Origin of the sequence: Microbacterium sp. NPDC077391, assembly GCF_040686955.1 — a bacterium.
Lineage (GTDB): Bacteria > Actinomycetota > Actinomycetes > Actinomycetales > Microbacteriaceae > Microbacterium > Microbacterium commune.
The window spans coordinates 115,344-170,416 of record NZ_JBFBMI010000001.1; the positions used below are offsets into that span (position 1 = coordinate 115,344).

55 protein-coding genes (2 of these 55 cut by a window edge) are annotated in these 55,073 nt (G+C 70.4%); 24 read left to right on the forward strand and 31 right to left on the reverse strand.

Annotation, left to right across the window (positions count from 1 at the left end; all coding sequences use genetic code 11):
* Window positions 1–592: the 3' portion of a Fic family protein gene (locus tag AB0O65_RS00525; RefSeq protein ID WP_191712302.1), read on the forward strand. 527 nt of this gene lie to the left of the window's left edge; 592 of the gene's 1,119 nt are visible here — the last part of the coding sequence; the start codon falls outside the window, past its left edge; the stop codon is at window positions 590–592.
* A 109-nt stretch (window positions 593–701) separates the two neighbouring features.
* Here the strand turns inward: AB0O65_RS00525 and AB0O65_RS00530 are convergent, their stop codons facing one another.
* Window positions 702–2,879, reverse strand: a complete 2,178-nt coding sequence (locus AB0O65_RS00530; protein WP_363382134.1) for a malate synthase G — start codon at window positions 2,877–2,879, stop codon at window positions 702–704.
* Window positions 2,876–3,100 carry a heme-binding protein gene (locus AB0O65_RS00535; RefSeq protein ID WP_363382137.1) on the reverse strand — a complete coding sequence of 75 codons (225 nt, stop codon included), beginning with the start codon at window positions 3,098–3,100 and terminating at the stop codon, window positions 2,876–2,878. The genes AB0O65_RS00530 and AB0O65_RS00535 overlap by 4 nt, the downstream gene beginning before the upstream one ends.
* Window positions 3,101–3,179: 79 nt before the next feature.
* On the opposite strand from AB0O65_RS00535, the gene AB0O65_RS00540 reads away from it, so the two are divergent.
* From AB0O65_RS00540 to AB0O65_RS00550, 3 genes are all read left to right on the forward strand, one after another.
* Window positions 3,180–3,995 (forward strand): IclR family transcriptional regulator, encoded by an 816-nt coding sequence (locus AB0O65_RS00540; protein WP_363382140.1) that lies wholly within the window; start codon window positions 3,180–3,182, stop codon window positions 3,993–3,995.
* A gap of 74 nt (window positions 3,996–4,069) precedes the next feature.
* Window positions 4,070–4,648, forward strand: coding sequence for a PadR family transcriptional regulator (locus tag AB0O65_RS00545; RefSeq protein ID WP_191712298.1), 579 nt, complete (start codon window positions 4,070–4,072; stop codon window positions 4,646–4,648).
* A 23-nt stretch (window positions 4,649–4,671) separates the two neighbouring features.
* Window positions 4,672–6,330, forward strand: coding sequence for an AarF/UbiB family protein (locus tag AB0O65_RS00550; protein ID WP_363382143.1), 1,659 nt, complete (start codon window positions 4,672–4,674; stop codon window positions 6,328–6,330).
* Between the two features lie 37 nt (window positions 6,331–6,367).
* Here AB0O65_RS00550 and AB0O65_RS00555 read toward each other — a convergent pair whose 3' ends face one another.
* Window positions 6,368–7,363, reverse strand: coding sequence for a CNNM domain-containing protein (locus tag AB0O65_RS00555; protein ID WP_313480282.1), 996 nt, complete (start codon window positions 7,361–7,363; stop codon window positions 6,368–6,370).
* On the reverse strand, window positions 7,360–8,700 hold the full coding sequence (locus tag AB0O65_RS00560; protein ID WP_313480283.1) for a hemolysin family protein: 1,341 nt from the start codon (window positions 8,698–8,700) through the stop codon (window positions 7,360–7,362). The genes AB0O65_RS00555 and AB0O65_RS00560 overlap by 4 nt, the downstream gene beginning before the upstream one ends.
* Before the next feature lie 251 nt (window positions 8,701–8,951).
* On the opposite strand from AB0O65_RS00560, the gene AB0O65_RS00565 reads away from it, so the two are divergent.
* Together AB0O65_RS00565 and AB0O65_RS00570 are read left to right on the forward strand one after the other, a co-directional pair.
* On the forward strand, window positions 8,952–9,329 hold the full coding sequence (locus AB0O65_RS00565) for a metalloregulator ArsR/SmtB family transcription factor (RefSeq protein ID WP_313480284.1): 378 nt from the start codon (window positions 8,952–8,954) through the stop codon (window positions 9,327–9,329).
* A gap of 1 nt (window position 9,330) precedes the next feature.
* Window positions 9,331–10,311: an SRPBCC family protein gene (locus AB0O65_RS00570; RefSeq protein ID WP_363382148.1), complete on the forward strand. Its 981-nt coding sequence runs from the start codon at window positions 9,331–9,333 to the stop codon at window positions 10,309–10,311.
* Window positions 10,312–10,332: 21 nt separating this feature from the next.
* Here AB0O65_RS00570 and AB0O65_RS00575 read toward each other — a convergent pair whose 3' ends face one another.
* From AB0O65_RS00575 to alr, 3 genes are read right to left on the reverse strand one after another with little or no spacing between them, the layout of a single operon-like run.
* Window positions 10,333–10,716, reverse strand: a complete 384-nt coding sequence (locus AB0O65_RS00575; protein ID WP_363382151.1) for a DoxX family membrane protein — start codon at window positions 10,714–10,716, stop codon at window positions 10,333–10,335.
* Window positions 10,713–11,759 carry a D-alanine--D-alanine ligase gene (locus AB0O65_RS00580; RefSeq protein ID WP_363382154.1) on the reverse strand — a complete coding sequence of 349 codons (1,047 nt, stop codon included), beginning with the start codon at window positions 11,757–11,759 and terminating at the stop codon, window positions 10,713–10,715. The genes AB0O65_RS00575 and AB0O65_RS00580 overlap by 4 nt, the downstream gene beginning before the upstream one ends.
* The gene (alr, locus tag AB0O65_RS00585) at window positions 11,756–12,919 is read right to left on the reverse strand and encodes an alanine racemase (protein ID WP_313480288.1); all 1,164 of its coding nucleotides are present in this window, start codon (window positions 12,917–12,919) and stop codon (window positions 11,756–11,758) included. The genes AB0O65_RS00580 and alr overlap by 4 nt, the downstream gene beginning before the upstream one ends.
* A 155-nt stretch (window positions 12,920–13,074) precedes the next feature.
* Here alr and AB0O65_RS00590 point away from each other — a divergent pair, with 155 nt between their 5' ends.
* Complete coding sequence (locus AB0O65_RS00590) at window positions 13,075–14,106, forward strand: mechanosensitive ion channel domain-containing protein (protein WP_313480289.1); 1,032 nt, start codon at window positions 13,075–13,077, stop codon at window positions 14,104–14,106.
* A gap of 3 nt (window positions 14,107–14,109) precedes the next feature.
* Here the strand turns inward: AB0O65_RS00590 and AB0O65_RS00595 are convergent, their stop codons facing one another.
* The gene (locus AB0O65_RS00595) at window positions 14,110–14,490 is read right to left on the reverse strand and encodes a hypothetical protein (RefSeq protein ID WP_363382159.1); all 381 of its coding nucleotides are present in this window, start codon (window positions 14,488–14,490) and stop codon (window positions 14,110–14,112) included.
* Between the two features lie 45 nt (window positions 14,491–14,535).
* The gene (locus tag AB0O65_RS00600) at window positions 14,536–15,246 is read right to left on the reverse strand and encodes a ribonuclease H (RefSeq protein ID WP_363382161.1); all 711 of its coding nucleotides are present in this window, start codon (window positions 15,244–15,246) and stop codon (window positions 14,536–14,538) included.
* A gap of 54 nt (window positions 15,247–15,300) precedes the next feature.
* On the opposite strand from AB0O65_RS00600, the gene AB0O65_RS00605 reads away from it, so the two are divergent.
* Window positions 15,301–15,609, forward strand: coding sequence for a hypothetical protein (locus AB0O65_RS00605; RefSeq protein WP_071643240.1), 309 nt, complete (start codon window positions 15,301–15,303; stop codon window positions 15,607–15,609).
* A gap of 22 nt (window positions 15,610–15,631) precedes the next feature.
* On the opposite strand, the gene AB0O65_RS00610 is transcribed toward AB0O65_RS00605, so the two are convergent.
* The 4 genes from AB0O65_RS00610 to AB0O65_RS00625 are packed head-to-tail and all read right to left on the reverse strand — an operon-like array spanning window position 15,632 to window position 18,230.
* Window positions 15,632–15,862 (reverse strand): hypothetical protein, encoded by a 231-nt coding sequence (locus tag AB0O65_RS00610; RefSeq protein WP_363382164.1) that lies wholly within the window; start codon window positions 15,860–15,862, stop codon window positions 15,632–15,634.
* A gap of 39 nt (window positions 15,863–15,901) precedes the next feature.
* Window positions 15,902–16,804 (reverse strand): VOC family protein, encoded by a 903-nt coding sequence (locus AB0O65_RS00615; protein WP_363382167.1) that lies wholly within the window; start codon window positions 16,802–16,804, stop codon window positions 15,902–15,904.
* 18 nt (window positions 16,805–16,822) lie between these two features.
* Window positions 16,823–17,176, reverse strand: a complete 354-nt coding sequence (locus AB0O65_RS00620; protein ID WP_363382169.1) for a protealysin inhibitor emfourin — start codon at window positions 17,174–17,176, stop codon at window positions 16,823–16,825.
* A complete protein-coding gene (locus tag AB0O65_RS00625; RefSeq protein WP_363382172.1) occupies window positions 17,151–18,230 on the reverse strand; it encodes a M4 family metallopeptidase in 1,080 nt (359 codons plus the stop codon). The genes AB0O65_RS00620 and AB0O65_RS00625 overlap by 26 nt, the downstream gene beginning before the upstream one ends.
* Window positions 18,231–18,299: 69 nt before the next feature.
* On the opposite strand from AB0O65_RS00625, the gene AB0O65_RS00630 reads away from it, so the two are divergent.
* On the forward strand, window positions 18,300–19,808 hold the full coding sequence (locus tag AB0O65_RS00630; RefSeq protein ID WP_071643248.1) for an SDR family NAD(P)-dependent oxidoreductase: 1,509 nt from the start codon (window positions 18,300–18,302) through the stop codon (window positions 19,806–19,808).
* A gap of 49 nt (window positions 19,809–19,857) precedes the next feature.
* On the opposite strand, the gene AB0O65_RS00635 is transcribed toward AB0O65_RS00630, so the two are convergent.
* From AB0O65_RS00635 to AB0O65_RS00650, 4 genes are read right to left on the reverse strand one after another with little or no spacing between them, the layout of a single operon-like run.
* Complete coding sequence (locus AB0O65_RS00635; protein ID WP_313480294.1) at window positions 19,858–20,703, reverse strand: galactosyltransferase-related protein; 846 nt, start codon at window positions 20,701–20,703, stop codon at window positions 19,858–19,860.
* Window positions 20,700–21,713 carry a glycosyltransferase gene (locus AB0O65_RS00640; RefSeq protein ID WP_313480295.1) on the reverse strand — a complete coding sequence of 338 codons (1,014 nt, stop codon included), beginning with the start codon at window positions 21,711–21,713 and terminating at the stop codon, window positions 20,700–20,702. The genes AB0O65_RS00635 and AB0O65_RS00640 overlap by 4 nt, the downstream gene beginning before the upstream one ends.
* On the reverse strand, window positions 21,710–22,858 hold the full coding sequence (locus AB0O65_RS00645) for a glycosyltransferase (RefSeq protein WP_071643254.1): 1,149 nt from the start codon (window positions 22,856–22,858) through the stop codon (window positions 21,710–21,712). The genes AB0O65_RS00640 and AB0O65_RS00645 overlap by 4 nt, the downstream gene beginning before the upstream one ends.
* Window positions 22,855–23,970 carry a glycosyltransferase gene (locus AB0O65_RS00650; protein ID WP_363383493.1) on the reverse strand — a complete coding sequence of 372 codons (1,116 nt, stop codon included), beginning with the start codon at window positions 23,968–23,970 and terminating at the stop codon, window positions 22,855–22,857. Before AB0O65_RS00650 ends, AB0O65_RS00645 begins: the two co-directional genes overlap by 4 nt.
* Before the next feature lie 62 nt (window positions 23,971–24,032).
* On the opposite strand from AB0O65_RS00650, the gene AB0O65_RS00655 reads away from it, so the two are divergent.
* From AB0O65_RS00655 to AB0O65_RS00665, 3 genes are read left to right on the forward strand one after another with little or no spacing between them, the layout of a single operon-like run.
* Window positions 24,033–24,962, forward strand: a complete 930-nt coding sequence (locus AB0O65_RS00655) for a WcbI family polysaccharide biosynthesis putative acetyltransferase (RefSeq protein WP_363382177.1) — start codon at window positions 24,033–24,035, stop codon at window positions 24,960–24,962.
* Window positions 24,959–25,930, forward strand: a complete 972-nt coding sequence (locus tag AB0O65_RS00660; protein ID WP_363382180.1) for a hypothetical protein — start codon at window positions 24,959–24,961, stop codon at window positions 25,928–25,930. Before AB0O65_RS00655 ends, AB0O65_RS00660 begins: the two co-directional genes overlap by 4 nt.
* Entirely contained in the window at window positions 25,927–27,279 is a 1,353-nt protein-coding gene (locus tag AB0O65_RS00665; protein ID WP_363382183.1) for a glycosyltransferase, read from the forward strand. The genes AB0O65_RS00660 and AB0O65_RS00665 overlap by 4 nt, the downstream gene beginning before the upstream one ends.
* A gap of 19 nt (window positions 27,280–27,298) precedes the next feature.
* Here AB0O65_RS00665 and AB0O65_RS00670 read toward each other — a convergent pair whose 3' ends face one another.
* Together AB0O65_RS00670 and AB0O65_RS00675 are read right to left on the reverse strand one after the other, a co-directional pair.
* Window positions 27,299–29,791, reverse strand: coding sequence for a DUF3516 domain-containing protein (locus AB0O65_RS00670; RefSeq protein WP_363382185.1), 2,493 nt, complete (start codon window positions 29,789–29,791; stop codon window positions 27,299–27,301).
* Between the two features lie 29 nt (window positions 29,792–29,820).
* Window positions 29,821–30,852 carry an FUSC family protein gene (locus AB0O65_RS00675; RefSeq protein ID WP_363382187.1) on the reverse strand — a complete coding sequence of 344 codons (1,032 nt, stop codon included), beginning with the start codon at window positions 30,850–30,852 and terminating at the stop codon, window positions 29,821–29,823.
* A gap of 75 nt (window positions 30,853–30,927) precedes the next feature.
* Here AB0O65_RS00675 and AB0O65_RS00680 point away from each other — a divergent pair, with 75 nt between their 5' ends.
* Window positions 30,928–31,974, forward strand: a complete 1,047-nt coding sequence (locus tag AB0O65_RS00680) for a DUF998 domain-containing protein (RefSeq protein WP_363382189.1) — start codon at window positions 30,928–30,930, stop codon at window positions 31,972–31,974.
* 120 nt (window positions 31,975–32,094) lie between these two features.
* Here the strand turns inward: AB0O65_RS00680 and AB0O65_RS00685 are convergent, their stop codons facing one another.
* The 3 genes from AB0O65_RS00685 to AB0O65_RS00695 form a co-directional block, all read right to left on the reverse strand.
* The gene (locus AB0O65_RS00685) at window positions 32,095–32,340 is read right to left on the reverse strand and encodes a substrate-binding domain-containing protein (protein WP_363382192.1); all 246 of its coding nucleotides are present in this window, start codon (window positions 32,338–32,340) and stop codon (window positions 32,095–32,097) included.
* Entirely contained in the window at window positions 32,337–32,480 is a 144-nt protein-coding gene (locus AB0O65_RS00690; protein ID WP_363382195.1) for a hypothetical protein, read from the reverse strand. The genes AB0O65_RS00685 and AB0O65_RS00690 overlap by 4 nt, the downstream gene beginning before the upstream one ends.
* Window positions 32,481–32,615: 135 nt before the next feature.
* Entirely contained in the window at window positions 32,616–33,329 is a 714-nt protein-coding gene (locus AB0O65_RS00695; RefSeq protein ID WP_071643270.1) for an EAL domain-containing protein, read from the reverse strand.
* A gap of 116 nt (window positions 33,330–33,445) precedes the next feature.
* Between AB0O65_RS00695 and AB0O65_RS00700 the strand changes: the two genes are divergently transcribed.
* The 4 genes from AB0O65_RS00700 (at window position 33,446) to AB0O65_RS00715 (ending at window position 39,240) form a co-directional block, all read left to right on the forward strand.
* Entirely contained in the window at window positions 33,446–34,474 is a 1,029-nt protein-coding gene (locus tag AB0O65_RS00700; RefSeq protein WP_363382198.1) for a GGDEF domain-containing protein, read from the forward strand.
* 104 nt (window positions 34,475–34,578) lie between these two features.
* Window positions 34,579–34,788, forward strand: coding sequence for a heavy-metal-associated domain-containing protein (locus AB0O65_RS00705; protein WP_071643274.1), 210 nt, complete (start codon window positions 34,579–34,581; stop codon window positions 34,786–34,788).
* Window positions 34,789–34,878: 90 nt separating this feature from the next.
* The gene (locus AB0O65_RS00710) at window positions 34,879–37,152 is read left to right on the forward strand and encodes a heavy metal translocating P-type ATPase (protein ID WP_363383495.1); all 2,274 of its coding nucleotides are present in this window, start codon (window positions 34,879–34,881) and stop codon (window positions 37,150–37,152) included.
* 15 nt (window positions 37,153–37,167) lie between these two features.
* Window positions 37,168–39,240 carry a copper-translocating P-type ATPase gene (locus AB0O65_RS00715; protein WP_363382202.1) on the forward strand — a complete coding sequence of 691 codons (2,073 nt, stop codon included), beginning with the start codon at window positions 37,168–37,170 and terminating at the stop codon, window positions 39,238–39,240.
* Window positions 39,241–39,280: 40 nt separating this feature from the next.
* On the opposite strand, the gene AB0O65_RS00720 is transcribed toward AB0O65_RS00715, so the two are convergent.
* Entirely contained in the window at window positions 39,281–39,880 is a 600-nt protein-coding gene (locus AB0O65_RS00720) for an NADPH-dependent FMN reductase (RefSeq protein ID WP_363382205.1), read from the reverse strand.
* A gap of 77 nt (window positions 39,881–39,957) precedes the next feature.
* Entirely contained in the window at window positions 39,958–42,024 is a 2,067-nt protein-coding gene (locus tag AB0O65_RS00725; RefSeq protein ID WP_363383497.1) for an APC family permease, read from the reverse strand.
* A gap of 110 nt (window positions 42,025–42,134) precedes the next feature.
* Here AB0O65_RS00725 and AB0O65_RS00730 point away from each other — a divergent pair, with 110 nt between their 5' ends.
* Window positions 42,135–42,803 carry a GTP pyrophosphokinase family protein gene (locus tag AB0O65_RS00730; RefSeq protein WP_071643278.1) on the forward strand — a complete coding sequence of 223 codons (669 nt, stop codon included), beginning with the start codon at window positions 42,135–42,137 and terminating at the stop codon, window positions 42,801–42,803.
* Window positions 42,804–42,815: 12 nt separating this feature from the next.
* On the opposite strand, the gene AB0O65_RS00735 is transcribed toward AB0O65_RS00730, so the two are convergent.
* Window positions 42,816–44,048: an amidohydrolase gene (locus AB0O65_RS00735; RefSeq protein WP_363382208.1), complete on the reverse strand. Its 1,233-nt coding sequence runs from the start codon at window positions 44,046–44,048 to the stop codon at window positions 42,816–42,818.
* A gap of 292 nt (window positions 44,049–44,340) precedes the next feature.
* On the opposite strand from AB0O65_RS00735, the gene AB0O65_RS00740 reads away from it, so the two are divergent.
* Window positions 44,341–44,544, forward strand: a complete 204-nt coding sequence (locus AB0O65_RS00740) for a cold-shock protein (protein ID WP_071643350.1) — start codon at window positions 44,341–44,343, stop codon at window positions 44,542–44,544.
* A gap of 62 nt (window positions 44,545–44,606) precedes the next feature.
* On the opposite strand, the gene nhaA is transcribed toward AB0O65_RS00740, so the two are convergent.
* From nhaA to AB0O65_RS00770, 6 genes are all read right to left on the reverse strand, one after another.
* A complete protein-coding gene (nhaA, locus tag AB0O65_RS00745; RefSeq protein ID WP_071643282.1) occupies window positions 44,607–45,884 on the reverse strand; it encodes a Na+/H+ antiporter NhaA in 1,278 nt (425 codons plus the stop codon).
* 123 nt (window positions 45,885–46,007) lie between these two features.
* On the reverse strand, window positions 46,008–46,310 hold the full coding sequence (locus AB0O65_RS00750) for an alanine:cation symporter family protein (protein WP_256221076.1): 303 nt from the start codon (window positions 46,308–46,310) through the stop codon (window positions 46,008–46,010).
* Window positions 46,241–46,522: a hypothetical protein gene (locus AB0O65_RS00755; protein WP_256221077.1), complete on the reverse strand. Its 282-nt coding sequence runs from the start codon at window positions 46,520–46,522 to the stop codon at window positions 46,241–46,243. Before AB0O65_RS00755 ends, AB0O65_RS00750 begins: the two co-directional genes overlap by 70 nt.
* Before the next feature lie 100 nt (window positions 46,523–46,622).
* Window positions 46,623–47,627 carry a LacI family DNA-binding transcriptional regulator gene (locus AB0O65_RS00760; RefSeq protein ID WP_071643286.1) on the reverse strand — a complete coding sequence of 335 codons (1,005 nt, stop codon included), beginning with the start codon at window positions 47,625–47,627 and terminating at the stop codon, window positions 46,623–46,625.
* Between the two features lie 30 nt (window positions 47,628–47,657).
* Entirely contained in the window at window positions 47,658–49,331 is a 1,674-nt protein-coding gene (locus AB0O65_RS00765; RefSeq protein WP_363382213.1) for a glycoside hydrolase family 13 protein, read from the reverse strand.
* 22 nt (window positions 49,332–49,353) lie between these two features.
* Complete coding sequence (locus AB0O65_RS00770; RefSeq protein ID WP_313480317.1) at window positions 49,354–50,280, reverse strand: 2-hydroxyacid dehydrogenase; 927 nt, start codon at window positions 50,278–50,280, stop codon at window positions 49,354–49,356.
* A gap of 112 nt (window positions 50,281–50,392) precedes the next feature.
* On the opposite strand from AB0O65_RS00770, the gene AB0O65_RS00775 reads away from it, so the two are divergent.
* The 5 genes in view from AB0O65_RS00775 to AB0O65_RS00795 are tightly spaced (at most 47 nt apart) and all read left to right on the forward strand, a layout consistent with a single transcriptional unit that may run on beyond the window.
* A complete protein-coding gene (locus AB0O65_RS00775; RefSeq protein WP_363382216.1) occupies window positions 50,393–51,421 on the forward strand; it encodes an iron-siderophore ABC transporter substrate-binding protein in 1,029 nt (342 codons plus the stop codon).
* Between the two features lie 28 nt (window positions 51,422–51,449).
* Window positions 51,450–52,496, forward strand: a complete 1,047-nt coding sequence (locus AB0O65_RS00780) for an iron ABC transporter permease (protein ID WP_363382218.1) — start codon at window positions 51,450–51,452, stop codon at window positions 52,494–52,496.
* Window positions 52,497–52,543: 47 nt separating this feature from the next.
* Complete coding sequence (locus tag AB0O65_RS00785; protein ID WP_363383499.1) at window positions 52,544–53,614, forward strand: iron chelate uptake ABC transporter family permease subunit; 1,071 nt, start codon at window positions 52,544–52,546, stop codon at window positions 53,612–53,614.
* Entirely contained in the window at window positions 53,611–54,411 is an 801-nt protein-coding gene (locus AB0O65_RS00790; RefSeq protein ID WP_071643320.1) for an ABC transporter ATP-binding protein, read from the forward strand. Before AB0O65_RS00785 ends, AB0O65_RS00790 begins: the two co-directional genes overlap by 4 nt.
* On the forward strand, window positions 54,401–55,073 hold the 5' portion of the coding sequence (locus AB0O65_RS00795; protein WP_363382221.1) for a siderophore-interacting protein. It continues 281 nt past the right edge of the window; only the first 673 of its 954 coding nucleotides appear in the window; the start codon lies at window positions 54,401–54,403; the stop codon falls past the right edge of the window. Before AB0O65_RS00790 ends, AB0O65_RS00795 begins: the two co-directional genes overlap by 11 nt.

Below are 55,073 nucleotides of genomic sequence, written 5' to 3' on the forward strand. Positions count from 1 at the left end.
AGACATCGACCCGCTCGTGGTTATGGCGATCACCCATTACCAGTTCGAGGCGATCCACCCTTTCGCGGACGGCAATGGGCGCACAGGGCGCATTCTCAATGTGCTGCAACTCGTCGAGGCTGATCTTCTACGCGAGCCGATCCTCTATCTCTCGCGGTTCATCATCCGGAACAAGAGTGCTTACTACCGCCTCCTGCTGGGGGTGACGGCAGACGCCGCATGGGAAGAGTGGATTCTCTTCGTACTGCGGGGCATCGAAGAGACGGCGTTGCAGACGTTGTCGAAGATCGACCGAATCCAGGCGCTGCAGAACGTCATGCGAACGGAGATTCGTGAGCAAACCACGGCCGGGAGCAATGCAGATCTACTGGATGTGTTGTTCGAGAACCCGTACGCCCGTATCAACGACATCGTCCGACGGTGCGGCGTCTCGCGTCCCACCGCGACGAACTGGCTGAACGCGCTGGAGGCGATTGGCGCTCTGGTCGACCTACGCGTCGGGCGCGAACGGCTGTTCATCAATCAGCGCTTCATGCAGATCCTGTCAACTGATGAGACGCTACCGAGCGCAAGCGCAGATCGCTTGTTCTAAGCAGGGAGCGACGGTTGTGTTCATCCGCTCGCGTCTGAAGCTCTTCGCCTACTCAATCGACACAAAGGGGGCGGATGCCGCAGCATCCACACCCCAGAGCCAACCGGCCTCAGGCCGGCGCCTGCTCGGCCTTCTTCTCGCGACGCAGACCGTGCAGCAGCGGCTCGGTGTATCCGCTGGGCTGCGCGGCGCCCTCGACGATCAGGCGACGGGCCGCGGTGTACGCGATGCCCGGCTGCTCGCCCTCGGCGAAGGCGAGCTTCTCGTAGTTCGGGTCGCCGGCGTTCTGCTCGTCGACGACGACGGCCAGGCGGCGCAGGCTGTCGTCGATCTGCGCTTCGGTGATCACACCGTGGGTGAGCCAGTTGGCGAGCAGCTGGCTCGAGATGCGCAGCGTGGCGCGGTCTTCCATCAGCCCCACGTCGTGGATGTCGGGCACCTTCGAGACGCCGATGCCCTGATCGATCCAGCGCACGACGTAGCCGAGGATCGACTGCACGTTGTTGTCGATCTCCTGCGCGACGACCTCGGGCGTGAGGTCGCCCTCACCCGCCAGCGGCGGCACCAGCAGCGCGTCGAGCGCGTCCTCACCGGTGGGGGTGAGCGTCGCCCGCACGGCGATCGGGTCGACCTGGTGGTAGTGCAGCGCGTGCAGGGTTCCGGCGGTGGGCGACGGCACCCAGGCGGTGGATGCCCCCGACTGCGGGTGCGCGATCTTCTTCTCGAGCATGTCGTGCATGAGGTCGGGCTCTGCCCACATCCCCTTGCCGATCTGCGCGTGCCCGTCGAGACCGCACTCCAGGCCGATCGAGACGTTGCGGTCTTCGTACGCCTTCATGAACGGCTGCTGCTTGATGAGCGCCTTCGGCAGGAAGGGGCCGGCGTGCAGCGAGGTGTGGATCTCGTCGCCGGTGCGGTCGAGGAATCCGGTGTTGATGAAGGCGACGCGGTCGGATGCGGCAGCGATGGCCGCCTTCAGGTTCGCCGACGTACGGCGCTCCTCGTCCATGATGCCGATCTTCATGGTGCGCGCAGGCAGACCCAGCAGCTGCTCGGCGCGACCGAACAGCTCGGCGGCGAACGCGACCTCTTCGGGGCCGTGCATCTTCGGCTTCACGACGTACATCGACCCGGTGCGCGAGTTGGTGCCCTTGTTCGGGCCATCGAGCTCGGGCAGCGATCCGAGCGACGTCATGATGGCGTCGAGGATGCCCTCGAACACCTCCTCGCCGTTGCGATCGAGCACGGCGGGGGTGCGCATCAGGTGCCCCACGTTGCGGATGAACAGCACCGCGCGACCGGGCAGGGTGATCTCGCCGCCGTCAGCGGTCGTGTAGACCCGGTCGGCGTTGGGCACGCGGGTGAAGGTGCGGCCGTTCTTGGTCACCGCCTCGCTGATCGAGCCGTCCATGAACGCCCGCCAGTTGCGGTAGCCGAGCGCCTTGTCCTCGCCGTCGACGGCGGCGACCGAGTCCTCCAGGTCGAGAATCGTCGTGATCGCCGATTCCAGGATGATGTCCTGCACGCCGGCGGCATCCGTCGCGCCGATGCGGCCCGAGCGGTCGATGACGATCTCGGCGTGCAGGCCGTGGTGCACGAGCAGCACGGTGGTGGGGGCATCCGCCTCGCCGGTGTAGCCGACGAATCCCGACGAGTCGGCCAGTCGGCGGTCGCCACCCTCGGTGCGCACGATCAGGCCGTCGGCGTCGACGGCGTACCCGGTGGCGTCGCGGTGCGAGCCCTCGGTGAGCGGGGCGATCTGGTCGAGCAGCTCGCGGCCGCGCTCGACGACGGCGGCGGCGCGGGTGAAGTTGAACTCGGTGCCGGGCGCGAGGTCGCCGGACTGGTCGATGGCGTCGGTGCCGTACAGCGCGTCGTAGAGCGAGCCCCAGCGGGCGTTGGCGGCGTTGATCGCGAACCGGGCGTTCAGCAGCGGCACGACCAGCTGGGGGCCGGCCATCGTCGCGATCTCGGGGTCGACGTTCTCGGTGGTGACGGTGACTTCGGCGGGCTCAGGAACCAGGTACCCGATGTCGGTGAGCAGCGCGCGGTACGCGTCCTTCTCGGGCATGCCGGGGTTGGCGCGGTGGAACTCGTCGATCTTCTGCTGCAGCTCGTCGCGCTTCGCCAGCAGCTCTGCATTGCGGGGGCCGAGTTCGTGGATGATCGCACTGGCGCCGGCCCAGAACTCGTCGATGTCGCGCCCGCTCTCGGCGAGCGCCGCCTCGGCGAACTCGACGATGGGAGCAGCGACCGAGAGATCGGCGCGACTGAGGTGCGAGGTCATAGTTCCATTCCTTCTGTTCGAGCGCCGATGCGGCGCAGGGTCTCCAGGGCGATCTCCGCGTCCTGCGCGGGAGTGCCGCCGGCGACCCCAAGGCCACCGGCGTGCTCATCGCCGAAGTAGATGGGCAGGCCGCCGTCGATCGTCGTCAGCAGGCCGCCCGTGCCGAGCGGCAGCGCGACGGCGAATGCGTCGGGGATGAGGGCGCGGCGCGTGGTCGTCATGTCATTCCCCTCGAAAAGTGCAGTTCCAGATTAGGCACCCGTGCATCTTTCGGAGCGGCGATTTCATATGATGGAACTCATGGAGGGAACAGCTGCAACCCCAGGACCCCGCACCCCGTCGAGCGGCACCGCCCCGGCCGGAACGGTGCAGTCCGTGGCGCGTGCGTTCTCGCTGCTGGAGGCGCTGTCGGCATCCGGAGGGGAGGCGTCGCTGGCATCCATCGCCGGCCGGACCGGACTCGCGGTGCCGACGGCGCACCGGCTGCTCGGCACGCTGCACCACCTCGGCTATGTGCGTCAGCTCGAAGACCGCCGCTATGCGCTCGGTGCGAGCCTGATCTCGCTCGGCAGGCACGCCGTGCCACCGCTTGCCGATGCCGCCCAGCCGCTGCTGCGCCGGCTCGAGGACCGGTTCCACGAGACGGCGAACTTCGCCGTGCTCGACGGTGACCTCGTGCTGTACGCCGGGCAGGTCGCGTCGCGCCAGCGCATGCGCATGTTCACCGAGATCGGTCGCCGCGTGCTGCCGCACTCGACCGGCGTCGGCAAGGCGATGCTGTCGACCATGCCCGAGCGGCAGGTGCGCGCACTGATCACCCGCACCGGTCTGCCGCGCTTCACGCCGCAGACGATCACCGACGAAGAGGCGTTCATCACCGACCTGCGCCGCGCGCGCGGGCGAGGGTTCGCCGCCGACGACAGCGAGCAGGAGGTCGGCGTGCGCTGCATCGCCGTCTCGGTGCAGGGGCTCGGGCAGCCTGCCGCGGTGTCCGTCTCGGGTCCTGCCGCGCGGATCACCGATGCGACGGTCGTCGAGGTCGTGCGGGCGCTGCACGAGGCCGCGGCGGAGCTCACCGAGCTCGCGGCCGAGCGGGTCGGAGCCGACAAGGTCTGATCGGGTGAACAACCTCTTGCCGAACGACACTCAACGACATATCGTTAAGCATCGTTCAGCAACAGGAGGTCATCATGAACGGATCGTTCCCCTCCAGTGGGTTCAACTTCGGCTCGAGCAACGGTGCGGGCAATCCGCTCGCCGGCGTGTGGGAGGCCGTCGAGCAGCTGCGCAGCGGCTTCGAGCAGCGCACCGGCGGCTCGCGCATGGCGCGCGGTGACGTGCGCGCGGCGGTCATCTCGCTGCTCGCCGAGCGGCCGATGCACGGCTACCAGATCATCAGCGAGATCAGCGAGCGCTCGGGCGGGGCGTGGAAGCCCAGCGCGGGCTCGGTCTACCCGACCCTGCAGCTGCTCGCCGACGAGGGTCTCATCAGCGCCGACGAGCAGGGCGGTCGCAAGACCTACTCGCTCACCGACGCCGGGATCGCCGAATCCGAGGCGCTGGCCGCGAAGCCGGCCCCCTGGGAGGGTGCGGGTCAGCGTGGTGGCAGCGGGTCGAGCCACCTCGGCGGCCTGCCGAAGGCGGGGATGGAGCTCGCCAGCGCGGCCGCGCAGCTGGGTCGCACCGGCACACCCGAGCAGGTGAAGGAGGGCGTCGAGATCCTCGAAGACGCCCGGCGTAGGCTGTACGCGATCCTCGCCGAGGGGTGATCTCGCGGGAAGGAGTCTCGGCAGTGCACGAGACCCGCTACCACCGCGCTCGCTATCGCCGGATCCTGCGCTTCGCGGCACGCGCGTTCGCGCAGATCTGGTGGTTCGAGCTCGTGCTGCCGCGCTTCGGGCTGGGGAGCGTCGCCGATCGCACGCGGGATGCCCGGATGCTGCGTCTCGCCCGGCGCTTCCGCGCGCTCGCCGTCGAGCTCGGCGGGCTCATGATCAAGGTCGGCCAGTTCATGTCGTCGCGCCTCGACGTGCTGCCGCCCGAGATCACCGCCGAGCTCGCCGACCTGCAGGACGAGGTTCCCCCCGAGCGGTTCGACGACATCCGTGCAGCTGCCGAAGCGGAACTCGGGATGCCCCTGGCTCAGGCGTTCGCGTCCTTCGACCCGGTGCCTGTCGCGGCGGCATCCCTCGGCCAGGCGCATCGCGCCACCCTCGCGGCCGCGGACGCGGCCGACACCGGACTCTACCGGGTGATCGTGAAGGTGCAGCGTCCCGGCATCGACGGGATCGTCGCGGTCGATCTCGCGGCCCTGCGCCGGGTGTCGCGCTGGGCATCGCGCGTGCGCGCCGTCTCATCGCGCGTCGATGCGCCTGCGCTCGTCGAGGAGTTCGCCGCGACCTGCAACGAGGAGATCGATTACCTGCACGAGGCGGCCAGCGCCGAACGTTTCGCCGAGAACTTCGCAGCGGATGCCAGGGCCGCGGCGCCCGCGATCGTCTGGGAGCGCTCCACGCGACGGGTGCTCACACTCGAAGACGTCACCGCGATCAAGATCAGCGACACGGCGGCGCTGCGCGAGGCCGGCATCGATCCCGCTGACGTCGCGCACGTGTTCGCCCAGGTGATGCTCGACCAGGTCTTCACCCACTCCTTCGTGCACGCCGACCCGCATCCGGGCAACGTCTTCGTGACACCCCTCGACGACGGCGACTGGCGCTTGACCTTCATCGACTTCGGGATGATGGCTGAGGTGCCCGACGGCATCCGCGCGGGCCTGCGCACCCTGGTGATCGCCGTCGCCTCCCGCGACAGCCACGGCATGATCGTCGCCGCGCAGCAGATCGGCGTGCTGCTGCCCTCGACGAACACCGTCGAGCTCGAGCGCGCCCTCTCGGTGCTCTTCGCACGCTTCGGCGGCATGGGCTTCAACGAGCTGCGCGATGTCGACCCGCGCGAGCTGCAGCGATTCGGCATGGAGTTCGGCGAGACCGTGCGGTCGCTGCCCGTGCAGTTCCCCGAGAAGCTGCTGCTGCTTCTGCGTGCGGTGTCGCTCACCTCGGGCATGTGCAGCGCGCTCGATCCGGCGTTCAACATCTGGGAGCCCGTCGAGCCGTATGCCACCAAGCTGCTGCGCGACGAGAGCGGCAACCTCATGCAGGACATGCGCGATCAGACGATGGCCAACGCCGCCACGCTGTGGCGGCTGCCCGCCCGCGTGGATGCGGCGCTGAACCGCCTCGACTCCGGATCGCTGACCTTCGACATCTCCAGCCTCGAGCTGCGCCTCGACCGGATCATCCGCGTCGCGTATCGCGCCGTCTCAGCCGTGCTGTTCGGTGGGATGCTGATCGGCGGCGTACTGCTGCTCGAGCCCGCCTCGGGGTGGGGCGTCGGACTCATGGTCGCGTCGGTCGTTCCGCTGCTGCATGCGGTCTTCGGGAAGCGGTAGGCGGGGCGAGAAGGCGTGCGGCGCGGTCGCGCCGGTGTCAGGCGGGCAGGACCTCCCGCAGCAGGTCGTCGAGAGTGACCACGCCCAGCAGGCGGCCGTCGTCGACCACGGTCGCCAGCTGCACGCGATCGCGGCGCATCTGCGCCAGCGCGTCGTACGCCGACGCAGACGGCGCGAGCACGAGCGCGTCGCGGGCGATGGCATCGGCGCTCGTCAGCACGGGCACGGAGAGGGTGTCGCGAACGTGAACGACCCGCGAGGACGGCCCCTCGCCCACGAGGATGCGCAGATGGCCGGACTCGGCCGCGACGGCCTGCACCTCGGCGACGGTCGCCGTCGCGGGAACGGAGGTCGGTGAGCGGTCGGATCGGACGACGTCGCCGACGCGCAGGGCGCTCAGGTCGATCACGCTGGCGATCGGCTCGGAGTACTGGCCCTCGAGCGTTCCGGCCGCCTGCGAGTGAGTGACCAGCTTGCGGATCGTGTCGGCATCCTGACCACCGGCCGCAGCCTTCTCGACCGGCTCGACGCCGGATGCCTTCACGAGCCGATTCGCGATGCGGTTGATCCACAGGAGGAGGGGACGAAGCGGCCAGGTGAGCGCGCGCGCCGTGATGCCGGTCGCCTTCGCCGCGGTCTCCGGATGGGCGATCGCCCACGACTTGGGCGCCATCTCGCCGATCACCAGATGCAGGAAGGTGACCACGATCAGCGCGAGCATGAACGCGATGATGTCGGCGAGCATGTACGACAGCCCCCATCGCTCCAGCAGCGGAGCGAGGGCGTAGTCGATCGCCGGCTTGGTGATCGCACCCAGCGCGAACGTGCAGGCGGTGATGCCCAGCTGGGCGAATGCGAGCATGACCGTGAGTTCGTTCACGCTGCGCAGCGCGGCGCGCGCTGACGCGCTGCGCTCGGCCTCTTCCTCCAGGCGGTGCCGGCGTGCCGCCAGCAACGCGAACTCCACGATCACGAAGAACGCGCTCGCGACGATCAGGGCGGCCGTGATGATCGTCACCATCCACCAGCTCATGATCCGGCCTCCTCGTCCGTCGCGGCGTGGTCGAGGTCGATCTCTCGCAGGCGCACCGCGAGACGCGAGGGCACGAGCCGGGCGACTTCGATCACCTGCACCTCGAGCCAGCGCCGCATCCGGATGCCTTGAATCGTCTCGGCCGCCTTCTCGGGGATGTCGATGCGCAGCGCCGTCCCTTCCGGAGGCAGATCACCGTGCTCGCGGATCACGAGGCCCGCGATCGTCTCGTCGTCGTCGTGCGTGAGGTCATGGCCGATCAATCGCTCGACTTCGTCGAGGTGCACGTCGCCCGGCAGGGTCCAGTGATGCTCGCCCTCGGTGACGACCCCGGGCGAGGGCAGGTCGTGCTCATCGGAGAGCTCGCCGATGACCTCCTCGGTCAGGTCCTCGATGGTGAGGATGCCGTCGAAGTTGCCGTACTCGTCGACGACGCAGGCGAGCTCGTTGCGGGTCTGCCGCATCCGGTGCAGCGCCGCTGGAAGCGGCATCGTGGTCGGAAGCACCACGGCATCCCGCATGATCGATGCGACCGGGGTGTCATCGCGGTGCCCGCCGCGCAGAACGTCGATGAGCTCGACGACGCCGATCGGGGCGTCCTCCTCGTCGATCACCGGATAGCGGGTGTGACCGGTCGCCATCAGGGCCCGTACCTCGGCCACGGTCGTGTGCGGGGGGATGGAGTCGATCTGCGATCGCGGAACCATCGCGTGCTCGACATCTCGATGAGGGAAGTCGAGGATACGGTCGATGATGGTCGACAGGTCGTCGGGCAGGTCGCCGCTCGAGCGGGACTCGTCGATGATCGCCTCCAGATCACGGGCGGTCGCACTCTCGTCCACGTCTTCGAGGGGCTCGATGCGCACCAGGCGCAGCAGGGCGTTCGCGGCGACGTCGAAGACGGTGATGAGCCAGCCGAAGAGCAGCAGGTAGATGCGGGTGGGAACGGCCAGCGCCCTGGCCAGCGGCTCGGGATTCGCGATGGCGAGGTTCTTCGGGTACAGCTCGCCGAAGATCATGGTGACCACCGTGGCGAGCAGCAGCGCCCCGATCGTTCCGATGGCGATGGATGCCGCCGGCTCGAGTCCGACGCCGCCGAGCAGCGTGCCGATCGACTCGCCGATGAGCGGCTCGGCGACGTAGCCGATGAGCAGACCGGTCACGGTGATGCCCAGCTGGGCGCCCGACAGCATGAACGACGTGCGTTTCGTGATGGCGAGGACGCGTTTCGCCTGGGCATCGCCCTTCTCCGCCTTCGCCGCCAGCCGCGAGCGGTCGACTGACATGTACGCGAACTCCTGCGCCACGAAGAAGCCGCACGCGGCGATGATGGCCAATGTCAGGAGGACGCCGACCAACAGTGTCAGCGCCGCGCCCAGCATCCCGGATCACCCCCTCTCTGAGCGAGGGGGCCGGAAGATCGACCCTCCTGATCGGGGGAGGTTCGCGAAGTGCTCACGGGTGTTCTTTCTGTAGGGCACGGGTGGGCACTCGAAGGATATTGACCGGTCTTATCGGCAGGCTGGGAGTCGCGCAGCGAGGAAGAAGTTCTTGACACGGGAATCCGCACGTTCTAACGTACAACCAAATGGTTGTACAAACAGAGTTCAGCGAAGCGGAGATCGACCGTGTGTTCCATGCGCTCGCGATCTCGACCCGGCGCGACATCCTGCGCCGGACGATCGAGCGCGAGTACTCCGTCTCCACCCTCGCGGGCGACTACGAGATGTCGTTCGCGGCGGTGCAGAAGCATGTCGCCGTCCTCGAAGAGGCCGGCCTCATCGTCAAGCGCGCCGAGGGACGCGAGCGGCTCGTCCGCGCGAACCCCGAGATGATCGCCCGTGCGCGGGCGCTCCTCGCCCGATACGAAGAGCTGTGGCGGGCACGCATCGCCCGGCTCGATGACCTGCTGGCCGAGAAGCCGACTGACTCGGCCGACTCGGACGAATCCAATGAAGGAGTCTGAAATGCCTGTCACCGACATCATCACCGACCACGAGAGCCTGACGATGACCGTGATCGCCGATCTCGCCGCACCCGTCGAGCGCGTCTGGGCCGCCTACAGCGACCCCGATCAGCTCGGCCGGTTCTGGGGCCCGCCGAGCTGGCCGGCGACCTTCACGTCGTGGAACCACGAGGTCGGCGGACGCGCCACCTACACGATGCACGGACCGCGCGGCGAGAAGGCGTCGGGCTACTGGGAGTTCCTCGCCATCGAGCAGCCGCACCGCTTCGAGGTGCTCGACGGCTTCGCCGACGAGCAGGACAACCCGAACGACGACCTTCCCGCGATGCGCATGGAGTTCACCTTCGAGCCCACCGCCACCGGCACCCGGATGCGCAACACCAGCCACTTCGTCTCGCTCGAAGCGCTCGAGCAGATCGTCGCGATGGGCGCCGTCGAGGGCACCCGCATGGCGATGTCGCAGCTGGATGCCGTGCTGCACGACCTCCGCGACTACGCCCAGGGCAAGGGCACGCGTGTCGAGCTGCTCGACGACACCCACGTGCGGATCACCCGCCTCGTGGAGGGCCCGCGCGAGCTGGTCTGGCGAGCGCACACCGAGCCCGGTCTCATCAGGCAGTGGATGCTGGGCCCCGACGGCTGGGAGATGACGGAGTGCACCGTCGGAAACGAGCCAGGCGAGAGCTACCGCAACTCGTGGGCACCCATCGGTGACACCGAGGGCGAGCCGTTCGGCTTCGAAGGCGAGACGCTGCTCGTCGACGCCCCGCGCCGCGCGGTGACGACCGAGCGGATGCAGGGCACCGACGGCCCCGAGACACTGAACGACCTGAACCTGTACGAGGAGGACGGCGCGACCCTGATCACGGTGCTCATCGAGTACCCCGACAAGGAGACCCGCGACATGATCCTCGGCACCGGCATGGCCGACGGCATGGAGGCGTCGTACCAGCGGCTCGAGTCCGCCGTCCTCACCGCCTGACCGGATCAGGGGCGGGCCCGATCAGCCGCGGCGGGTGCTCCACAGCGCGAGCCACACGAGCACCGGCTGGAAGAACAGTCGCGCGAAGCGCTTCATGTCGGTGTCGAGCCCGAACCCGTCACGGTGGTGCGTCCACTGCGACACGTTGCCGGGGAAGATCGCGACGAAGAACAGGGCGGTCAGCACTCCGACCAGCCGGCGGCGCCGCCACGCGAACAGCAGCGCGGTGCCGAGACCGACCTCGACAACACCGGATGCCACGACCGTGGCATCCGGATCCAGAGGCACCCAGTCGGGAACCTGCGCCTGGAACTCCTTGCGCGCGACGGTGAGGTGGCTGACGCCCGCGAAGGCGAGGAAGCCGCCGAGGGCGATGCGGGCGAGCATGCGAGCAGGTGACGTCATGCCCCGATCGTACGCGCCGTGCGGATGCCGCGGCCGGTTCGTCGATCGCCGCCGGCGCGCCCGGATGCCCGAGCTGCTCGGCGCACGAGCGAGTCGAGCAGCTCGTCGTATTGAGTGCCCGCTGCCCTGACCAGGCGGGGGAAGTGGGATTCACGTCGCAGCCCGGGCATCGTGTTGATCTCGTTGAGGACGACCTCGTCTGCCGTCACGAAGAAGTCGATCCTCGCCAGCCCCGCCACTCCCACGGCGTCCGCCACGTCCAGCGCCGCGGCCTGCAGCTGCTGCAGCACGGGCGCGGGAAACGCGGCGGGGATCTCCAGCCAGCCGCCCGCGCCGGCGTACTTGTGGTCGTAGCTGAACGCGGTCTCCCCGTCGGGCAGGTGCACAAGGGAGCCGCCGGTGGCCTGCAACCCGTGGGTGCTTCCGCTCCACACCCCGACGCTCACCTCGGCTCCGCGGACCAGCGGCTGCAGAAGCACCACCGGGTCGAGCGCGAAGGCGACCCCGAGCGCTGCCCGCAGCTCGTGCAGTGACGACACCACGGCGACTCCCACGCTCGATCCGCCCGCATCGGGCTTCACGATCAACGGCCAGTCCGCGACGCGGGCGAGAGCGGAGGTGAGCAGATCGGGGTCGGCGAGATACGACGACCGGTGCAGCACCCTGGTGGGGATCGTCGGCACGCCGCGGCGGGCGGCTGCGCGCGCCGTGGCGAGCTTCGACATGCCGATCCGGCAGGCGGCCGCAGAGCATCCGACATGGCGGATGCCTCTGATCTCGAGCTCGTGCTGCAGCCCGCCGTTCTCGCCCCACCCACCGTGCAGCACGGGGAAGACGACGTCGTCGGGTTCGAGCTCGTCGAGGATGTCGGCGGCGGTGAAGGCGGTGTCGACGCCCTCCATCCACCACATGCCCCTTCGGTCGATCCGGATCGGCATCACGCGATGGTGGGCGGCGAGGGACTCCGCGACGTCGGCGCCGGATGCCAGCGAGACCTCGTGCTCGGTGCTGTCGCCGCCGGACAGGACGATGACCCGGCTCACGCGCCGACCTCCACCCGAGCGACGCGCGGACCGATCGCCGTCAGCACCTCTTGCGGGATCGTGCCCACCGCAGATGACCATTCCGCCAGAGACGGCTCTCCCCGAGCCGGATCGCCCAGCAGGATCACCCGGTCGCCCGCGGTCACCGAGGCGTCGCCCACGTCGATCACCGACTGGTCCATCGAGACAGCGCCGATGAGCGGACAGCGCCGCCCGCCGACGGTCACCGTCATCGCGCGCCCACCGCCGGATGAGCGGCGCGAGATGCCGTCGGCATAGCCCACCGGGATCAGCGCCAGTCGGGTCGCCGACGTGATCGTGGTCTGCCCGTAGCCCACGCTCTCGCCGGCGCACACGTCGCGCGTCTGACTCACCCGCGTCTGCCACCTCGCCACCGGAGCCAGACCCAGTGGTCGCTCGGGCATCGGCTCGACGCCGAAGAGGCTGGCTCCCAGCCGCACCAGATCGAGATGGGTCCGCGGGTCCACTGCCGCGGGGAGAGACGCGGCCGCGTGCCTGCGCACGTGCAGCCCCGCCGCCCTGACGAGGGCGACGGCGTCGTCGAGGTGCGCCAACGGCGCGGTGAACTGCGCGGGTGTCGTGCCGGAGAGGTGGGTCCACACCCCGACGACCCGCAGCAGACCGGATGCCGAGGCCGTTGCGGCCGCCTCGAACAGGCGCGCCCACTCCGCACGCGGAGCGCCGGAGCGGTTCATGCCGGTCTCCACCTCGATCTCCACCTCGGCCGCGACGCCGAGCGCGCCCGCTGCGGCGACGATGCGTCCCAGCTGGGGTACGGATGTCGGCGACAGGCGCACGCCGGCGGCGACCGCCGCTCGCACGGGGGCGTCGTCGTGCAGCATCCACGCCAAGATCGGTGCATCGATGCCCGCCCGTCGCAGCTCGATCCCCTCGGCGCATGTCGCGACGCCCAGCTCCGTCGCGCCTCCCGCCAGGGCCGCGCGAGCCGCGCGTACGGCGCCGAGGCCGAACCCGCCGGCCTTGACAACGGCCATGACGGGCGTGGCGCACACCTCGCGCATGCGCGAGGTATTCGCCTGGATCGCCGCGGTCGACACCGCGACGATGGAGGGACTCGACCCCGTCGCGGTCGCGGTGGGAAGCGCTGCGGGGTCGATTTCGGAGAGGACTGCTGGCATGCTCCCAGTCCACGTGATCGCCGATATCCGACGCATCGGCGCAGCGGCGTACTCGCGTCATCCGCTCGGATGATCTCGCCCGACGCCGACGCCGACGACGCCGACCGGTCACCGGCCACACAGCTTCGCAACCGGACGCCGCCTACGGTTGAAGGATGCTCGATTGGACCTCGTGGACCGGAACCGCCATCGCCGTCGGCATCGCCCTGGTGGCCGCGATCGCCGCCGTACTCGCCCCGCACACCATCGCGTCGCTGCTGGGCCGCAGGGCCACCTGGATGCGCGACCTCTCGCGCCGCGCGCGGCGCCCGTGGGCGGTGGTCGTGCTCATCGTCGCGCTCTGGATCGCCGCATCCGTCACGCAGCCCGCGCGTGAGGAATGGTGGCCGGCGGTCTCGCACGTGCTGCTGATCGGCACGATCCTCGCCGGGGCCTGGCTGCTCGGCACGGTCACCTCGTTCGCGTTCGAAGGTCTGCTCACCCGCGAGAAGACGACGTTCACGGGTGCCGACCTGCGCCGCCGTCGCACGCAGATCCTCATCATCCAGCGGCTCACGGTCGTGCTCATCGCGGTGATCGCGGTGGGGATGGCACTGTTCTCGTTCCCCTCGCTGCGCGTGGTGGGCACCAGCGTGCTCGCGTCGGCAGGCATCGTCTCGGTGATCGCGGGGCTCGCGGCGCAATCGATCTTCGGCAACCTCATCGCCGGCATCCAGATCGCCTTCACCGACTCGATCCGGGTGGGCGACGTCGTCGTCATCAACGGCGAGTTCGGCCGGATCGGCGAGCTGAACCTCTCGTACGTGGTCGTCTACGTCTGGGATGAGCGGCGCCTGGTCATCCCGTGCAGCTACTTCACGACCAACGTCATCGAGACGTGGACCCGCCGCTCGGATGCCATCCTCGGCACCGTCTACCTCGACCTCGACTGGCGGGTGCCGATGGATGCCGTGCGCGCCAAGTTCGACGAGATCATGGATGCCTCCGACGCCTGGGACCGCCGCAGCAGCGGCGTGGTGGTCACCGACTCGCAGGGCGGCTTCGTCACCGTGCGCTGCACCGTCTCGGCCAAGGACTCCGACGATCTGTGGACGCTGCGCTGCGCCGTCCGCGAGCAGATGATGACCTGGCTGCAGCAGGAGCATCCTGACGCCCTGCCGCGCACGCGCGTCTCGCTCGAGAGCTGAGCGTCAGTCGCGGGTCGCCCACAGGGCCAGCAGCACCAGCACCGGCTGCAGGAACAGGCGCCCGAACCGCTTCATCTCGGTGTCGAGTCCGGGGGCGCTGCGGTGATGCGTCCACTGCGACACGTTGCCGGGGAACACGGCGATGAAGAACAGCGCGACGAGCCGGCCGACGCCGCGTCGGCGCCGGCGGGCGAGCAGCAGCGCGGCCCCGAGCGCGATCTCGGCCCAGCCGGATGCGACGACCGTGGCATCCGGATCACCCGGCACCCACTCGGGCACCGCGACGCGGAACCCGCGCCGCGCGAACGTGAGATGCGCCGCCCCGGTGAACAGCAGCAGCCCGCCGAGAGCGGAGCGGGTGATCGTCTGCGCAGTGGACGCCATTCCGCGAGTGTACGCAGCCCGCCTCGGCGGTCGGGTCGCGCGAGCTCAGATCAGTCGGCGCAGGGCGTCTTCGAGGGAGATGCCCTGCGCGTCGGCGCGGTCGCGCAGTCGCGCGTGCTCGGTCGCGGTCAGCGAGACGGTGAGCTCGAGCGGGGCGGATGCTGCGGACTCGTCGAGTCCGTCGAGCAGATCGGCAGGCTCGGCCCAGAGGAGGGTGGCATCCTGCGCGGGGCGCGACGGAATCGAGGCGGAGACCGCCATCGCGCCGGCGAGTGCGGCCCCAGCATCCGACGCCGAGACGAAGCCGGGGCCACGACGCGGCTCCTGCTTCTGCTGATACGCCTTTGCGGCGGCGTTCGCGCGCTCGTCGGCGGCTTCGTTCAGCGGATGCCCGGCGTGTCCCTTCACCCACGTGAACTCGACGTCGCGGCCGCGCATCGCCTCATCGATGCCCTCGAGCAGCTCGCGGTTCAGCACCGGGCCGCCGTCGGACTTGCGCCAGCCGCGGCGCTTCCATCCCGGCATCCACTTGGTCACCGAGTCGATGACGTAGCGCGAATCGCACTCGATGACGAGCTTCTCGTCGACACCGGCGGTGGCGCGCAGCAGCTCGAGCACCGCCTGCAGCTCGCCCTGGTTGTTGGTGCCGTGCGGTGAGCCACCCGCGGCCCAGCGGTCGTCGTCGATGTACCAGGCCCAGCCGTTCGGACCCGGATTGCCGAGGGCGGAGCCATCGGCGGCGGCGGTGATCGTCATCCTTCCACCGTACGGCGTCGGTGGGACACAGCCCGAAGTCGGTACGCTCGAGGAGTGACCGGATTCGCGCTGAAGACCGTGATCATCGTGGTCGTGATCGCGCTGGTCGTGATCGTCATCGCGCGCATGTTCCACCGGCCGAGCCCCCAGACGTCGCGGTCGTCGGTCGCCACGCGACGGATACCTCTGCTCGCCTGGCTGGGAGCCGCGGTGCTGCTCACAGTGGGATTCCTCCTCGCGCTGGTGTCGTTCACCTCGCGCTACACCGACGAGCTGCTGCCTCTGCGGATCGCCGCTGTGGCGGCGCTGCTGGCCGGCGGCGTCGTGCTGTTCGTCGCTTCGCGGCGCGCCCGCAGGCGCTGAGCGCTGCTGACGGGTCGGCCGGCTACTCGCCTGCGTCCGGGACGTCCGCTGCGTCCGCGGTCGCGGCCGCCTCGGGTGCCGGCGCCTTCACGGGGAGGACGATCGTGGAGTACTGGGCGCTGAGCCCGACATCCAGCAGATCGAGCGACGGCGCCTCGTCGAGCCGCTCGGTCGGGTTCGTCTCGTCGAGCGGCTCACCGGGCAGTGCGGCCCACGCGCTGGGCTCCTGCGGCTTCTGTGTGAACAGTCCCATGTTCCTTATCCTCCTCCGCCTCCGGCCCGGGGGTCGACCTCAGAAGTCGGCGATGACCAGCTTCTTCATCCCCAGCATGCGCTGATAGGCCCCGGGCTTCGCCAGCAGCTCGTCCATGTTCTCGGGCACGACCTGCCAGCTCACGCCGTACCGGTCGACCAGCCAGCCGCACTGCTCGGCATCCGGCACCGCCGACAGAACGTTCCAGAAGTGGTCGATCTCGGCCTGGTCCGCGCAGCGGATCTCGAGCGAGACACCGGGGGTGAAGCCGAACTCGTGTCGCACGTTCGAGTCCATGAACGAGAACCACTGCTCGCCGATGCGGAACTCGCCGAACATGATGCTGCCTGCCGCGGCCGTGCCGGAGGCCTGCTCGTACGCGACGACGGTGCCGTACGCGGTGTCGTCGAACAGCGAGAGGTAGAGATCGACGGCCTCGCGCGCCCTGTCCTGCACGTCACCCGAGAACATAATCTGCGTGATCACGAACGGACGCGGGTCGCCGGTCGGGTCGGTCAGCATCAGCTGCCAGCTGACACCGAATCTGTCCTGCACCCAGCCGTAGTGCGGGCTGAACGGGTACTCGCCGAGCGGCATGAGCGCCTGTCCGCCGTCAGACAGCGCAGCCCAGGTCTCATCGAGTGCCGTGCGCGCGGCATCGGCGTCGCCGTCGAACATCAGCGGGTCGAAGTTGAGCATGAACGAGATCGACGGAGTCGGACGGACAGTGTCATCGGAGTTGATCATCGTGATCCGGAACCCGGCGACGTCGAGGTCGACGACGACCGGCTCGCCCTCGAGGCCCTTCTGGAAATCGGGCAGCTCGTCGGGGTAGTGCATCGCGACGTGCGCGCTCGTCTGCGGCAGCGCCGTCGTGTAGAACTCGCCGGCCTCACCCGCGTTTCCGGCGAACCAGATGTTGGGAACGATCTTCTGCGTCATCTTCACTCCATCGTGCTGTCAGTGCTCGTCTTCGTCAGTGCCGGCATCGGCGCCGCGCACCGCGTCGACGAGCTCACGCCACGCGCCCTCGAGCCGCGTGTCGGGAACGACCTGCTCGAGCTGCTTGTCGCGCAGGCGGGCGTGGATGCTCCACACGTATCGATCGGCGCCACGGGCATCCGGATCGAGATGCTCTTCCCACGGACAGCGATCGATGAGCTCGATCCAGGTCGGCGCCTGCTCGGGTGCCGGTTCCGCCCGCCAGCGGCGGCGGAGCCCGGCGATGCCGCCACTGCGCACCACCGCGACGACGATGCGATCCTGCGCATCGTCCGTTCCCGCACCGTCAGCGGGGGGTTCGATCTCGTGCATCCTCGATCACTCCGACCGCGATCCACGCGTCGCGGACCGCTGACTCCACGGTAGACCCGATGCCGCTCGCCGCGGCGATCGTCTTCTCGGCGAACTCGGTGAAATCGGCCGTCGACGACAGATCGCCGATGAGCGCGCGATACCAGGCGAGTCCCGCGCCCTGCCACGCGTGCCCGCCGATCGCGGTCGCCGCCAGCGCGAAGGCGCGGTTCGGGATGCCGGAGTTGATGTGCACGCCGCCGTTGTCCTCCACGGTCTGCACGTAGTCGCGCATGTGCGCCGGCTGCGGGTCCTTGCCCAGCTCATCGTCGTCGTACGCGGTGCCCGGCTCGAGCATCGAGCGCAGAGCACGCCCCTGCACGGCATCCGTGAAGATGCCCTCGCCGACCAGCCACGACGCCTGATCGGCGGTCTGACCGAGCAGATGCTGCTCGGTCAGCGCGCCCAGCACATCGGCGATCGACTCGTTGAGCGCACCGGACTGGTCGCGGTAGACGAGCCCGACCGTGCTCTGGATCACCCCGTGACCCAGCTCGTGGCCGATGACCGAGACCGACCGGGTGAAGCCGACGAACACCTCGCCGTCACCGTCGCCGAACACCATGCGCGAGCCGTCCCAGAATGCGTTGTCGTAATCCTCTCCGTAGTGCACGGTCGCGTTGAGAGGCGCCCCCGCGCCGTCGAGCGAGTCGCGCTCGAACGCGTCGAGCAGCATCTGGAAGGTCGCACCCAGACCGTAGAACGCCTCGTTGACCGTGTCGTCGGCCACCGGCTCGTCGTCTTCGGTGCGCACGATGAGCCCGGGCAGGGTCTCGGTGTTCTGCGCATCGAAGATCGTGCGGGTGGGGGCGGCCGCCACCTCGGCGACGAGATCACCGTTCTCATCGATCGACAGCTCGAGCGCCGCGTGGAACGCCGGCCGGCCCGCGATGAGAGTCTGCCGTGCGGCCTGGGCGGCGTGCGGGTAGCGCTCGGATCTCGCCAGGTGCGCCAGCAGGTAGCCGGGGACGATGCCCTGGCGAGCGAACGTGTGCGCAGCATCGAAGGTGCTCATGTGCCGACCCTACGCCGGGGTGCCGACAACGCCCAGGGGGTCTCAGCCGGGCCGCGTAGAATCGGCCCAATGACCGATGCCCCCTCGCTGCCCGCCTCCGGCATCGACCCCGACGACCTCGCCACCACCCTCCGGGTGCTCGCATCGCTCGACGAGGTCGATCAGCAGCATCCGGACTACCTGGCCGTCCGCCGCGCCACCGCCAACATGTTCAAGGCCGTCAAGCGCGCGCGTCGCAAGGAGATCCGGGATGCCATCGCCGAGGCAGACAAGGCCGTTGTCGCCCGCACGGCGACCGGCGCGCCCGACCGCATCGACGACGAGACGCGCGGCCTCGACCTGGAGTCCAGCGTCGTCGACGCCCCGATCGCCGGCGAGCTGCTCAAGCCCCGCAACTGCTACATCTGCAAGCAGCCGTACACGCTCGTCGACGCGTTCTACCACCAGCTCTGCCCCGAGTGCGCCCGCTTCAGCCACGGCAAGCGCAACGCCCGCACTGACCTCACCGGTAAGCGCGCCCTGCTCACCGGCGGGCGGGCGAAGATCGGCATGCACATCGCGCTGCGGCTGCTGCGCGACGGCGCGCACCTGACCATCACGACCCGCTTCCCGCGCGACGCGGTGCGACGGTTCTCGTCGTTGCCGGACGCCTCGGACTGGCTGCACCGGCTGCGCGTCGTCGGCATCGACCTGCGCGACCCCGCCCAGGTGATCGGCCTCGCCGACTCGGTCGCGGCCCAGGGGCCGCTCGACATCCTCATCAACAACGCCGCGCAGACCGTGCGGCGCTCGCCGGGGGCGTACTCGCTGCTGGCGGATGCCGAACTGCAGCCGCTGCCCGACGGCCCGCTGCCCGAGATGGAGACCTTCGGGCACACCGCCGACCCGCATCCGCAGGCGCTGCAGGCCTCGGTCGACGCGCACCCGCTGCTGTCGGTCGCGGCGCTGGGCGGCACGGTCGCCGAGCAGGGTGGACAGGCGCTCACGGCGGAGGACCTCGCACGTCTCGCCATGGCGCCCGGTTCGTCGTCGCTCGTCAAGCACGCCGACGGCACGGCTATCGACGCGGGTGGGCTGGTGCCCGACGTCAACCGGGTGAACAGCTGGGTGCAGTCGGTCGAGCAGGTCGATCCGCTCGAGATGCTCGAGGTGCAGCTGTGCAACACCACCGCGCCCTTCCTGCTGATCAGCCGGCTGCGCGCGTCGATGGCCGCGTCGAGCGCCCGGCGCAAGTACATCGTCAACGTCTCGGCGATGGAGGGGCAGTTCTCGCGCCGGTACAAGGGGCCGGGGCATCCGCACACCAACATGGCCAAGGCCGCGCTGAACATGCTCACCCGCACGAGTGCCGGCGAGATGCTCGAGACCGATGGCATCCTGATGACCGCCGTCGACACCGGCTGGATCACCGACGAGCGCCCGCACTTCACGAAGGTGCGCCTGGCTGAGGAGGGCTTCCACGCCCCGCTCGACCTCGTCGACGGCGCCGCACGCGTGTACGACCCGATCGTGCAGGGAGAGGCAGGCGTCGACCTGCAGGGCGTGTTCCTGAAGGACTACCGGCCCAGCCCCTGGTGACCCGGCGGAGCGGTTGTGCAGGCGCGGCGGACTGGGCGAGAACGCGGCGTCACGGCTCCTGGACTGCCGGGGCGCGCACGGTCCGGCGGTATCCGCCGTCGTGAGGTTCGACCGCCCCCGCCGCGACGAACGCGTCGATCCAGCCGCCCATCGGCCACTCGCCCCACCGCTCGGCGAACAGGGCGCCGTTGCGCAGGATGTCGTCGAGGTGGCGCCACGGCGGAGTGCCGGCCGGATGCCACTGGTGATAGGCGTGTGCACCGCCGACCCAGTGCAGACCGATGCCCAGCGAGCGGGCTCGCCGGCCCAGGTCGGTGTCTTCCGCGCCGTACCCCTCGTACCTCTCGTCGAAGCCGCCCAGCCGCGCCCACGTAGCAGGTGTCACCGCGAACGACAGCGACCAGAACAGGTCGTACTCGGCCGGACCCGCGGTCTCGACGACGCCGGTCGCCGGGTTCGGGCGCACCGGATGGGGTCGGGTCATCGCCTCCAGCTCATCGGCGGATGACGGCCGCTGCACGCTCTCCAGGTACGTGACCGGCCCGCACAGCAGACCGTCGGGGTGCGACCGCGCCGCCTCGACGTACCGGGCGAGCAGCTCGGGCCCCGGCAGGCAGTCCACGTCGAGGAACACGAGCAGATCGACGCCCTGAGCGACCGCCAGCTCGGCAGCGGCGTTGCGAGCGGCGCCGACGCGCATGCCGTCGCGCCCGGGCGGAACATGCACGTGCAGGGCGCCGTCGAACGGGGGCGGGGGCTCGCTGTCGAGCCACGCCTCGATGCGCACCACCTCGTGCTCGGGCCGCGCGACCGCGTCGAGGAAACGACGCTGGCGGTGCAGGTGCGCGAGGCGATTCTGCGACGCGGGCGTGATCACACCGATCCGTGCGGTCATGAGGCGACCTCCTGTATGGCGTGGGCCGCCCGGGCTGCGGCGCCACGGGCACCCCAGCCGGTCCAGTCCGGGGTCGAGGCGGCGGCCCGCTCGACGAGCGCGGCGACGTGCTCCGGCGACGAGTCGGCGGGCGCCGTGCGTGCGAAGCCGGCGGACTGCAGCACACGTGCGGTGTGCTCCTGCTCGCCGAACGGCCTGTCCTGGGGCAGCACCACCGCGCGTGCTCCGGCGGCAGCCAGGTCGGCCACACCGTTCAGGCCGGCGGCGCTGACCACCACAGTCGCCCGGCAGAGCATCGGCCACACATCGTCGACCCGATCGTCGTCGCGCGCGCCGGCGGTCTCGACCACCCAGCCCCGCGCGGTCAGCTGCGCGATGGTCTGCTCGAGCTGCGGCGGATGGAGGGTGCGGCTGAGGAAGAGCACGCGGCGCGCATCGCCGTCGGCGGCCGGGTGCCGATCCCGCCCGTCGTGCCGCGAGATCGCCCCCACGTGACGCACCCGCTCGCGGCGGTCCGACAGCTCCGCCGCATCGAAAAGGCCTTCGGCCCACGGTGCGACGATGCGATCCGCCAGGTCGTGGCCGAGACGGTGCGGGGCGTCAGAGCGATCGCCGGGCTGGGCGAACACCACGGTCGGCACGCCCAGAAGCCGCACGAAGGCGGTGACCTCGACGCTGACGTCGACGACGAACGCCGAGACCGGGGTGCGGGCGATCCAGTCGGCGATCATCGCCAGTCGCGTCTGATGTCCGTCGTGTCCGATCGGCGCCCAGTGCAGCGCGCCGCCGGCGGTGACGTCGCCGAGCTCGTGCGCCTCGCGGCGCATTCCGTCGGCCCCTACGACGGGATCGGCGTCGGCGGGCAGGCGGATCCACGTGGTGCCGCTGTCGAGCGTCGCCGGGGCGGGGAGGCTCGAGAACACGGTGACGTCCTCGTCGAGGTGGCGCCGGATCGCCTGCATCCGGGTGCGGTGTCCCCATCCGTGGTGGTGCACGTACCAGCCGATCATGCGCCGACCGCCTCCGCGACCCTCGCCTCGTCCACGAGCGCGGCCGGGGTCTGGGCGGCGATGCCGAGCACGCGCTCCACCTCGCGATGACGCCGGGCGAGCGAATGCCGGGCGGATGCCGCAGCGCGAACCCGATCACGGAATGCGCCCGACGCCGACTCGGCGGCGAGGCTGACGGCGGCCCGAGCAAGGGCGCTCACATCGCGGGCGCGCACGACAGCGCATCCGGGCAGCCCGGCGAGCACTTCGCGCGCCCCGCCGGCATCGAACGCGACGACCGGCGTGCCGGTCATCAGCGCCTCGGCCAGCACCAGACCGAACGGCTCCGACCAGACCGGGGTGACCAGCGCGACCGACGACGCGCCGACCAGAGCGCACAGCTCGGGCTGACGCAGCGGTCCGACGTACTCCGCGCCGTCACCCAGGAGCGGCGCGACCTCACGGTCGAAATACACCGGGTCGCCGATGCGACCGGCGATCCGGATGCGTGCACCGGCGAGCAGTGCGGCTCTGATCGCGAGGTGCGGTGCCTTCTCGGGCACGATGCGGCCGAACCACACCCAGTGATCCCCGCCCGCTCCTCGTCGCCATTCGGTGCTGTCGACACCGTTGGGGAAGACGAAGGCGTCCACGCCCTCCGCGGACCACGAGCGGGCGGTGTACTGGCTGACCGCGAGAAAGCGATGCGGGGCCGACGACGGCAGTGATCGCGCGGCGCGCACCATGTCGGGGAGGGGCGGCGTGTGCAGGGTCGTCACGACCGGAACGCCCAGGTCGCGGCTCCACAGGATCGGGTCGCCGTGCAGGCTGTGGTTGTCGACGACGTCGACGCCGTCGAGCGGGTCGGTCAGTCGCGAGCGCACGCGTGCGAAGGCATCCGCCATCCGCCCGCGGTGGCCGGCCGGGTTCTCCGTGTCGGACGCGTCGTGCGTGCGATGCCAGCGCGGGCTCGGCAGGTGCAGGTCGGGGTCGGAGCCGAGGAAATCCGACCCGGCGGCGGCGCACAGGTCGACGCGGTGTCCGCGTCGGCGCAGCCACCGCACCCGATTCCACACCACCGCCTCGAGCCCACCCGCATGCGGCTGGCGCAGAGCATGCCGTTCGGGCGCGACGACCAGCACGCGCAGGCGCTGACCCGCGCTCACGCCGGCACTCCGGCGATGACGTCGCGGTAGAGGCGGGCGTGCGCGTCGCGCACGGCGCGTCTCTGATCGCGTCGCTGCGCACGCCGGCTCGCGACCACCTCGTCTGCCGACGGGGAGTCGTCGCGGGCCCACGTCACCGCGGCGGCCACCGTTCGCGGATCGTCGAGATCGACCACGCGGAAATCGGACGGATGCTGCGACCGGATGTGTCCGACGTCGGTTCCGGCCACCCGAACGCCGAGGTCGTAGCAGAGCTCGACCCATCCGGAGTGCGTTCCGTGCCGGTAGGGCAGCACGAAAAGATCGAGCCCGACGAGCCACTGCTCGATCTCCGCATCGGTGAGATACGGCGTCCGCCGCACCCGCACGGCGGCATGCCCGTCGGCTGCGGCGACCACCCGGTCGGCGGTGCGATCGTCGCGCACGTTCTCGTTCAGCAGCACCTCGATCTCGACCGCCGGGCCCGACCGCTCGAGCAGCCGCGCGGCGTGCACCGCCGCGCGGACCGCGTTCTCCGCGTCGATGTTCGGGCGCAGGTCGCGCAGGTGGATGCCGACGCGCACGGTCTCGCCGTCGGTGACGCGTCCGGGGTCTGCGGCCTCGTCGAGAAGCGTCGGATGGGCGAGCACCACGCTCGGGCGACCCCACCGACGCTCGATCTCCGCAGCGGCGGACGGCGTGAGCGTGATCAGTCGATCGGCGGCCGGGACGATCACGTCGAGCAGCGCTCGGTACGGATCCTGATCGACGATCTGCGGATTGTCGAGGTCATGCACCGTGAACACCACAGGGCGGCCCGCGCGGGCGGCCGCATCGAGACCGTCGCGCAGCTCATCCGCCGTGAACGACTCCAACCCGAAGTGCACGTGCAGCACGTCGAACTCGGCGGCGTTCTCGCTGAGCCATCGCGCGGTCATCGCGACCGGTGGCCACCACTGTTCGGGCGGGGCGCCCGGCACCGGAGGGTCGGGCAGCAGCGCGACCCGGTGCGGATCGGTGATGGCCTGGATGTAGGGGTGGGCGGACGGGATGGAGGCGACCCGGACGGGCGCGGAGGCTGTACCGATGGTTCCTCCTCGAGTGGCTGAGCGGTCTGAGTGCGCAGATCGCAGGGATGGATGCGTGAAAAATCAACGGGGTCAAGCGGAGAAAGACAGAGGTATACCTTCGAAGCATGGACCCCTCCTCTCCCGACGTCACCACCGTTGCGCCCGCCGAGGCGGCGGTGCTAGGACGGCGTCGGCACTACGGGGAGTTCTACGGTCTGGCCCCTCTGCCCGAGAGCTTCGGCGTCGTGCTCGGCAACTGCCAGGCCGAGTCGCTGCGGCTCGTGATCGACACCGCGGATCGCCGCTTCATCCGAACCCCGCCGGTGCACGAGCTGACGGCCGACGATGCGCGGCGTCTGCACGACGTGGTGGCGGCCGCGCACACGGTGGTCACCCAGCCGGTGCGCGACGACTACCACGACCTGCCTCTCGGCACGCGCCAGGTGGCCGCGGCGACCTCGGCTCGGGTGCTCACGGTGCCGCCCGTGCGGTTCGCGGGGCTGCATCCGTTCCAGGCGGCGATCCGGGTGCCGGGGATCGATGAGGATCCGCCGGTCGTGGCGTACCACGACGTGCGCACCCTCGCGACGGCCGCCGGACTGCCGGTGTCGTCGTCCCTGCCGCCGGATGCCGTGCGGGCCGTCGCCCGCTCGTCTGTCGAGGTTCTGCGCGCGCGCGAAGCGGTGACCGACATCCCGGTCTCCGACCTCTTCGACACGGTCACGGCCGACCACATGCGCACGGTGAACCACCCCGGGAACGCGGTCTGGATGCCGCTCGGCGCCCGCATCCTCGAGGCGCTGGGCGCGGCAGACGGACCGGTCGACCCCGGACGTCCGCTGCTCGACTCGGTGCGCGCCCCGCGCGCCCCGGAGGTGGTCGAGGCGTGGGGGTTGGCCGAGGAACCGCGTGCGGAGTGGATCGTGGAGGGACGGATCGTCGACGACGCGTCGGTGCGCGATGCCCACCTGGCCTGGTACGCCGCTCATCCCGAGTTCGTCGCCGCAGCCGTCGAGCGTCTGGCGCCGCTGCTGACCGTCTGGCGCACGGCATGACCGGCACGCCCCTGCTGCTGGTGCACCCCGGCGACCATGGCGTCGCCGTGTACGCCCGTGACATGGCGGCCGCGGTCGGCGCGCTCGGGGACGCGCGCACCGTCGACGCGGGCGAGGTCGGTCAGCTGCCGGAGGGAACGGCCGTGCACGCGCACTTCACCGACCGGCTCTGGGGCGCGTCGCCCGAGGATGCCTCTCGCGTGTTCGCCGATCTCGCGTCCCGCGTGCGCCTGAGTGTGACCCTGCACGACGTGCCGCAGGCATCCGACGGAGAGCAGAACCGGACCCGACGCCGGGCGGCGTACGCGCGGGTGGCGGCCGCGGCCCGCGCCGTCGTCGTGAACAGCGAGCACGAGCGGGCGCTGCTGCGCGAGGAGGACGTGTGGTCGGGTGCGGTCTCCGTCATCCCCCTGCCCGTCGAGCTCGAGGCGGATGCCGGGAGGGGCCGCCCGGACGGATCCGTCGGAGTGCTCGGCTTCTTCTACCCGGGCAAGGGGCACGACGAGGCGGCGGATGCGGCGGCCGCGGCGGGGATCAGCAGGCTCACCGTGCTCGGGCGCGCGTCGGACGGGCATGCGGCCGAGCTCGAGACCTTCGTGCGGCGCGCGGCCGGCCTCGGCGTCGAGGTCGAGGTCACGGGGTGGCTGGATGACGACGAGATCGCCCGACGCGGCCGAGCGGTGAGCGTGCCGGTGATCGCGCACCGGCACATCTCGGCATCCGGCTCGCTGGCCTCATGGATCGGCTGGGGCCGACGCCCGGTCGCGGTGCGCAACCGCTACATCGACGAGATGGCGGCGCTGCGCCCCGGCACGATCACCGCCGTCGCCGAGGGCGACCTGGCCGGTGCGCTGCGGCACGCGATCGCGCACCCCGACACGACCTGGCACGGGCTCGCGCGCCTGCCCGTCTCGCGCGCCGAGGTGGCGAGCGGGTACCTGCGCCTGTGGGACGGACTGGACTCGTGACGGCGCGGGGTTTCGCCCGAGGGCAGGGGTTCGCCGCAGGGCGGGGGTTCGCCGGACGGCGGTGGGTCGTCGGCAACCGGTGGGACTCGTTCGACGGCATCCGGCCCGACCCGCTGCCCCGGGTGTCGGTGATCGTCTCGCACTACGATCAGCCCGCGGAGCTCGCCCGCACCCTGCACGCGCTCGCCGCGCAGGACTACCCGCCGCAGCTGCTGGAGGTCATCGTCGCCGACGACGGATCGCCCGGTGAGGTCGAGGTGCCCGACGACGTGATCCTCGTGCGTCAGGACGATCACGGGTTCCGCCTCGCCGCCGTGCGCAACCTCGGCGTGCGCGCGAGCACCGGCGAGGTGCTGTGCTTCCTCGATGCCGACACGTCGCCGGAGCCCGGGTACGTGCGCGCGCTCAGCAGGCTTCCCGCGCTGCTGCCCGAAGCCGTCGTCGTCGGACGCCGCCGGCATGCCGACTTCTCGGGCATCCCGCCCGAGGTGCCGGTGACCGAGGCCGCCGCCGGGCGAGAACTGCCGGAACCCGTCTGGCTGGCGGAGGAGTACGTGCGCAGCCGAGCTCTGCTCGACGCCGACGACCGCTCGTACCGGTTCGTGATCGGCGCGGTCATCGGCTGCTCGCGGAGCCTGTTCGACGAGGTCGGCGGATTCGACGAGACGTTCACGTCGTACGGCGGCGAGGACTGGGAGTGGGCGCACCGCATGTGGCAGGCGGGTGCGGTGTTCGCTCACGTTCCCGACGCGGTCGCCTGGCACGACGGCCCGGAGTGGGCCGGCCGCGAGGGGTCGGGGATGGATCGGGCCAACGCCCAGACCCTGCGGATGCAGTCGTCCATCCCGGTGCCGGGGTCGTCGCCGCGGGCGCTGTGGCCCGGTGCCGCGGACCTCGTGGTGCGGTTGCGCGGAGAGCACTCCCCGGCGGCACTGTTCGTCATGGCGGATTCGCTGTTCGCGGCGTTCCCGCGCGCCCGGCTGCTGCTCGACGACATCCCCGCGGCGCTCGATGAGGACCCTCGCGTCGCTCCGGCGCGCGACGACGTCGACGCCAGGGTCGTCTGGGAGATGAGCCGTCCCGTCGTGGTGCTCGATGCGACGTGGATCGTCGACCTCGTGCACGGCCTCGGCACCGGCGACGTGGGAACGGTCCAGCTCATCGACGACGACGGCTCGTCGCTCGGGTCGCTGCGGGCTCGGCGGGCGGCCCGTCGAGCCGAACGGTGGGGCCACGAGGATGGGTTCCGGACCCGGCGGATGGCGGCCGTCGGGACGCACGCGCTGAGACCCGACCCGCGGGTGGAAGCGTGGGTCGGCGGGTGGGGCGGCGTCGAGTCGTTCCGCTGACGGGTCGCGCCCGCCGCAGCTACAGTCTGGTCACGCCGGTCACGGCCACGACCGCCTCACCCGCCTCGTCGGACGCGCCGAGGTCGATCGTCGCGGAGATGGCCCAGTCGTGGTCGCCGGCCGGGTCGTCGAGGATCTGCCGCACGGTCCACTGCTGCGCGTTCTGCTCGATGAGCAGCAGCTGCGGGCTGCGGGCATCCGCACCGGTGCGGATCTCGTCGTGCTCGGCGAAATACGCGTCGAGGGCGTCGTTCCAGCCGTCGGCGCCGAAGTCGGCGTCGAGCGAGGCCAGGGATTCGACGTCTTCGCGGGCGGCGAGCAGCACGCGGCGGAACATCTCGTTGCGCACCAGCACGCGGAAGGCGCGGGTGTTGGCGGTGAGACGCTTCGGTGCGGGCGGCACGACCGCTTCGTCATGACGATCGACGACGCCGTTGTCGGTGCCCGCCATGAGCTCTTCCCACTCGTCCAGCAGGCTCGAGTCGACCTGACGCACCAGCTCGCCGAGCCACTCGATGAGGTCGCGCAGCTCGTCGGTCTTCAGCTGCTCGGGGATGGTCTGCGAGGCCGCGCGATAGGCATCCGACAGGTAGCGCAGCACAACCCCCTCTGACCGGGCCACCTTGTAGTAGGCGACGTACTCCCCGAACGACATGGCCCGCTCGTACATGTCGCGCACCACCGACTTGGGGTGCAGCTCGAAGTCGCGGATCCACGGCTGCGACGAGCTGAAGGTCTCGAACGCCGCGCTCAGTAGCTCGTCGAGGGGCTTGGGGTAGGTGATCTGCTCGAGCAGCTCCATGCGCTCGTCGTACTCGATGCCCTCCGCCTTCATCGCGCCGACAGCCTCGCCGCGGGCCTGGAACTCCTGCTGACTGAGGATCGCGCGCGGGTCGTCGAGGGTGGCCTCGACGATCGAGATCATGTCGAGGGCGAACGTCGGCGACTCGGGCTCGAGCAGCTCGAAGGCCGCCAGAGCGAACGGGGAGAGCGGCTGGTTGAGCGCGAAGTCGGGCTGCAGATCGACGGTGAGGCGCACGGTGCCGTCTGCCCGTTCCACGACGCCGGACTGCAGCAGGGTGCGATAGATGCCGAGCGCCCGCAGGGCCAGCAGCCGCTGCGCGGCTCGCGGCTCGTGGTTGTCGTATACCAGGGAGCGCATATTCGCGAAGACGTCGCCGCCGCGGGCGATCACGTTGAGCATCATCGCGCTGGTGATCTGCATGTGCGACGTCAGCGTCTCGGGCTCGGAGCCGATGAGCTTCTGGAACGACGGCTCGCCCCAGGACACGAACCCGTCGGGCGCCTTCTTGCGGATGATCTTGCGCTTCTTCTTCGGGTCGTCGCCCGCCTTCTTCACCGCGGCGATGTTGTCGCTCTCGTGCTCGGGTGCCTGCGCCACCACCGTCCCTGCGGTGTCGTAGCCCGCGCGCCCGGCGCGCCCGGCGATCTGGTGGAACTCGCGGGCGTTTAGCTGACGCATCCGCGTGCCGTCGAACTTCGTCAGCGCGGTGAGCAGCACCGTGCGGATCGGCACGTTGATGCCCACGCCGAGGGTGTCGGTGCCGCAGATCACCCGAAGCATGCCGCGCTGGGCGAGCTGCTCGACCAGTCGGCGGTACTTCGGCAGCATCCCCGCGTGGTGCACGCCGATGCCGAGCCGCAGCAGCCGCGACAGCGTCTTGCCGAACGCCGTCGTGAAGCGGAATCCGCCGATGAGGTCGGCGATGGCATCCCGCTGCTTCCGGGTCGCGACCTTCGCGCTCGCCAGCGCCTGCGCGCGCTCCATCGCCGCGGCCTGCGAGAAGTGCACGATGTACACCGGCGCCTGCCCGGTCGAAAGCAGCTCGTCGATCGTCTCGTGGATCGGCGTCGTCTCGTAGTAGAAGTGCAGCGGCACCGGACGCTCGACACCCGTGACCACCGCCGTCTCGCGACCGGTGCGAGGGGTGAGGTCGGCGGCGAGTTCGGTGACATCGCCCAGGGTCGCCGACATCAGCACGAACTGCGCCTGTGGCAGCTCGAGCAGCGGCACCTGCCACGCCCAGCCGCGATCGGGATCGCCGTAGAAGTGGAACTCGTCCATCACGACCTGGCCCACGTCGGCGTCAGCACCCTCGCGCAGCGCGCGGTTGGCGAGGATCTCGGCCGTGCAGCAGATGATCGGCGCGTCGGCGTTCACCGATGAGTCCCCGGTGATCATGCCGACGCTCTCCGCGCCGAACACCTCGACCAGCGCGAAGAATTTCTCGCTGACCAGCGCCTTGATTGGGGCGGTGTAGAAGGTGCGGCGTCCAGCGGCGAGAGCCGCGAAGTGCGCGCCGATGGCGACCAGCGACTTGCCGGTGCCGGTCGGCGTCGACAGGATCAGGTTCTTGCCCGACACGATCTCGATGACCGCCTCGTCCTGCGCGGGGTACAGGCTGATGCCGGTCGACTCCGCCCACTCGACGAAGGCGAGATAGAGGGAATCCGGGTCGGCGCCGCGCACCGGAGAGGGATCGAGAGGCATGATGTTTCGATCCTTTCACGCCCGCCGGGTCAGGTCTCGTCGCGCAGCTCGCCGTGGATGCGTCGCAGATCCTCCATCAGCGACCCGACGAGGATCCAGTGGTCGGACGCCGGAGGGCGCACCACCAGTGGGGTGGTGAGTGCAGGGACCGGGGCGGTGCGGGCATCCGGTTCGTCCTCCGCCTCCCGCACCGCCAGCCGCACGTCGTGACCTGCCCGGTGCAGCTGCTCGGCGATCGCCCGCACCGTCGGGTCGGTGGCGAGCGAGTCGTCGTAGTGGTCGATGTACGCGCGGGTCATGCCGATCACCTGCGTGACGACCGGCGAGAGCCTGTCGAAGACGTCGCGCAGCTGGTCGAGGTCGTCGCGGTGACGGCCGCGGCGGGGGTTGAGTGCGAGCGACTCCTCGGCTGCCGTGAGCGATGCCTCGGCCGCGTCCTTCATCGGCCGAAGCAGCCGCGCCTCGAGCATCAGCTCCTGCAGCTGCGCGGGCGTGCGGGTGATGGGCAGGGCGTCGGCGAGACGGCCGAGGGAGGCGGCGAGCTCGCGGCCCAGCATCCCGATGTCGCGCCGGGCCGGCGCGGAGAGAACCGGCGGGACGACGGCGACGTTCACGACGAACCCGACGGCGGCGCCGATGAGCGTCTCGAGGATGCGGTCGAGCGCGTAATCGGGGTTCGACGAGCCGAGAGCCAGCACCAGCACTGCCGAGATCGCCACCTGGTTGCCCGTGCCGGTGGATGCTCGCAGCGACCACGCCGCGAGCATCGCCACCACGACGGCGGCGAGCACCACCCAGCTCTGCGCGCCCAGCAGCAGGCTCAGCAGCACGGCGATCACCACGCCCAGGATCACGCCGGCACTGCGCTCGAGCGCCTTCGACAGCGACTGGTTGACGCTGGGCTGCACGACCAGCAGCGCGGCGATCGCGGCGAACACCGGCAGCGGGCCGGGGATCAGCCAGCCCGCGATCAGCCACGCCGCGATCGTCGCCGCGGCAGATTTCAGCACCTGCAGCAGGGGAGCCCGGCGTGCGGCGCGGATCGCGGCGGGGAAGCGCATGGGTCAACGGTAGCGCCGGCACGCGTGTGCGCGTCGGGCCTCGGCGGTGTCGGCCGGGGGTGGTTCGATGGGGGCATGGAGACCGGTCTGCGCGATCTGGAGAGGAAGCTGTGGGCCACCGCGGTCTGCTTCACGTCGGGCGCCGTCATCGGCACCGCGGTGCTGTGGGGTGCTGCCCGGCCGTTCAGCGGAGACGGGTCGGTCATCATCCCGATCGCGCTCGTCGCCGCCGTGATCGCGGCGGTCGCCTTCATCGTCAGCACCCGGATGCACCGCGCCGGCGAGACCGCCCCCATGCCGCCGTGGCAGGCCGCCGTGTCGCACATCAGCGCGGCCGCGGTGACCGTCGCGATCGCCGGCGTCTCGGGCCTCGGCGTGCTGCTCGCCGGCGAGGTGCTCGCGACCGGACTGGAGGGACTGACCCTGCCCGCCGTCGCCGGCGGGGTGTTCACCGGTGTCGCGTCGGCACTCGGCGGGCGACTGGCCTTCCGCATGGGCGTGCGCCTGAGCACGCAGGACATCGCGGCGCTGCTGACGGCGTTCCTCGTGGTCGGCACCCTGTTCGCGATGCTGACCGCCGCGGATGCCGCGTGGTGGGAGCGCAGCTTCTCCGAACTCGGCATCGGAGCCCGCGGATGGGCGTTCAACGGCACGGTGATCGTGGCGGGACTGCTGATCGCCACCACCGGCTCCTACCTCGGCCGCGATCTGCACCGGATGCTCGGTGACGGCGCCCTGGCGTCGATCGCCGCCATCGTGCTCACCTGGGCCGGAGCGGGAGTCGCGCTCGCCGCGGTCGGGCTGCTGCCGCTCGACAGGGTTCCCGTCGCGCACGCGATCGCCGCCTTCTCGATGCTCGCGTTGATCCTCGTCGCGGCCGTGCTGACGACGCTGCTGCTGCGCGACGTCGCGGCGCTGCGGATGCTGACCATCGCTCTCGTCGGCATCGTGGTGATCGTGACGGTGATCGCCTTCGGTTTCCGGATGCTGTCGGTCGCAGCCCTCGAGGGCATCGTCGTCGGGCTCGTGCTGCTGTGGCTGACGACCCTCGTGCAGCTGCTCGCGCTGCTCGCGCCCGAGGCATCGCGGCCGTCCGCGCGCCGGTCGCCGCTGCGTGCCTGAGCGCGGCGCCGGGCTCGGGTGGTCCCCGCGGGGACGCTTCGCGGCCGTCACCGCGCTCGGGTGGTCCCAAATGGCCGCGTCATGGGTGGCGAGGCGGCCATTCGGGCCCACCCGGCGCGGTCAGCGCGCGGGGGCCGCCGGAGGCGCGGTGGATGAGCGGACGATGAGCTCCGGATGCAGGTCGGGCTCGTCACCGGCATCCGTCCCCTCGATGTGCGAGATGAGTCGCTGCGCCGCCGCGCGACCCATCTCCTCGAACGGCTGACGCACGGTGGTGAGAGCGGGGTAGGCGTACGCGGCGAGGGCGATGTCGTCCACGCTGACCACCGAGACGTCCGCGGCGGGCAGAGTGGTCGTGGCGGTCATGCGTCCCCCTTGCGGCGCTGCAGCAGCGCGTAGACGATCGCGAGCACGCCGGCGATCACGGCCATGAGCAGCGAGTAGGCGGATGCCGGGCCGCTGCCCGACGGCGAGATCTCGCCCATCATCGAGTTGTAGGTCAGCACTAAAGCGCAGGATGTTCGCGCTCACAGCCCCGAGGCGTCTGTGATTAGAAAAGTCAACGAGGAACCGCGGGTAGCGCTACCACCCACGACCGTCTGCGGTGGTCGCAATCCGCGCGCGGTGCAGCGGGGTGCAGGTCAGAGGCCCGACGCGTCCACTCCGACACGACGCCGCAGGTCGACCAGCATCTCCGCCACGCCGTCGACCGGGGTCGGTCGGCCCAGGTGGTACCCCTGGGCGAGGCCGACCTCGAGTGCGCGCACGGCCTCGAGCTGCGTCTCGTCCTCGACGCCCTCGACGAGGGCGCGGGCGTCGACCTCATCGGCCGCCCCGAGGATGCTCTCGACGCGATGGCGCCCGTCGTCGTCCGCAAGAGAGTGCCAGAACACGGCACGATCGATCTTCACGATGTCCGGCCGCAGCTGACGCACCCGTTCCTCGTCGGCGAAGTCCACTCCCGCATCGTCGATGAGCAGGAAGCCGCCGAGCTCGTCGACCTGCTGGCGAATCGCCAGGCACTCCTCCGGCTCGGCGCCCTCGAACAGCTCGAGCCCCCACGAGCGGTCGCAGCGGCGAAGCGCCTCGGCCAGCCGCGGGAAGCCCATCGTGCGTCCGGAGACGTTCAGGGTGATGAATCCGTCCGCAGGCAGAGTCGTCGCCGCGTCGACGGCGCTCTCGATCAGCTGCAGCTCGAGCTGCGCACGCTGGCCGCGGTCCTCCGCCACACGCAGATGATCGAGTGGCGAGCCGCCGTCGTCGAAGCGGGCGAGTGCTTCGAAGCCGACGACGCGCATCGCGCGCACGTCGACGATGGGCTGGAAGAAGGCTCGCGCCTTCGGCAGATCAGACATACGGCTCCGGTCACTGAGAAACTTCAGTGTATTCCTCGTGAAACAGGGCGCCGGGGGCGGCGTTTCGCGGCTAGCCTGAATCCCGGGCAGCGCCGCCGGTGACGAAAGGGGCACACGTGGGTCAGCAGGACGTCCGCCGGGCCGATTCCGCTGAGCTCGGCTGGCTGAACGCCTCCTGGCTGATGCGGATCCGCAGACGCACATCGACCTACTCGATCGTCACGGCGATCATGTGCGCGTTCTTCTCGATCCTGCTGGTTATTGAACTGCTCGAGCGCGACATGTCGCCCGTCGAGGTCGGGTTCTCGGCGGCCCTCATGGCCGCCGGCTTCGTGCCCGCGGCGGCCGTCCTCCTGTTCGGTCGGCGCATTCCGCGGTACTGGGGCCTGATCCTGGTGCTTGTGCATGCGGCGGTGTCGGTCTACTACATCGGATTCTCGAGCGGACGACAGAACGCCGTCGCGAACGTGCAGGAGCTGCCGGTCATGGCGATGTACCTGGCCTGGTTCTACGGAGCCCGGATCAGCCGGCCCGTCGAGATCGCGATCCTCGCCGCCGTCGGCACGGCGATGGTGTTCGGCCCGTTCGGCGGCGACCCGATCCCCGGCGCGGCAGCGGCGGGGCTGTTCGGAGCGGCGAACGTGTTCGGCCTGGTCGTCATGAGCTGGATCTGCCTCGAGATCGGCTTCTTCGTCCGGCAGCGGGTGCGGGTCGAGGCGCAGACGGATCCGCTCACCGGTGCACTCAACCGTCGCGGCCTGGTGCGGCACATGAGCGAGGAGCTCCGCCGTGCGTCGCGCACCGGCCGGCCGCTGACGATCGCGCTGATCGACCTCGACGACTTCAAGGCGGTGAACGACGAAGAGGGCCACGAGGCCGGTGACGCCGTTCTCAAGGAGCTCGTGATGCAGTGGGTGTCGCTGTCGCGAGTCGGCGACCGCGTGGCCCGTCTGGGGGGCGACGAGTTCGTGATGCTGCTGCCGGACACCCCGCAGTCGGGAGCGGCGGCGATGCTCGAGCGGATGCACGAGCTGACCTCGCACCCGTGGTCGTGGGGAGCGGTTCAGGTGCAGGAGGACGAGACGCTCGAAGACGCGCTGCGGCGGGCGGATGCCGAGATGTACCGCCACAAGCGCGGCCGATGAGCGCCAAGCCGCGCGCGCTCGCCGAGCGAGGGAGTACCCCACGGGGGTATTTGGTAGTACTCTGAGTACATACCCCTCTCGGGTATCCCAGCGAAGGAGGAGCGATGAGCACCACCGAATTCCAGGTGAGCGGAATGACCTGCGGTCACTGCGAGATGTCCGTACGCGAAGAGGTTGAGAAGATCCCCGGCGTCGAGAGCATCGAGGTCAGCGCCCAGACCGGCCGTCTCGTCGTCGGCTCGGCCACCGCCGTCGATGCCGATGCGGTCATCGCCGCCGTCGACGAAGCAGGGTACCGCGCAGTCGTGTCCTGACGCGGACCGGATCTCAGGGAGCAGATCGTGACCAGCGAGCCGACACCCGCCGGCGCCGAGCAGACCCGCGTCGACCTCGACATCGGCGGGATGACCTGCGCATCCTGCGCGATGCGCATCGAGAAGAAGCTCAACCGGCTCGACGGCGTCAGCGCGAGCGTCAACTACGCGACCGAGAGGGCTCAGGTTCGCGTCGACGGCCCCGTCGACACGGCCGCGCTCATCGCCGAGGTCGAGAACGCGGGGTACTCGGCGGCGGTGCCCGCGCCGCCCGCCGTCGCGGGTGCGGAGCCGGATGCCGAGTCGGCCGCCGACCACGAGCTGCGCTCGCTTCGGGAGCGGCTGATCGGCTCGGTCGTGCTGTCGATCCCGGTCATCCTGCTCGCGATGATCCCCGCACTGCAGTTCACCTACTGGCAGTGGGCGTCGCTCGCGCTGGCGGCGCCGGTCGTCGTGTGGGCGGCCTGGCCGTTCCACCGCGCGGCGTGGATCAACCTGCGCCACGGCGCGGCCACCATGGACACCCTGATCAGCCTCGGCACGTCGGCCGCGTTCCTCTGGTCGCTGTACGCGCTGTTCCTGGGCACGGCGGGCATGCCGGGCATGACCCACGGCTTCTCGTTCGCCATCACCCGCAGCGACGGTGCCGGCAACATCTACCTCGAGGTAGCGGCAGGGGTGACGATGTTCGTTCTCGCCGGCCGGTACTTCGAGAAGCGCGCCAAGCGCCAGGCGGGAGCCGCGCTGCGCGCGCTGATGGAGCTGGGCGCCAAAGACGTCGCGGTGCTGCGCGACGGCCGCGAGTCGAGCATCCCGATCGACGATCTGCGCGTCGGCGACGAGTTCGTCGTGCGCCCCGGCGAGAAGATCGCCACCGACGGCGTCGTCGTCTCGGGGACGTCGGCGGTGGATCAGTCGATGATCACCGGCGAATCCGTGCCCGTCGAGGTCGCGCCGGGGGATGCCGTGACCGGAGCGACCGTGAACGCTGGCGGCCGGCTCGTGGTGCGCGCGACGCGGGTGGGCGCCGACACGCAGCTCGCGCAGATGGCGCGCATGGTCGAGGACGCGCAGACGGGCAAGGCGGAGGTGCAGCGTCTGGCCGACCGCATCTCGGGTGTGTTCGTCCCGATCGTCATCGCCGTCGCGCTCGTCACGCTCGTCGCCTGGCTGGTGCTCGGCTTCCCGGCATCCGTCGCCTTCACCGCCGCTGTCGCGGTGCTCATCATCGCCTGCCCCTGCGCCCTGGGCCTGGCGACGCCCACCGCCCTGCTCGTGGGGACGGGGCGGGGTGCGCAGCTGGGCATCCTGATCAAGGGACCGGAGGTGCTCGAATCGACCCGCCGGGTCGACACGGTCGTGCTCGACAAGACCGGAACGGTCACCGAGGGACGCATGTCGGTCTCCGCGGTCGTGCCGGAGCACGGGGTGGATGGCGACCGTCTGCTGCTCCTCGCCGGAGCCATCGAGCACGCCAGCGAGCATCCGATCGCGCGAGCCGTCACGTCCGCCGCGTCCGAGATCTCGGATGACCCGGATGCCGCGCGGCGAGCCGCCGTGCGACCCGCCGTCGAGGGTGCGGATGCGGAGACGACGTCGACCCCGAGGCGGTCGCTGCCGGCGGTCGAGTCGTTCCAGAACCACGACGGGCGGGGCGTCACCGGCGTCGTCGAGGGGCACGCGATGGTGGTCGGGCGGCTCTCGCTGCTCGAGGACTGGTCCATCCACCCGTCTGCGCAGCTGCTCGAGGCGAAGGGGGATGCCGAGGCCGCGGGCCAGACGGCCATCCTCGTCGGGTGGGACGGCGCCGCGGCGGGAATGATCGTCGTCGCAGACGAGGTCAAGGCGACGAGCGCCGAGGCGATCGCATCTCTCCTGGCGCTCGGGCTGCGCCCGGTGCTGCTGACAGGCGACAACGAAGCCGCCGCCCGGCACATCGCCGGCCAGGTGGGCATCGACGAGGTCATCGCCGAGGTGCTGCCGGCCGACAAGGTCGCGGTCGTGTCGCGCCTGCAGGCCGAGGGGCGGGTCGTGGCGATGGTGGGCGACGGCGTGAACGACGCGCCGGCGCTGGCGCAGGCCGACCTGGGCATGGCGATGGGCACGGGCACGGACGTCGCGATCGAGGCATCAGACATCACGCTCGTGCGGGGCGACCTGCGCGCCGCGGCCGACGCGATCCGGCTCTCGCGCCGCACGCTCGGCACGATCAAGGGCAACCTGTTCTGGGCGTTCGCGTACAACGTCGCGGCGATTCCGCTCGCCGCGCTCGGGCTGCTCAACCCAATGCTCGCCGGGGCTGCGATGGCATTCTCGAGCGTGTTCGTCGTGGGCAACAGTCTGCGGCTGCGGGCGTTCCGCTGATCAGGTGGATCCGTCATGAATGCGCACGAGACACACCCCGGGAACCACAACCACGGCGACCACACCGCCGGATCCGGCGGTCATGTCGCCCACGCCGGCCACGGTGACCACCACGCCGGGCACGGCGGCCACGCCGGGCACGGTGACCACGTCGGGCAGTTCCGCCGACTGTTCTGGATCAACCTCCTGATCGCCGTCCCCGTGGTCGCGACGAGCGGCATGTTCGCCATGATCATCGGGTACGAGGTTCCCGGCTGGGCTCGATGGGTCGCGCCCCTGCTCGGCACGGTCATGTACGTGTGGGGCGGCCGCCCGTTCCTCACCGGCGCGATCGCGGAGCTCAAGAGCCGCACGCCGGGGATGATGTTGCTGATCGGCCTGGCGATCACCGTCGCGTTCCTCGCATCGTGGGGTGCGAGCCTCGGCATCCTGCATCACGAACTCGAGTTCTGGTGGGAGCTCGCGCTGCTCATCGTGATCATGCTGCTGGGGCACTGGCTCGAGATGCGCTCCCTCGCGCAGACCACCTCGGCGCTCGACTCACTCGCCGCACTCCTGCCCGACGGCGCCGAGCGGGTCGACGGCGACGAGATCACCACCGTCAGCCCCGCCGAGCTGCAGCAGGGCGACATCGTCATCGTGCGCCCCGGGGCGAGCATCCCGGCCGACGGCAGGATCGTCGACGGACGCGCCGACGTCGACGAGTCGATGCTCACCGGCGAGTCGCGCGCGGTCAGCCGCGGCGAGGGCGATCAGGTGACCGCCGGCACGGTCGCGACCGACTCGGGGCTGCGCATCGAGGTCACCGCGACCGGCGAAGACACGGCGCTCGCCGGCATCCGCAAGCTCGTCGCCGACGCGCAGGCGTCGAGTTCGCGCGCGCAGCGCCTCGCCGACCGCGCCGCCGCGTGGCTGTTCTGGTTCGCGCTGGGCGCCGCCGTGATCACCGCTCTCGTCTGGACACTGGTGGGGATGCCCGACGATGCCGTGATCCGCACCGTCACCGTGCTCGTGATCGCCTGCCCGCACGCCCTGGGACTCGCGATCCCGCTGGTCGTCTCGATCGCAACCGAGCGCGCGGCGCGCGCCGGGGTGCTGGTGAAGGACCGCCTGGCGCTCGAGAGCATGCGCGACATCGACGCCGTGCTGTTCGACAAGACCGGCACGCTCACCAAGGGCGAGCCGACCGTCACGGGCGTCGCCCCCGCCGGCGGCTGGGACGAGGACGACGTGCTCGCGCTCGCGGCCTCGGCGGAGTCCGACAGCGAGCATCCGCTCGCGCGGGCGATCGTGCGCGCGGCGCGCCAGCCCCTGGCCGGCGCGACCGGGTTCAGCTCGTCTCCGGCGGTCGGCGTGACCGCGACGGTCGACGGGCACGAGATCCGGGTGGGCGGGCCGCGGCTGCTCGACGAGATCGGTGCGGACGAGATCCCGGATGCCCGCGACTGGCGCTCGGAGGGAGCGATCATCCTGCACGTCGTGCGCGACGGACAGGTGATCGGCGGACTGAAGCTGGCCGACGAGGGGCGCACCGAATCGCGCGCGGCGGTCGATGCCCTGCGCGATCGGGGCGTGGAGGTCGTGATGATCACCGGCGACGCCGAGGCCGTGGCGCACGCTGTCGCCGCAGAGCTCGGCATCGAGCGCGTGTTCGCGGGCGTGCGCCCGGAGGACAAGTCCGCCAAGGTCGCCGAGCTTCAGACCGAGGGCAAGAAGGTCGCGATGGTCGGCGACGGCGTGAACGACGCTCCAGCTCTCGCGCAGGCCGACGTCGGCATCGCGATCGGCGCCGGCACCGACGTCGCGATCGCGTCGGCCGGGGTGATCCTGGCATCCGACGATCCGCGTTCGGTCGTCTCGGTGATCGAGCTCTCGCGGGCGACCTATCGCAAGATGACGCAGAACCTGTGGTGGGCGGCGGGCTACAACCTCATGTCGGTGCCGCTCGCGGCGGGCGTGCTCGCGCCCGTCGGCTTCGTGCTGCCGATGTCGGTCGGGGCCGTGCTGATGAGCCTGTCGACCATCGTCGTCGCGCTCAATGCGCAGGCGCTGCGCCGGCTCGACCTGCGACCCGACCGCATCTGCTGACGCTGCGACGCGGTCGGCCACGCCGCGATCTCCTCCGTATTCAGTGCATGGTGTCTGGGTCGGAGTCGCCCATGTGGCCGGGCAGCGTGCTCGAGAGCACGCGCTCGACGAAGGCCGCGTACTCGTCGATGTAGTGGCGGAGGAACTTCGCCGTCGACTCATCCTTCACTTCGCCGTCGGGGCCGTACGACTCGGGCCGGAACGTGATGTACGCCTCGGGTGCGTTCAGCTGCGGCGCATCGAGGAAGCTCAGCACGCTGCGCATGGACGCCTGCATGACCGCGGTGCCGATCGCGCCGGTCGATGCGCCGATGATGCCGGTGGGCTTGCGTGCGAAGGAGTTCTGCCCCCAGGGGCGCGAGCCCCAGTCGATCGCGTTCTTCAGCGCGCCGGGGATCGAGCGGTTGTACTCGGGAGAGACGATCAGCAGGCCGTCCGCGCGCTCGATCGCCTGCTTGAACTCGGTGACCGCCGAGACCGGCGAGTGCTCGTCGTCGCGGTTGTACAGCGGCAGGTCGCGGATGGGGATCTCGGCGAGTTCGAGGCTCTCGGGCGCTATGCGCGCCAGTGCGCCTGCGAGCACGCGATTGATCGAGTCGCTCGCGAGACTGCCGACGATGTAGCCGATGCGGTGGACCATGTCGTTCTCCGATCTTCTGAGGTGACTCAGGTATACCCGTTCGACAGCAGCGGGACAACGGGGGTTGCCCCGCCGCCTCAGCCTGCGTCGGGCGGTCCCGCCGGGCGCTGCGCGCGTCGGCCTCGAGGCACCTCGCCGTACAGCGCCACCGGACGGCCGGCGCGCTCCTGTCCCGGCATCGGCCGCGAGCGGCGACCGTAGATCAGCTCGGACGAGTCGAGCAGCCACGGCACGAGGGTGATCGTCACGCCGTGCATGAGCATCAGCTGCGAGGCGATGCGGCGTGCGCGTCGGTTGTGCAGCAGGCTCTCCCACCAGTGCCCGACGATGTACTGGGGCAGGTAGACCGTGACGACCGACGGGCCGTGCTTCTCGCGGTACTCGCGGATGAAGTGCTCGATGGGCTGCGCGAAGGTGCGGTACGGCGAATCGACGATCACCAGCGGCACCGGGATGCCGTGCTGCTCCCACTCGCGCTGCAGCATCTTCCCGTCTTCGGGCGTCAGGGCGATGTGCACGGCGATGGTCTTCTCGTGCTGTGCGGCGATCGCGTAGTCGAGCGCCTTGATCACCGGCTTCCGCAGTCGGCTGACCAGCACGATGGCGACGTCGCCCTGCGAGCCGAAGTGCGTCGTGTCGTCGATGCTGATCTCGTGCTCGACGTCGCGGTAGTACCGCTTCACCCCCAGCATCAGCACGGCGAGCAGCGGGATCGCGAAGAACACCATCCAGGCGCCGTGCGTGAACTTGGTGATGGTCACGATGACGAGCACGGCGACGGTCATGCTCGCACCGAGCGAGTTGATCACCAGCCCCACATGCGCCGAGCGCCGTTCGGCTGCGACCTCCGACAGTCGCCGGTGAGTCGTCTCGCGCAGCGTGCGTCGCCAGTGCCGCACCATGCCGATCTGTCCCAGCGAGAACGACACGAACACCCCGATGATGTACAGCTGGATCAGCGCTGTGAGGTTCGCCTGGAACGCCACCAGCACCGTGACGGCGCCGATGCCGAGCAGGGTCATCCCGTTCGAGAACACGAGCCGGTCGCCGCGGGTGTTCAATGCCTTCGGCGCGTAGCCGTCGCGGGCGAGCACGGCTCCGAGCAGCGGGAAGCCGTTGAACGCGGTGTTGGCGGCGAGCAGCAGCACGCAGGCGGTGGCCGCCTGGATGACGAAGAACAGGATGCTGCCGCCGCCGAACGTCGCGGCGGCGATCTGCGCCATGAGGCTCGGCTGCGGGCCCGAGCAGTCGAAGCCCTGCAGATCGCACGGGTTCTCGGCGTAGCGCACCCCGGCGATCAGCGCCATCGCCGTGAGACCGGTGAACAGCAGCGCCGCGACCCCGCCCATCATCGTGAGGGTCAGCTGAGCGTTGCGGATCTTCGGGCTGCGGAACGCCTGCACGCCGTTCGACACGGCCTCCACGCCGGTCAGCGCCGAGCATCCGCTCGAGAAGGCGCGAAGCACGAGCAGCACGATCGCGGCCTGCGAGATGCTCTCGGCCTCGACGGTGTAGCTCGCGCTCGCCGCGACGGGCGCATCGCCGAGGAAGGTGCGGATCAGGCCGGTGCCGATCATCAGCACCACCGAGCCGATGAAGACGTAGGTCGGGATGGCGAACACGGTCGACGCCTCGCGCACGCCGCGCAGGTTGACGATCACGATGAGGATGACGAAGCCCACCGCCAGCTCGACGCGCCACGGGTCGAGTGAGGGCACGGCCGAGATGATGTTGTCGACGCCCGACGCGATCGACACGGCGACGGTGAGCACGTAGTCGACGAGCAGCGCAGCCGCGACGACGACGCCGGGGATCTCGCCGAGGTTGGTCGAGGCCACCTCGTAGTCGCCACCGCCCGACGGGTACGCCTTGATCAGCTGGCGGTAGCTGAGCACCACGACGATCAGCAGCAGCACGACGGCGGCCGCCACCCACGGGCTCAGCGTCAGGAACGACACCCCGCCGATGAGCATGATCATCAGCATCTCCTGAGGCCCGTACGCGACGGAGCTCAGCGCGTCGGACGCGAAGATGGGCAGCGCCATGCGCTTGGGGAGCAGCTGATCGTCGACCTGCTGCGTGGTGAGGGGTTCGCCCAGAAGGATGCGCTTCGCGTGCAGCGGGGCGTCCGCGTTCTCACGCATTTCATTTGCCACGAGCGGCGACACTACGCCTGCTGACACCCCCGAGCAACACGTGACGTTCGGCCGCCGCCCCCAGGGGATTCCGAAGGCGAGCGCGTAGCGTCGAGGACATGACGATTCTCCCGATCGACGACGCCGCGATCGCCGAGGCGAAGCAGCTGCGGGACGCGTTCCAGCGCTTCCTGCGCGAGTACGAGTTCGGGATGCGCGAGGTCGAGACGAAGATCTCGATCCTGCGCGACGAGTTCACCCACATGCACGCGTACAACCCGATCGAGCACGTCAAGAGTCGCATCAAGACGCCGGACAGCATCGTCGAGAAGATCGCCCGCAAGGGGATTGAGGCCGACTTCGACGTGATCCGCCGTGAGATCACCGACATCGCCGGGGTGCGCGTCACCTGCAGCTTCGTCAGCGACGTGTATCAGCTGTTCGATCTGCTCACCCAGCAGGACGACGTGACCGTGCGTCGCGTCAAGGACTACATCGCCGAGCCCAAGCCCAACGGATATCGCAGCCTGCACGCGATCGTCGAGGTGCCGGTGTTCCTCTCCACCGGCCCGGTGGCGATCCCGGTCGAGGTGCAGTTCCGCACCATCGCGATGGACTTCTGGGCGAGCCTCGAGCACAAGATCCACTACAAGTTCTCCGGACGGGTGCCGGCGCATCTCGTGCAGAGCCTCACCGACGCCGCCGAGGCGGCCGGCGAGCTCGACGAGCGCATGGAGCGGCTGCACCGCGAGGCTCACGAAAGCAACCAGCGCGTCATCGAGGTCTGAGGCGCCCGCGCCTCAGTCGAGGAACTCCCGGGCCGCCGTGGCCATCGCCGTGACGCCGACCTCGATCGTGGGGTGGATCACCGGGGCGTAGAACGGCGAGTGGTTGGTCGGGACGTCCCTGTCGACGGTGCCGTTCGCCACGGCGTCCGCGTACAGCTGCGGGTCGACCCCGCCCCAGAACCAGAACACCAGGGGCACTCCGGCGTCGCGGGCGAACCACGACACGTCCTCGCTGCCGGTGAACAGCCCCGGATCGATCACCGACTGCTCGCCGAACACGCCGCGGAAGGCCGAGACGACCTGCTCGGTGGCATCCGCGTCGTTGATCGTGGCCGGCAGCCGGTGCAGGGTCGAGATCTCGGGCTCGCGCTCGGCGCCGGATGCCGTCGCCTCCGCGCGGATGACGCGCTCGACTCTCTCGAGCACCTTCTCGCGCAGCTGCTCGTCGGGGTAGCGCAGGCTGAGCTGCAGGGTGGCATCCGCGGGGATGATGTTGTTCTTGGTGCCGGCGTGGATCGCGCCGACCGTCACGACGGCGAGGTCGCGCGGATCGACCTCCCGCGAGACGACCGTCTGCAGCCGCATGATCGTCGCCGCGGCCATGACGATCGGGTCGATCGTCGAGTGCGGGCGCGACCCGTGGCCGCCACGACCGTGCAGCACGACCTGGATGCCGTCGGAGGCCGACATCTGCGGACCCGGTCGCACGCCGATGGTGCCCGCGGGCAGGGGGGTGACGTGCTGGCCGAGCACCACATCGGGGCGCGGGAAGCGGTCGAGCGCACCGTCATCGAGCATCGCCCTGGCGCCGGCGCCGTACTCCTCGGCGGGCTGGATCACCACCACGACCGTCCCGCTCCACTGGTCGCGCTCGGCGACCAGTCGCTCGACCGCGCCGATCATGGCGGTCACATGCATGTCGTGGCCGCAGGCGTGCATCACCCCGACGGTGCTGCCGTCCGGATCGACACCGGTCGCGGTCGACGCATACGCGAGTCCGGTCTCCTCGACGACGGGCAGCGCGTCCATGTCGGCGCGCAGCCAGACCACGGGGCCGGGCTCGCCCGAGCTCGCCGACGGGTTCGACAGCACACCCACCACGCCGGTGATGCCGACGCCCTCGTGCACCTCGAGCCCGAGCTCGCGCAGATGAGCTGCGGCGATGCCGGCGGTGCGCGTCTCCTGGAACGACAGCTCGGGATGCTTGTGCAGGTCGATGTAGAGGGCTTCGAGGTCGACGGTCATGCGATGAGCCTAGCCCTGGGGTATCCGTCGATCGGGGCGCAGGCCGCCGCCGCGTGCTAGTGTTGTCGTGTCCCTCCGCCGGAGGCTTCACTCTCAACAGCTGAGCGTCTCTCGCTCCAGCCATCACCCCGATCCCGACCCGCGTGTGAGTGCCGCGGATCCGGATCCCCCCGATCCCGTCGAGCCATGCGCCCCGCGCCGGTCGGTCGGCATCGTCATATCGTGCACGCCGGACAATTCAGCGTGGCACCCCGGTCGCATCAGCGGCCAGATCAACAGAAAGCAGAAGCACATGGCCACTGGCACTGTGAAATGGTTCAACTCCGAAAAGGGCTTCGGCTTCATCGCTCCCGATGACGGCTCCGACGACCTCTTCGCGCACTTCTCGGCAATCGAGGGCAACGGCTACAAGGAGCTCACCGAGAACCAGAAGGTGGAGTTCGAGCCCGAGCGTGGCCCCAAGGGCATGCAGGCGGCGAAGATCCGCGCGCTCTGATCTGAGCGTCGACAGAACCGGCCGGGACCCACGTGGTTCCCGGCCGGTTCTTTTGCGTCTGGTCAGGTCGCCGCGTTCTTCCGGTAGCGGCGGTTGCGCAGCCCCAGCAGGGCGGATGCCAGCAGCGCGGCGCCCACCGACGCGGTGAGGATCGCCACCTTCGCCTGATCGTGATGCGGGTCCGCGACGTCGAAGCTGAGCTCGGCGACGAGCAGCGAGACCGTGAACCCGATGCCGGCCAGCAGACCCACGCCGATGATGTCGATCCACTGCAGGGATGGATCGAGGTCGATGCGGCGCACTCGGGTGACGGCCCAGGTCGCGAGGGCGATCCCGACGGGCTTGCCCACGATCAGGCCGAGGATGATGCCCAGCACCACCGGGTCGCCGAGCGCCGAGAGCCATCCCTCGGCGCCGCCGACGGCCACACCGGCTGAGAAGAACGCGAACACCGGTACGGCGATCCCGCTGGAGAGCGGGCGGAACCGATGCTCGAACACCTCGGCGAGGCCGGGGCCGCTCTGCTTCTCGGTCGCCGCCCGGCGGTGCAGCACGGGGATCGTGAAGCCCAGCAGCACACCCGCGATCGTCGCGTGGATGCCGGACGCGTGCACGAGCGCCCAGGCGGCGAAGCCGATCGGCAGCAGGATCAGCCACGCCGCCGACGGGCGCAGGCGGAAGAACTGACGGTACCGCTGCGCGATCAGGCCGTACGCGGTGATCGTGAGCAGTGCCAGCACGAGCGGCACGATCTCGATGGTGTCGGTGTAGAACACCGCGATGATGGCGATCGCGACGAGATCGTCGACCACGGCGAGAGTCAGCAGGAAGATGCGCAGAGCGCTGGGCAGGTGCGAGCCGATGATGGCCAGCACCGCCACCGCGAAGGCGATGTCGGTGGCGGTGGGGATCGCCCACCCTCTCGCCGCACCGGGCGCTCCGCTCGTGACCGCGACGTAGACGAGGGCGGGCACCGCCACACCGCCGAGGGCCGCCACCACCGGCACGACGGCGGTGCTGAACCGTCGGAGGTCGCCGGCGACGAACTCGCGCTTGAGCTCGAGGCCCACCAGGAAGAAGAAGACCGCGAGCAGACCGTCGGCCGCCCACTGCCCCAGGGTCAGATCCAGATGCCACGGCTCGTAGCCGACCCGCAGATCGCGCAGCGCGAAGTAGCCGTCGGCCCACGGCGAGTTCGCCCACACCAGTGCGAGAGCGGCGGTGACGACGAGCAGGATGCCGCCCGTGGTCTCGGTGCGGAGGATCTCGCCGATGCGCCGGGACTCGGCGCGGGACGAGGTCGGGAACAGCGGGCGCAGGAGAGAGGAGAAGCGCGGCATGCGGGCCTTCCGGGTCGACGGACGATGACGTCGACCAGGCTTCCCGACACTCCTCTTCCACCCTATCCCGCCGCGTGCGGCGGCGCTGAGGGCGGATGCCCGGCATCCGCCCTCAGCCCTGGCTCAGTGCCTGCGACCCGAGACGGGGATCGGCCCCGTGACGCTCAGCTCGTCCTCCCAGCACTGGATGCCCGTGACCTCGGGCATCCGCTCCCGGGTGAACACCGGGTCGAGGCCCGCCCGACGCTGATCGAGGTAGTCGCGCAGCAGCTTGAACGCGACGCCCGAGAGCAACGCGATCGCGATGAGGTTGACGATCGCCATGACGCCCATGATGCTGTCGGCCGTGTTCCAGATCAGGTCTGCCGAGGCGATCGAGCCCAGGAACACGACGAGCACGACGAGCGCGCGGTAGGTCTGCAGCACGCCGCGCTTGGCCCGGATGAACTCGATGTTCGACTCGCCGTAGTAGTCGGGGTGCGGTCGGTGAGCGTGCGGAACATCTCGGGGATCAAGCGGAACTGCACGACACCGGAGCGGAACGTGAAGTAGAGGCCGAGCAGCACCAGGATGGGCAGCACCGCCCAGGACCAGAGCTTGTCGCCGAAGAAGAGCACGAAGTCGTTGAGCGCGTCCATCCGTCCAGTATTCAGTGCCGCGGCGTGGGATCGAGACAGCGCCGAGCGGATCCGGCACACCCGGGGGTCCGGCTCAGCTCCCGCCGGATGCGGGCGGATGCTATACGGGTGCGGTCGTGCCGCGCGTGATGAGCTCGTACGGCAGGTCGGCCACGGCCGCGGCATCCGAGGCGCCCTCGAGCTGCGCGAGAATCGCCGACGCCGCCCGCTCGCCCTGCGCGAGCGGGAACTGATCGACCGTCGTCAGCCCGAAGAACTCACCGAGCTCGTGACCGTCGATACCGACGATCGAGAGGTCCTGCGGCACGCGGATGCCGAGGTCGCGGGCGGCGACCAGCGCGCCGATGGCCATCTCGTCCGAGGCGGCGAAGATCGCAGACGGCCGGGGCCCGGTGCCGCCGAGCAGCCGTCTGGCGGCACGGTATCCGCCGTCGACGGTGAAGTCCGCCGGCTCGAAGAGCGCCGGATCCGGGGTGATCCCCGCCTGCGCGAGCGCCTGCTCGAAACCGGACCGGCGGCGCGACGGCACCCGGAAGTCCGCCTCGAACTCGGCTGCTGCGCCGATGTGTGCGATGTCGCGGTGCCCCAACGCGATCAGATGCTCGGTGGCCAGGCAGGCGAGCGCGGTCTGATCGAGCGAGAGCGTGCGCAGGCCGGGGTTCGGGCCACCGATGCCGATCACCGGCAGGCCCAGCCCCTGCAGCTGCGAGGTCTCGTGCTCATCGAGCTCGATGGCGACGGCGATCACGGCATCGACGCGCTGGCGCCGCAGAAAGGTCGAGAAGACCTCGCGGCGCACGGCGGCATCGGCCGTGATGTTGTACAGCGTGATGTCGTAGCCGGCGCGCATCAGTGCGCTGGTCGCGCCGGAGAGCACGGTGCTGAAGAACCAGCGGTCGAGAAAGGGGACGATGACCCCGACGTTCTGCGTGCGACCGGATGCCAGGCTCGACGCCCGCGACGACACGACGTATCCGAGGGAGTCTGCCGCGGAACGCACGCGCTCTCGCGCGCGCTCCGACACGTGCCCGCGCCCGCTGAGCGCGCGCGAGACGGTCGCCGTCGACACCCCAGCGAGCCTTGCGACCTCGTCGATGCTCACCACATCGTCAGCCTATCCCGGCTGACGATCCGCTCAGCCGCGGGTGAACCAGGCGGCCGTGTTCGGCGGCAGCGCGGTGCCGGTGAACGGCTCGCTCTGCACGACGAAGGTGACGTCATCGCCGAGCTCGATCGGCTCGGCGCCGAGGTTCGCGACGACGTGCAGCTCGCCGCGGCGGAAGGCGACGGCCGAATCGGCCACGTCGTCCCAGACGAGCGAGCCGCTGCCCAGGCGGCGCGCCGCGCGCTCGCTGAGCAGCTTCTTGTAGAGGTTCAGCGTCGAATCCGGCTGGCGCTCCTCGGTATCGCGCGCGAAGCTCGCCCACTCCGCGGGCTGCGGCAGCCACGAGGCGCCGGTGTCGTTGAATCCGAACGCGGGGCCCTCGGCCGTCCACGGCAGCGGAACGCGGCAGCCGTCGCGACCGTAGCGCTCGCCGTTCGTGCGGAACCACGTCGGGTCCTGTCGGAACTCGTCGGGGATCTCCATCGCCTCGGGAAGGCCGAGCTCCTCGCCCTGGTAGACGTAGGCCGAGCCGGGCAGCGAGAGCATCACGGTGGTCGCCGCGCGGCCGCGTGACAGACCGATGGCCGGGTCGGGCTTGCCCTGCGAGTTCGGGCCGATGCCGTCGCCCTGCGGGCTGTCGGCGGTCAGCGCGAGACGCGAGGCGTGCCGGATCACGTCGTGGTTCGACAGCACCCAGGTGCTGGGTGCGCCCACCGCTCCGAACGCGTCGAGCGATTCGCGGATGACGAGGCGCAGCTCCTGGGCATCCCACGGCGTCATCAGGTAGGGGAAGTTGAAGGTCTGGTGCATCTCGTCGGGACGCACCCAGAGCGCGGTCTTCTGCAGCGTCGGCAGCCAGGCCTCGCCGCACAGCGCGCGATCGCCGTCGTACTCGGCGAGCACGCGGTTCCAGTCGCGGTAGATGTCGTGCACCTCGTCCTGGCCCCAGTACGGCACGTTCTCCTCGCCGCCGCCCATCGAGTCGGCGTCGGCGACGGGAGCGTAGTCCGGCAGCCCCGCCTCCTTCATCATCCCGTGCGCCACGTCGACGCGGAATCCGTCGACGCCACGGTCGAGCCAGAAGCGCAGGATGCTGCGGAACTCCTCGCGCACCTCGTCGTTCGTCCAGTCGAAGTCAGGCTGGGTGGCGTCGAAGATGTGCAGATACCACTGGCCGGGAGTGCCGTCGGGCTCGGTCACGCGCTCCCACATGTCGCCGCCGAACACGCTCTCCCAGTTGTTCGGGGGCAGCTCGCCGTTCTCGCCCCGGCCGTCGCGGAACACGTAGCGGGCCCGCTCGGGGCTGCCAGGGCCCGCCTTCAGCGCCTCCTGGAACCAGACGTGCTGGTCGGAGGAGTGGTTCGGCACGAGATCGACGATCACCCGGATGCCCCGGGCGTGCGCCGCGTTCAGCATGACGTCGAAGTCGTCGAGCGTGCCGAACAGCGGGTCGACGTCGCGGTAGTCGGCGACGTCGTAGCCGGCGTCGCGCTGCGGGCTGGTCATGAACGGGCTCAGCCAGATGGCGTCGATGCCGAGGCTCTTCAGATCGTCCAGCCGGCTGGTGATGCCGGGCAGGTCGCCGATGCCGTCGCCGGACGCGTCGGCGAACGACCGGGGGTAGATCTGGTAGATGACGGCGGTGCGCCACCACTCGGAACCGGGGGCTGCCATCTGCTCACGCTGCTGTTCACGTTGTGCCATGAGCCCAGGCTACTGCAAGCGCTTACATCACGATGTTCACGGGCGGCTCTCCCGCCAGCATCCGGTCGATCTGACGCCGGATCAGTCGCGCGATGCGCGGGTTCATCGCCGTCGAGGCGCCGCCGCCGTGCGGGGTGATCAGCAGGTTCGGGGCGCTCCAGAGCGGATGCCCTGAGGGCAGCGGCTCCTCTTCGAAGACGTCGGATGCCGCGCGGATCGCATCGGCGCTGAGCGCGTCGACGAGGGCGTCGGTGTCGATCAGCGGCCCGCGACCGACGTTGACCAGCAGAGCGCCCTTCGCCATGCGCGCGATCCGTTCGCCGTCGAAGAGATGATGTGTGGAGTCGCTGGCCGGCAGGCTCAGCACCACGATCTCGGCATCCGGCAGCAGTGCGTCGAGTTCGTCCAGACCGTGCACAGCGATCTCGCCGACACCCTCGACCTGCTCGGTGCGCGCGGTGCGCGCGACCGCGGTCAGTTCGACCTCGAACGGCGCCAGGCGCCGGGCGATCGCCGTGCCAACGCCGCCGAAGCCGACCAGCAGTACGCGCCGGTCGGCGAGGCTCTCGGTGAAGACCGGCGCCCACTCGCCGCGGTCCTGCGCGCGCACGAACCGGGGCAGCTGCCGCTGCGCGGCGATCATCATCCCCACCGCGAGCTCGGCGGTCGATGCCTCGTGCACGCTCGCGGCGTTCGCGAACGGGATACCGGAGGGCAGTGCCTCCGCGACACCGTCGTACCCGATCGACTGGCCCTGCACGAGCCCGACCTGGAGTCCCTCGAGCGCCGTGAGCACCCGGCTGCCGCCCATGTACGGCGGCACGACGATGTCGATGCGGTCGGCCGGCGCGGGGGAGCGCAAGTCCCAGATGCGCAGCTCGACCCCGTCGGGAAGCGCGCCCAGGTTCGCGGCGAGACGCTCGGTCGGCACGGTCACGAGAAGGCTCACGCTACGACCCTACCGGCGTGCGCCCCGCAGGGTTCGCGTGCTACCTTAGGCAAGCCTTACCAAAGTGCGCACCGGGTCTCGGTGACGCCGCCACCCACCCGAAGGAACGCCCGTGCGATCTTCCCGTCTCCTCGCCCTCGCCGCCGCAGCAGCCCTTGCCGTCGGTCTCGCCGGCTGCGCCTCCGCAGCCGATGACAGCTCCGATGACTCGAACGCCTCCACCGGTTCGTCCGGCGAGTCGTTCCCCGTCACCGTCGAGCACGCCTTCGGCGAGACCGTGATCGACGCCAAGCCCGAGCGGGTCGCCACCGTCGCCTGGGCGAACCACGAGGTGCCCCTGGCGCTCGGCATCGTCCCGGTCGGCATGAGCAAGGCCACCTGGGGAGACGACGACAACGACGGCATCCTGCCCTGGGTCGAGGAGAAGCTCGACGAGCTCGGCGGCGAGCCGCCGGTGCTGTTCGACGAGACCGACGGGATCGACTACGAGGCCGTCGCCGACACCGCCCCCGACGTGATCCTCGCCGCGTACTCCGGGCTCACGCAGGAGGAGTACGACACGCTGTCGAAGATCGCTCCCGTCGTCGCCTACCCCGAGGTCGCGTGGGGCACCTCGGTCGAGGACATGATCGAGATGAACTCCGAGGCGCTCGGCCTCGAGAAGGAGGGCGACGCCCTCATCGAGCAGCTCGACGCCGACGCGGAGGCCGCGCTCGCCGAGCATCCGGCGCTCAAGGACGCGAAGGTGCTGTTCGGCTACTTCGACATGAGCGACCTGTCGAAGATCGGCTACTACACCGCCGCCGACACCCGCCCCGGCTACCTGCACGAGCTCGGCCTGCCGCTGCCGCAGATCGTCGAGGACAGCGCGGACAGCGACCAGTTCTACCTGGAGGTGTCGGCCGAGGAGGCGCAGCGGTTCGACGACGTCGACCTGTTCGTCACCTACGGCGACGACTCCACCGTGGCGACCCTGCAAGCCGACCCGCTGCTGTCGAAGATCCCCGCGATCGCCGAGGGCCGCATCGCGATCCTGCCCGACGCGACGCCGATCGCCGCATCCGCCAACCCGTCGCCGCTGTCGATCCCGTGGGGCCTGAACGACTACTTCGACATTCTCGCCGCGCCGCTGGCGAAGTAAGTCCCTTCCGCCTGCGGAGACCCCGTTCGTGACCTCCACCACCGCCGCACCAGCACCGGCCGTCGCGCACCTGCGCCGGCCGGCGCTGGCGCGCGCGTCGTGGCTGATGGCTGGCGTCGCGGCGCTGGTCGTGCTCAGCATCCTGTCGATCTCGTTCGGCGTGCGGGCGGTGACGATCGACGATCTGCTCGCCGCGCTGTCGGGGCAGAACGAGACGATCGAGCAGGCCGCGATCATCAAGCGGATGCCGCGCACGGCGCTGGCCCTGCTCGTCGGTGCCGCGCTCGCCATGGCGGGCGCGGCCATGCAGGCCGTCACCCGCAACCCGATCGCCGAACCCGGCATCCTCGGCGTCTCCAACGGCGCCTCCCTCGCCGTGGTCGTCGGCATCGCCTCGTTCGGGCTGAGCGACCCGTTCGGGCAGATGGCCTTCGCGATCTCGGGCGCCGCGGTGGCGGCGGTCTTCGTGTACGCGGTCGGCTCGCTGGGCCGTGGCGGTGCCACCCCGCTCAAGCTCGCCCTCGCGGGTGCGGCGACCTCGGCCGCCTTCGCCTCGCTGATCAGCGCGATCATGCTGCCGCGGGTCGATCTGCTGCAGACGTTCCAGTCGTGGCAGGTGGGCGGCGTCGGCGGTGCGGAATGGCCGCGCATCGCGGTCACCGCGCCCGTGCTGGCGCTCGGCGCTCTCATCTGCCTGCTGAGCGCACGGGGGATGAACTCGCTCGCGCTCGGCGACGATATGGCCAGGGGCCTCGGCGAGAACGTCGCCCGCACGCGGATGCTCGCCGCGCTCGGCGCCGTGATCCTCGCCGGCGCCGCCACCGCGATCGCCGGCCCGATCGGTTTCGTCGGTCTGGTCGTGCCGCACGTGTGCCGGATGCTGATCGGCACCGACCATCGCTGGCTGATGCCGTTCTCGGCGATGGCGGGAGCGGTGCTGCTGACCGCGAGCGACGTCATCGGCCGGGTGATCGCCCCGTCCGGGGAGGAGATCCAGGTCGGCATCATCACGGCGATCGTCGGTGCGCCCTTCTTCATCTGGATCGTGCGCAGGCAGAAGGTGCGCGAGCTGTGAGCACACGCGAGCGCACGGCAGGCGCACATGCCCCGATAGAGACCAGCATCCCGACCGCGCACACGCTCGAGCGGCCGGCCGACACCGGCGCGCAGCGCGTCGTGCGCGTCATCGCCGGCCGCCGCGCGCGCCACCGTCGCCACGCCCTCGCCACGATCCTGCTGGGCGCTCTGGTGTGCGTGCTCTTCGCTGTCGCGCTCATGGTCGGCGACCGGTTCTACAGCCCCGATCAGATCGTGCGGGTCGTGCTCGGCGAATCGGTGCCGGGGGCCTCGTTCACTGTGGGCGAGCTGCGGCTGCCCCGGGCCGTGCTGGCGGTGCTGACCGGGCTCGGCTTCGGGATGGCCGGCGTGACGTTCCAGACGCTGCTGCGCAATCCGCTCGCCTCGCCCGACATCATCGGCATCTCGCACGGCGCCGGTGCCGCAGCGGTGATCGGCATCATCGTGTTCTCGCTCGACGGCCCGGCGGTGTCGCTGCTCGCACTCGGCGGCGCGCTCGCCACGGCCGCGCTGATCTACGCCCTCTCGATCAGAGGCGGCTTCGCGGGCACCCGACTGATCCTCATCGGCATCGGGGTCGCCGCGGTGCTGCAGAGCGTGATCTCGTACCTTCTCTCGCGGGCTGCGAGCTGGGACATCCAGACCGCCATGCAGTGGCTCAGCGGCAGCCTCAACAACGCCTCTTGGGAGCGCGTGCTGCCGATGGCGATCGCCGCCGTGATCGTGATGCCGCTGATGCTGTCGCAGGGGCGTTCGCTCGCCGCCATGCAGCTGGGCGACGACTCCGCCGCCGGCCTCGGGGTGCGGGTCAACGCGACGCGCATGCTGTTCATCCTCGGGGCGGTCGCGCTGCTCGCCTTCGCTACCGCCGCCGCCGGACCCATCGCCTTCGCCGCGTTCATGGCCGGGCCGATCGCCGCGCGCATCACCGGCCCCGGCGCGAACCTGCTGCTGCCCAGCGCCTTCGTCGGCGCGGCGCTCGTGCTCGGCAGCGACCTGCTCGCCCAGTTCGCCCTCGGCGCCCGCTATCCCGTCGGAGTCGTCACCGGCGTGCTCGGCGCGCCCTTCCTCATCTACCTGCTGATCCGCACCAACCGCTCGGGAGGCTCCCTGTGACCGCGGCGCACACTCTCGCGGCCGAATCCGTCACGCTCGCGTACGGCGACCGCACGGTGATCGAGGGGCTCGATCTGTCGATCGCGCCCGGCCGGATCACCTCGATCGTCGGGGCGAACGGATGCGGCAAGTCGACGCTGCTGCGGGCGCTGGCGCGCCTGCTCAGCCCCGCCGGGGGCCAGATCGTGCTCGACGGCGCATCCGTGCACGCCCGCCCGTCGAAAGAGGTCGCCCGCGTTCTCGGGCTGCTGCCGCAGTCGCCCGTCGCGCCCGAGGGGATCGCAGTGGCCGACCTCGTGGGTCGGGGGCGACACCCGCATCAGCGGATGCTCGCGCGCTGGAGCGCACAGGACTACGCGGTCGTCGCCGATGCGCTCGACGCGACCGGCATCAGCGAACTCGCCGATCGCAGCGTGGACGAGCTCTCCGGCGGTCAACGGCAGCGGGTGTGGATCGCGATGGCGCTCGCGCAGCAGACCGACATCCTGCTGCTCGACGAGCCGACCACGTTCCTCGACGTCGCCCACCAGGTCGAGGTGCTCGATCTGCTCACCGACCTGAGCGGCTCGCGCGGCACCACCATCGTGATGGTGCTGCACGACCTCAACCTCGCCGCCCGGTACAGCGACGAGCTGGTGGCCATGAAAGACGGCCGGGTGCACGCCGTCGGCGCCCCGGAAGAGATCGTCACCGCAGAACTCGTCCAGGAGGTCTTCGGCCTCGCCAATCAGATCACCGTCGACCCCGTCTCGGGCAAACCGATGGTCACGCCCATCGGGAGGCATCATGTCCGCTGACACCACCACGAAGACCCGGCCCACCTACCTGCTGGCGCTCGCCGAGGTGCGCGCCGTCGAGCGCGTCTCGCCGAACTTCGTGCGGATCACCTTCGGCGGGGACGACCTCGACGAGCTCGGCACCCCCGGCGACACGTACGACTCGCGGATCAAGCTGATCTTCCCGCCCCGACCGGATGCCGTGCCTCCGATCGACCGAGACGGTGACGACTGGTGGGGGTCGTACCTGGCGGTTCCCGAAGACGAGCGAGGGTCGATGCGCACGTACTCGGTGCGCGAGCTCACCGTGACGGATGCGGGCACCGAGATCGTCATCGACTTCGTGCTGCACCTGAGCCCCGGCCGCACCGGCCCCGCCTCGCGGTGGGCGGCCGACGCACGCGTGGGGCAGCCGATCTTTGTCGTGGGCCCGCGCCGTGGGGTGGCGGCCCGGGAGCACGGCGGCGCGGAGTTCGCGCCCGGCGAAGCGCGCTCGGTGCTCCTCGCCGGTGACGAGACGGCGGCGCCGGCGATCGCGCGCATCCTCGAGGACGCCCCGCGCGACCTGCGGGGCACCGCGTTCATCGAGGTGCCCGAGCCGGCCGACGTGCTCGAGATCGCCGCACCCGCAGGCGTGGAGATCACCTGGCTGCCGCGCACCGACGGCGACGCGCACGGATCGG

Excerpts from the sequence above, each read along its gene's own strand:
- AB0O65_RS00530 (WP_363382134.1), bottom strand. The coding sequence starts at position 2,879 with ATGACCTCGCACCTCAGTCGCGCCGATCTCTCGGTCGCTGCTCCCATC.
- AB0O65_RS00535 (WP_363382137.1), bottom strand. The coding sequence starts at position 3,100 with ATGACGACCACGCGCCGCGCCCTCATCCCCGACGCATTCGCCGTCGCG.
- AB0O65_RS00540 (WP_363382140.1), top strand. The coding sequence starts at position 3,180 with ATGGAGGGAACAGCTGCAACCCCAGGACCCCGCACCCCGTCGAGCGGC.
- AB0O65_RS00545 (WP_191712298.1), top strand. The coding sequence starts at position 4,070 with ATGAACGGATCGTTCCCCTCCAGTGGGTTCAACTTCGGCTCGAGCAAC.
- AB0O65_RS00555 (WP_313480282.1), bottom strand. The coding sequence starts at position 7,363 with ATGAGCTGGTGGATGGTGACGATCATCACGGCCGCCCTGATCGTCGCG.
- AB0O65_RS00565 (WP_313480284.1), top strand. The coding sequence starts at position 8,952 with ATGGTTGTACAAACAGAGTTCAGCGAAGCGGAGATCGACCGTGTGTTC.
- AB0O65_RS00570 (WP_363382148.1), top strand. The coding sequence starts at position 9,331 with ATGCCTGTCACCGACATCATCACCGACCACGAGAGCCTGACGATGACC.
- AB0O65_RS00575 (WP_363382151.1), bottom strand. The coding sequence starts at position 10,716 with ATGACGTCACCTGCTCGCATGCTCGCCCGCATCGCCCTCGGCGGCTTC.
- alr (WP_313480288.1), bottom strand. The coding sequence starts at position 12,919 with ATGCCAGCAGTCCTCTCCGAAATCGACCCCGCAGCGCTTCCCACCGCG.
- AB0O65_RS00590 (WP_313480289.1), top strand. The coding sequence starts at position 13,075 with ATGCTCGATTGGACCTCGTGGACCGGAACCGCCATCGCCGTCGGCATC.
- AB0O65_RS00595 (WP_363382159.1), bottom strand. The coding sequence starts at position 14,490 with ATGGCGTCCACTGCGCAGACGATCACCCGCTCCGCTCTCGGCGGGCTG.
- AB0O65_RS00600 (WP_363382161.1), bottom strand. The coding sequence starts at position 15,246 with ATGACGATCACCGCCGCCGCCGATGGCTCCGCCCTCGGCAATCCGGGT.
- AB0O65_RS00610 (WP_363382164.1), bottom strand. The coding sequence starts at position 15,862 with ATGGGACTGTTCACACAGAAGCCGCAGGAGCCCAGCGCGTGGGCCGCA.
- AB0O65_RS00615 (WP_363382167.1), bottom strand. The coding sequence starts at position 16,804 with ATGACGCAGAAGATCGTTCCCAACATCTGGTTCGCCGGAAACGCGGGT.
- AB0O65_RS00620 (WP_363382169.1), bottom strand. The coding sequence starts at position 17,176 with ATGCACGAGATCGAACCCCCCGCTGACGGTGCGGGAACGGACGATGCG.
- AB0O65_RS00625 (WP_363382172.1), bottom strand. The coding sequence starts at position 18,230 with ATGAGCACCTTCGATGCTGCGCACACGTTCGCTCGCCAGGGCATCGTC.
- AB0O65_RS00630 (WP_071643248.1), top strand. The coding sequence starts at position 18,300 with ATGACCGATGCCCCCTCGCTGCCCGCCTCCGGCATCGACCCCGACGAC.
- AB0O65_RS00635 (WP_313480294.1), bottom strand. The coding sequence starts at position 20,703 with ATGACCGCACGGATCGGTGTGATCACGCCCGCGTCGCAGAATCGCCTC.
- AB0O65_RS00640 (WP_313480295.1), bottom strand. The coding sequence starts at position 21,713 with ATGATCGGCTGGTACGTGCACCACCACGGATGGGGACACCGCACCCGG.
- AB0O65_RS00655 (WP_363382177.1), top strand. The coding sequence starts at position 24,033 with ATGGACCCCTCCTCTCCCGACGTCACCACCGTTGCGCCCGCCGAGGCG.
- AB0O65_RS00660 (WP_363382180.1), top strand. The coding sequence starts at position 24,959 with ATGACCGGCACGCCCCTGCTGCTGGTGCACCCCGGCGACCATGGCGTC.
- AB0O65_RS00670 (WP_363382185.1), bottom strand. The coding sequence starts at position 29,791 with ATGCCTCTCGATCCCTCTCCGGTGCGCGGCGCCGACCCGGATTCCCTC.
- AB0O65_RS00675 (WP_363382187.1), bottom strand. The coding sequence starts at position 30,852 with ATGCGCTTCCCCGCCGCGATCCGCGCCGCACGCCGGGCTCCCCTGCTG.
- AB0O65_RS00680 (WP_363382189.1), top strand. The coding sequence starts at position 30,928 with ATGGAGACCGGTCTGCGCGATCTGGAGAGGAAGCTGTGGGCCACCGCG.
- AB0O65_RS00685 (WP_363382192.1), bottom strand. The coding sequence starts at position 32,340 with ATGACCGCCACGACCACTCTGCCCGCCGCGGACGTCTCGGTGGTCAGC.
- AB0O65_RS00695 (WP_071643270.1), bottom strand. The coding sequence starts at position 33,329 with ATGTCTGATCTGCCGAAGGCGCGAGCCTTCTTCCAGCCCATCGTCGAC.
- AB0O65_RS00705 (WP_071643274.1), top strand. The coding sequence starts at position 34,579 with ATGAGCACCACCGAATTCCAGGTGAGCGGAATGACCTGCGGTCACTGC.
- AB0O65_RS00710 (WP_363383495.1), top strand. The coding sequence starts at position 34,879 with ATGACCTGCGCATCCTGCGCGATGCGCATCGAGAAGAAGCTCAACCGG.
- AB0O65_RS00715 (WP_363382202.1), top strand. The coding sequence starts at position 37,168 with ATGAATGCGCACGAGACACACCCCGGGAACCACAACCACGGCGACCAC.
- AB0O65_RS00720 (WP_363382205.1), bottom strand. The coding sequence starts at position 39,880 with ATGGTCCACCGCATCGGCTACATCGTCGGCAGTCTCGCGAGCGACTCG.
- AB0O65_RS00725 (WP_363383497.1), bottom strand. The coding sequence starts at position 42,024 with ATGCGTGAGAACGCGGACGCCCCGCTGCACGCGAAGCGCATCCTTCTG.
- AB0O65_RS00730 (WP_071643278.1), top strand. The coding sequence starts at position 42,135 with ATGACGATTCTCCCGATCGACGACGCCGCGATCGCCGAGGCGAAGCAG.
- AB0O65_RS00735 (WP_363382208.1), bottom strand. The coding sequence starts at position 44,048 with ATGACCGTCGACCTCGAAGCCCTCTACATCGACCTGCACAAGCATCCC.
- AB0O65_RS00740 (WP_071643350.1), top strand. The coding sequence starts at position 44,341 with ATGGCCACTGGCACTGTGAAATGGTTCAACTCCGAAAAGGGCTTCGGC.
- nhaA (WP_071643282.1), bottom strand. The coding sequence starts at position 45,884 with ATGCCGCGCTTCTCCTCTCTCCTGCGCCCGCTGTTCCCGACCTCGTCC.
- AB0O65_RS00755 (WP_256221077.1), bottom strand. The coding sequence starts at position 46,522 with ATGGACGCGCTCAACGACTTCGTGCTCTTCTTCGGCGACAAGCTCTGG.
- AB0O65_RS00765 (WP_363382213.1), bottom strand. The coding sequence starts at position 49,331 with ATGGCACAACGTGAACAGCAGCGTGAGCAGATGGCAGCCCCCGGTTCC.